The following is a 57,671-nucleotide window of genomic DNA, read 5'->3' as shown; positions in this document are numbered from 1 at the left end:
TCTTATGCTTCTTGAGCAACAGGATATACGCTCACTTGTTTGCGGTCACGGCCAAGACGCTCAAAGCGTACTACGCCGTCAACTTTCGCGTATAAAGTGTCATCGCCACCACGACCAACGTTAACACCTGGATAAATTTTTGTACCGCGTTGACGGTAAAGAATTGAACCACCTGAAACCGTTTGACCATCTGCGCGTTTAGCACCAAGACGTTTTGACTGAGAGTCACGACCGTTCTTTGTACTACCTACACCTTTCTTAGATGCGAAAAACTGAAGATCTAATCTTAACATACGTTACACCTCCTGCACTTTTTCTATTAAACGGATATACTTTCCGTAATCAAGTTCGATCGTCTTAAGCGAAACAACCAATCCTTCTAAAAGTATTTGTGCTTTTTCTGCTGTATGAACGTCTAAATCATTAGGCAATTCATACGTTAAGAATCCGCCATCACTTCCGAGTTCAATAGTTGCCTGCACATTACAAAGTTCTTCCACTGCATTTATAGAACCAAACACAACCGCTGTAGTTCCAGCACAGACAAGGTCTTGTCCATGTGGCGCATAATTGGCATGTCCAGTCATTTTAAATGATTGGATACTTCCTAATTTCGTGCGACTTATCGTAATTTTAATCATGTTAACCAGAATTAAGCGTTGATAGCTTCAACAACTAGCTTAGTGTAAGGTTGACGATGACCTTGTTTCTTACGATTGTTCTTTTTCGCTTTGTATTTGAAAACGATGATTTTCTTAGCGCGACCTTGTTTTTCAACTTTCGCAGTAACTGTTGCACCTTCTACAACTGGGCTACCAACTTTAACGTTTTCGCCACCAACGAAAAGAACTTTGTCAAAAGTAACAGTTTCACCAGCTTCAACATCTAATTTTTCAATGTAGATTGCTTGACCAGCTTCAACTTTAATTTGTTTTCCACCTGTTTCGATAATTGCGTACATACTTGCACCTCCTCTTAATTACTAAGACTCGCCAAAAACGAGGTAGACATAAATGCCTTTAGGGAACCTGTCTTGTGCGGTTGTAGCATATAGCCGTTTAGGTGCTATAAACTATAACATAAAGATGTTATCATGAATCATTAACTATTGTCAACAAATGTTCTGCTAACTATTTTTTCCGTTCCATTATTTCTTTTTTACTTCCGAAACGAATTACCGCATACTTCTCTACATCTTCGTCTTTGAAATAAATTTCAAACGGAATATTTTTTTGTAATTCTTTTTGTAAAAATATTTTTTGCACCTTTTTCGAAGCACCAATCAATACAGCTTCATCCTCTATATTACCATAAGTAATAAGTTCTCTCTCTAACTCGTACGCAATTGTTGCATTAGATATAACGTAACCTGTCGCTTTACAAGGCGCACACTCTTCTAATAATACGTCACGTAACGAATGTTTCTTGCGCTTACGCGTCATTTCTAAAATTCCTAACTCAGTAAACCCAAGCACTCTCGTATATGTACGATCATCTTGTAAAGCTAACATTAAACTCTCTCTTACCTTCTCTTTATCTTCCCGTCTTTTCATATTAATAAAATCGATTAATATCATGCCGCCAATATCACGAAGTCTCAATTGACGAGCGATCTCTTCAGCAGCCATTTCATTTGTACGAAGTACTGTATCTTGTAAATTTTGTTTTCCAGTAAACTTACCCGTATTCACATCAATTACAGTCATCGTCTCCATTTGTTCCACAATTAGATAAGCACCATTTGGTAGCCAAACAATTTTTTGAAGTGCTTTCTCGATTTCACGTTCTATTCCAAAATGGTTAAACATCGAAGATTTTTCATTATAAAAGGATACTCTTTCTTTCCCTACTTTTTCTTCTAATTCTCTTACTACACTTCTCGTATCTACAACTACTTTTTCAATCGTTTCAATTGGGTTCTCCTGAAATACACGATCTAAAAACGTCGCTGGTCGATGAAGTAGTAACGGTGCCTTCCCTTGGTTTTCTTTTCTTGTTAATTCTTCATATAGTTGTTGCAGTCGCTGCATTTCAGCTTGTATTTCATCGATTGTCCCTTTTTCAGAAGCAGAACGGAATATATATCCTCCTGTCCCTTCCACTTCAATATGAAGTAACTCTTGTCTTCTCTTGTTATTTTTTATTTTCCGAGAAACAGCACGCATTTCATCATACGGCATATACACGACATATTTCCCAGTAATTTCTATCTTCGCCGTTAATTTTGGCCCTTTCGTATCAATTGCCTCTTTCACAACTTGTACAAGTATCGCCTGCCCTTCATGTATGCGATATGAAGATGGTACATCATCGTATGAAAGGTATGCATGTTTTTCTAATCCGATATTTACAAAGGCTGCGTTCATTCCAGCAATTGTTCTTACGATACGTCCAACATAAATATGTCCGACAATTTCCTGCTCTTCATTACGTTTCCATAATAGTTCGACAACTTTTTGCTTCTCTTCTATCGCAACACGCTTTTCCGAACCAGTGTAGTTAATATATAACGTCTTCAAAATTCTTTCCTCACTTTTCACTTCTTTTCCTTACAATATAAAAGGTTAGTGTCGTCGTCAACACTAACCAATTAATTCTTCAACAGATGAGGTTGTTCTTTTTTCAGCAAAATACGCATACAGCAACTCATTTTCATCCAATGTGTAGTGCTCTTTATATTTTCCATGGACGATAATAGAGTGCTTATATCCTCTGCGAAATTTTGTGAAAATCGTATATAAACGATCTTCTGTTTTCACCTCAATAGGTGCAATCTTTTCAATATCTCTTTTATTCCCATAATAACGTTCTAATAAAAAGCGCATAAATGCGTACCTTCTTTGTTTCCATTCTTGATATAAAGAAATCGCTAGAAAAACGAGTAGTACCCACATCATAATGTTATTACTATTCCAAAGTAACTGCCATCCTAATATTACACTAAAAAAAACACATGACAATTTCATCATCTTTTCATGTGCTTGTAAATAAGGAAAACGATATGATAATACATTAAATAATACTTTCCCACCATCAAGTGGCCAAATAGGCAATAAATTAAAACCTAAAATGACGACATTATTCCACACAAAGAAATGATACAAATCATTAGTTACCCAGCCCGCTTGATACAAAATATAAGCAACCGCAATCATCCATACATGCTGAATTGGCCCAGCTATAACGACAATTAATTCTTCTTTTAATGATTTGTTCCCATGTTCTTCAAGCTCAGCTACGCCACCAAATGGCAAAAGCTGAATTTGTTTAATACGCCAATTATAATATGCCGCTGCAAAAGCATGCCCAAGTTCATGAACTAGAACGATACAAAATAATAATATTAACTCTTTAAAACGTGCCGTGAAAATGCCAATAACGATAATAACCCAAAACAATGGATGTACTGTAATTTTCGTTAAAACATCTCTATATTTAATCAAATGAAATCACCTGAATGGGATCAATAAATTTTTCATTCTTTTTTATCGCAAAGTAAAATTTACCGTTTTTATTATTTTCGTCACTATTCACCGTTCCGATTTTCTGTTTTTTTGAAACGTAATCATATAACTTCACTGACATATCACTTAAATTTCCATACCACGATTCTGTACCGTCGGCATGTTGAATTTGAACTGTATTTCCAAGATCCTCTTTCTTACCTGCAAAAATAACTACACCTTCATTTACTGACTCCACCGTTGCATTTGTAGCTGTTTGAACAAATACACCTTGGCCGTTTTTTTGAAATCCTTGCATCACCTTTCCAGAAGCAGGAATTGCATAATCTTTTTGCTGAATAGCCCCTTCTTTTTTCTCATTTGGAGAATAGAACACAAGAGGTTTTCCAAACTGCTTTTCATACCATTTCGATATAGTAGCAAATTGAAACTCTTCTTTCATAACTTTTTCTGTAACAGCTCTAGTACCATCAAAGGAAGGAGGAGCATTTTTAAATAAAATAGCGATTGAAAGAACTAATATTGCTGATAGCAAAACTTTGAAGAAAAAGACTTCTTTTCGAAATAGGGGATGAATTTCCTTTTCCCCTTCTTCAATAAATACCGTTTCGCTGTCAAAATCACTTCCAGCAAAATACTGCTCTTCCTCCATCCTTTCTTGCTCTGCTTTCCTTTTCGCAATCCGCTTTTTAATTTCTTCTACACGTCTATTCTTCATACTGTCTCCTTTCTTTAGTTAGCCTTATTCAAATAGAAACAGTTATATACAGTTTGTACATATGTATGAGCTACGGAAGAAAGATATTCATGCGAAGAAAAAAGAAAGCACTCCGCATATATGCGAAGTGCTTTTAACGGATTCCAAAGAAGTTTTTCATCTTTGTAAATACCGATACTTTTTCTTGTTCAAATGCTTGTAATGGTACATTCTCACCTAATAAACGTCTTGCAATATTACGATAAGCTAGCGCTGCTTTCCCACTAGGTTGCAGTGCTACAGGTTCACCTGTATTCGTAGCACGAATAACTTCATCATCATCCTCGACAACTCCAAGAAGCTCGATTGACAGTGTACGTACGATTTCATCTACATCTAACATATCTTGTTCATGAAGCATATGACTACGCACACGGTTAATAACAAGTTTCGGTGGTTCAATATCCTCTTTCTCTAAAAGCCCGATAATACGATCCGCATCACGCATTGAGGATACTTCTGGCGTTGTTACAACGATTGCTTTATCCGCACCCGCTACTGCATTTTTAAATCCCTGCTCAATCCCGGCAGGACAATCAATTAATATGTAATCATAATCTTGACGTAATACTTGTATTAATTCATCCATTTGTTCAGGTGTTACCGCCGATTTATCACTCGTTTGTGCTGCAGGTAATAAATATAGATCATCAAAACGCTTATCTTTAATAAGAGCCTGAGGTAAACGACAACGCCCTTCAACGACATCAACAAGATCAAATACAATACGATTTTCCAGCCCCATTACTACGTCTAAATTACGTAAACCGATATCTGTGTCAATTAAGCATACTTTCTTTCCAGATAACGCTAAGGCTGTACCAATGTTCGCAGACGTTGTAGTTTTACCTACTCCGCCTTTTCCAGATGTAATTACTATTGCCTCTCCCACAGCTATACAATTCCCCTTTCTAACTTTGTTAAATTAGGTCTAAGATGAGTGAGAAGTTGCAGGCGATCGACAACAATGTGATTGTTCTCATTAATATACGCACATTCCGCCGCCTCAGCTCCGTCTTCTTTCTCTTCCGGAGCCCGCATTGCCACATCACTAATTCGGAGTTGCATAGGGTTCATAATAGATGCAGCAATAACAGCTTCTGAATCTCCATTATACCCAGCATGTGCAATCCCTCTTAATGATCCCACAACAAAAATATTCCCCCCAGCGATAACCGTTCCGCCTGGATTAACATCCCCAATTAATAATAAATTTCCTTTTACATGTAACACTTGTCCAGAGCGAACAATTTTAGAAATAGGGACAATTTCTGTTTCTTCTTTCCAAGCTATTGCTTCCGCTTTTGTTATAACATCACTTTCAATAGAATCCACAACAAGGTTCTTCTTATTGCGAATTAACGTACGAATCTCTTCTTGTTGAACTTCTGTTAAATAACGATTTCCTACTTTAACATGCACTTCAATTAAAGAGCGTCCGTCACCGTCATAGTAATGTGTAGAAAGCTTCTCGTCCAATTCTTTCAGTAATTCTGAGAATGAACAGCAATCATCTAAATGAAGCGTTATTCCATCTTTCGTCCCTTTTATCGTTACATTTTGTTGCTTTTTTTCTTCCACTAAAGTTCACCCCACCGATTCAATTCGACATAAAATTAGAAAATCCTTTTTTCTTTTTCTTCCATCGCTTTTGAAAGACGCACTAAATATCGTCTCAGTGGGAAACAAACTATTAATAAGAAAATTCCATTTAGCAATAAAGTAGCAAGGAGACGATCGGTGAAAAAGACATACGCCGACATATGAGTACGTCCTAACAAAGTTAAAAATCCATACACATAGTACTCTAATGCTGCAATACCAGCTAATACGATAGAAACAACAATAAATAAATTCAATTGTAATACCTTCATCGCACTATAAACTAAGTAAGCTAAAATTGGATAAGTAAATATATATATACCGACAAGCTCTGTGTATACGGTATCAAATAAAAAACCAAACAATAGTCCGTAGTAAATCCCTTGAATCGGACTATAGTACACTGTAATAAAACAGAGCACAATTATAAAGAAATGTGGTGCTGCTATACTGCCTTTCCAAAAAACTTCCGTTGGAACAACAGTAGAGAACATATTTTCAAATAAAAAAACAAAAAGGAGCAAAAGAGGAAGAGCTGCTCTTTTTAAAATCTTCATCATCTCTTCTTCCCCTCCTATTCTAACGGCGCTGCAGGCGTAGCGCGTTTGGCAACCGTTATATGCTCTACGTCATTTAAATCAGCAGCAGGTTTTACATAAGCTGTTTTTGTTAAACCGTATGGATCTGGCTGAACATCAACGATTGTTCCAATTACAAGACCTTTCGGGAAAATATCACCAAGTCCAGATGTTACAACTAGTTGATCTTTTGCTACTGGTGCATCAGAGCCAATCTTTGTGAAAAGAAGTAATTGTTTCTCTTTATCATAACCTTCAATCAATCCAAAGATTTTTTCTTGTCCTTGTACAATAGCAGAAACACGGTTTGTTCGGCTCATAGAACTTAACAACTCTACTGACGATGTAAACTGCGATACACTTTTCACTCGTCCAACTAAACCTTTTGAAGTGATTACAGCCATATCTTTTTTAATTCCTTGCTGTGCCCCTTTATCAATTCCAATTAAATCGTACCATTTATCTGGATTACGAGAAACAACAGTAGCTGGAATTTCAGTATAATCGCTATTCAACTCTTTTTTACCAGTTAACTCTTGTAATTTCTTTTTATCATCTTCTAATTGCTTTACTTTTCCTGATAGATCTGCATAATTATCTAATTTTGCTTTTAATTCTTTATTCTCTTCATACGTGCGCTTTACATCTTCTACGTTTTCGAAGAATCCGGCAACATAATTCGCTGGCTTTTGGAATACACGTTCTACAACACCGACAGTATCTTTAACAAACTGCTCTGGCCATGTTAAACTGTTCCGTTCTTTCAATGAGATTCCAATCAATGCCACGAGAAGAATAATACTAACTAACAAAACAATTAATCTTTTGTTTAAGAAAAACTGTGGCACGTTCACACCCTCTTAATTTCAGTGATTTTTATTTTGCAATATTATCGAGCAGCAGTTTTGAAAAGATCGATATTGTCTAATGCTTTACCCGTTCCAATTGCTACGCAATCTAATGGGTCCTCTGCAACAAGAACTGGCATATTTGTTTCTTCACTAATAACTTTATCTAAGTTACGAAGCAATGCTCCACCACCTGTTAATACAATACCACGGTCCATAATATCTGCCGCTAATTCAGGTGGAGTTTTCTCTAACGTATTTTTAACTGACTCTACAATCGCATCTACTGTATCTTTTAATGCATCTGCAATTTCTTCTGGTTGAATTAGTACTGTTTTTGGTAAACCACTTACTAAATCACGACCGCGAATTTCCATCGGCTCAATACCTTCTGGCTCGCCTGCAGAACCGATTTCTAATTTTAATGCTTCTGCAGTTCTTTCACCGATCATTAAGTTATAGCTTTTCTTAATGTACTGAATGATTGAATCATCCATATCATCACCAGCAACACGAACTGATTGACTTGTTACAATACCACCTAAAGAAATAATTGCAACTTCTGTTGTACCACCACCGATATCAACAACCATACTACCAGTTGGCTCCCAAACAGGTAAGTTCGCACCAATAGCTGCTGCAAATGGCTCTTCAATTGGATATGCATCACGAGCACCTGCTTGACGAGTCGCATCGATTACTGCACGTCTTTCTACAGCTGTAATACCAGATGGTACACATACCATTACATATGGTTTACGTGAGAAGAATCCATTTGATTTTTGAGCTTGTTGAATATAATATTTCATCATTGTTGCTGTTGTTTCGTAATCAGCAATTACACCGTCTTTCATAGGACGAAGTGCCACTACGTTTCCTGGTGTACGACCAATCATTTGTTTTGCATCGCTACCTACCGCAACGATTTGTTTCGTATCAGTTTGTAATGCTACTACTGAAGGTTCACGTAAAACTACACCTTTTCCTTTCACATATACAAGCGTGTTCGCTGTTCCTAAATCTATTCCAAGATCGCGAGTAAATCCACCAAATCCAAACATATCATCTATCTTCCCTTCTTATTTTCACGGACTCATTTTTCTTACTTTATATTTATAAAAACAGTACGTTTTTTATATTTGTATCCTTTTTGTAGATAATTTTCTACAAAAAACTCATAAATCACATTATAAAACAAAATAAGTAAAAAGAATAGTCTTAAATATGACCTTTTTCCTTTAAACTCACGAATTTATGGTCACCTATTATGATATGATCAAGCACTTCAATTCCGATAATTCGGCCACATTCTACTAATCGTTTTGTAACTTCAATATCTTCACGGCTCGGCGCCGGATCTCCTGAGGGATGGTTATGAAGACATATAATAGAGGCTGCTGCACGACGGAACGCTTCTTTAAAAACTTCCCTCGGGTGCACAATCGACGTATTTAAACTTCCAATAAAAATCGTTTGCCTATGTATAACTTGATTTTTCGTATTCAAATATAAACAAACAAAATGCTCCTGCTGCAAAAAACGCATTTCTTCCATCATATAGCTCGCACAATCTTCTGGACTTCGAATACTATATCTATTTTGATATTCTAAACGTACCATTCTTCTACCTAATTCGAAAGCAGCCACAAGCTGAGACGCCTTTACAATCCCAACACCATGAATGCTCATCATCTCTTCTAACGTTGCATCTTTCAACATTCGTAAGCCATCAAAATGATGTAAAATTTTGTCTGATAACATTAAAACCGTCTCTTCTTTAGAACCCGTTCTGAGTAAAACTGCAAGTAGTTCTCGATTCGATAAACTTCCAGCTCCTTCTAACAATAAACGCTCCCGTGGCTGTTCTTCTCTCACAACATCACGAATACCGTTCATCTCTCCACCCCTTTTTTACGATTTCTCCCAAAGAAAACCCCATGCAATTTTACGCATGGGTTACATCGCTATCAAACTGCTTTAATTCACGGACAAGACGCGCAATTGGCAACCCAACTACACTGTAGTAGTCCCCTTGAATATGCTGAACAAAAATAGACCCTTTACCTTGAATCCCATAGCTTCCTGCTTTATCAAGTGGTTCCTTCGATGCAACGTATACGTCAATTTCCTCTTCTGTTAATTCCCAAAATGTTACTTCTGTACGCTCATAAAAAGTTGCCGTTTTCTCTTTTGATATAATGGCAACACCTGTGTATACTTCATGTGTTTTCCCCGATAATAATCGTAACATTTCTTTCGCCTCAGCCTCATTAGACGGCTTTCCAAGAATACGCGAATCATATGTAACAATTGTATCTGCACCTATTACAACGTGATCACTATGATTTTCCGCCACAGCAGATGCTTTTTGCAAAGCAAGCGACATAACAATATCAGAAGGTGATGAATATGCACCAATCGTCTCTTCTACTTCACTAACAACAATTTCAAATGGCACATCAGCTAATTCAAGTAATTCCTTCCTCCGGGGTGATCCTGAAGCTAAAATAATTTTTCTCATATTTTCTCCTTCCTTTCTCATATGCAGCAGAACAATTCAAATCAATCGTATCAAAGGAATAGTTTCCCCACAAATTATAGAAATATCATTTTCTCTAAATAAAATAATGATTCTTTTTAAATGCGATTATATTCTGCCATAAAGAAAGCACTTTGCTCTAAATTCAAAAGAAAAGAAAGAAGTATACACACTTCTTTCTCCTTCATCTCATTATCTTATTATTTTCCTTTTTGTGAAACCATTTTTTCGTACGAAAGTAATCCATCCATAATAACTTGATTTAATTTAGCTACAGATTCCTTATCGCTCTTTCCTTCCTTAATCGTTTGCATAGCCACAGATGTATACGTATAAAGCTTCTTCGCATCTTCACGCTTCATACTCTTCCCTTCCTTTTCAATGGCTTGCCATTCTTTTTCAATCGCCTCTACATCTTTTGAATCACTCTTTCCACTAGTTTGTACGGTGGACACATATTTTGTTAAATGAGTATATAATGGCTGCACTTTCGCTAAAAATCCACCTACTTCTTTATCATTTTTGAGTAATGCTTTATCTGTAATATCCCAATTCTTTTTCAAAACTGAAACGCCATCTTGCTTATACTGATCTATTAATTGATTAACTACCTGTTCATCACTCGCAACTCCAACAACTAGCGCATACTTATCACCACTTGGTTTCAAAGCAGCAATACCTCCATTACTTTTCCACTCTTCAAGAGCGGCCTGTCCCTTTTCTTCAGAAGAATAAAGCCCTCCCTGAACAAAAAATAATTTCATTGGTTCTAATGAAGCCCCTTGCGCTTTTGGTTTTTCCTCTTTTGGTTCTGTCGTTCCGCCCACCTTTTTTTCCTCATTCCCCATCTGCTTCGAAGTTGTTGCCGTACTTTCTCCTGCTGTCCCTTGTCCCGTTAGCAAATGAAGCATCCCCATTCCAAATGCCGTACCAATAATAATTGCAGTTGCAACTATTACGATTAGTGTATTACTCCATTTCTTTCGGTATTTTCCCATATGCGCTGACTTCACTTTTTGAAACGGCACGACATTTTGCGGTCTTTCACTTTCTACTACCATCCATTCAAACTCATCTTTCTTCTTTTCCTCATACTTCGCTTCTGTTCCATTTACTTTCACCGAGATTGTTCGTGATTGCTTGTCCATACACTCACACCTCACCTCTTATCGTTGTCCGCATCATATCATATTCATTTCACAAAAAAACGAGATATTTGTCAGAGGAATTCGCCAAATTACCCTATATAATTATCTTATATGTATGCATTTGACTTCATTTGTAGAACAAAAAACTAGATAGCAAATACTATCTAGTTTTTCTTGCGAATATATTTTCGAACTTCAGAAATGAAATATAGAGAACCTGTTATGATGAAGACATCATTTTCTCCTATCATTTCAATCTTCGTATCAATTGCCTCTTTCCAATCTTCAAAAATTAATTTTGATTCTTTTTGTGAATACGATGCAAGTTTGTCAGCAGAAATAGCACGATCAAAAGCAAATGTCGTAAATATTATTTCATCAGCAATTTCTTCTAATTGTCCTACCATGTTATGCAACTGTTTGTCTCCAAGAGCAGTAAATAAAATTATTACATTTTTATCTTTGTAATGTGCCTCTACCGTTTTCACAAGACTTTCAATACCTTCTGGATTATGAGCACCGTCTATTATAATATCTGGATTACTTTGTAACTTTTCAAATCGACCAATCCAGTACGCTTCTTGTAATCCAACCTTCATTTCCTCTTCATTAATTAAAAATGATAAATATGTTTTCAAATACATAATCGCCATAAGCGCTAGTGAAGCATTCCCTACTTGATGACTCCCTTTCATTGAAATCCGAACATCTTCAAACGAGGCAAATGGACAAGAAAAATCAAAATGTTCCCCATCTTCATTAGAATGTTTATGTAATGATGTAAACTGTTTGCCAAGTTCATATACGTTTGCATGATTTTCCTTCGCAACTCTTTGAATTACTTGCAATGCTTCTTCATCTTGCACACCAGTAATAACCGGCACACCAGACTTAATAATCCCTGCTTTTTCATATGCAATTTCTCCTAGTGTATTTCCTAAAATATGCATATGATCGTGACCGATATTCGTAATAATCGTGAGAACAGGATGAATAACATTTGTAGAATCAAATCTTCCCCCAAGTCCCGTTTCAAATAAAACAACATCACAGAAATTAACTTTACCGAAATAACAAATTGCCATTACTGTAATAATTTCAAACTCTGTCGCTTCCCCTAAGTCCGTCTCATCTAATTTTTCAACGACTGGCTTTACCATATTTACAAGTTCTGCAATCTCTTCATCTGCAATTGGTGTTCCGTTTACACTTATACGTTCATTAAATGTTTCTATATAAGGAGATGTAAACGTTCCTACCTTATATTTTGCACCTTCTAACATGTAGCGCATATATGTTAAAGTTGAACCTTTTCCATTTGTGCCAGCAAGATGAACACATTTTATGTGACGCTCTGGATTTCCGAGCTCTTCTAGCATCCATCTCATTCTTTCTAATCCTGGTTTAATACCAAACTTCAATCGGCTATGAATCCATCCTATCGCTTCTTCGTATGTATGTATCACGTATGTTATTCCCCTTTCAAAAGACAACCTTCATAATTCTATTATACGCAAAGAAAAGAGACTCACCAATATAGTGAGTCTCTGAAAAACATTTTTATTTCTCTAGGTCAGCTAGACGTTGACGAACCGCTTCACGTTTTTCTAGATAATCTTGCTCTTTCGCACGCTCTCCGTCAATAACTGCTGCAGGAGCTTTCGCTACGAATCCTTGGTTTGAAAGTTTCTTCTGTACACGTTCTACTTCTTTATCGAATTTCTCAAGTTCTTTTTCAAGACGAGCTTTCTCTTCATCAAGATTGATAAGATCAGCTAACGGTAAGAATAACTCTGCACCTGATACGATTGCAGTCATCGCTTTTTCTGGCGCTTGTAAATCAGTTTTAATTGTTAATTCACTTGGATTACAGAAACGCTCAATGTAAGAGCTGTTTTTCGTAAGTTGAGCTAGTACCGCCTCGTCTTTTGCTTTAATTTGCATTTGAACTTTTTTACTCATTGGCGTATTTACTTCTGCACGGATGTTACGAACAGAGCGAATGATATCAACTAGAAGGTGCATTTCTGCTGCCGCCTCTTTATCTTGTAAATCTTCGCGAACTGTTGGCCATGCAGCTACTGTAATAGACTCACCTTCATGTGGTAAGTGTTGCCAAATTTTCTCTGTTACGAATGGCATGAATGGGTGTAATAGACGCATTGTTTGATCTAGTACATAAGCTAAAATAGAACGCGTTGTTTTCTTAGCCGCTTCATCTTCACCGTATAGTGGAAGCTTCGCCATTTCGATGTACCAGTCACAGAAATCATCCCAGATGAAGTTGTATAATGAACGACCAGCTTCACCGAACTCATATTTATCCATGTTACGTGTTACACTTTCGATTGTTTCGTTTAAGCGAGTTAAAATCCACTTATCTGCAACTGATTTTTCACCAGTTAAATCGATTTCTTCATACTTCATATCATCCATGTTCATTAATACGAAACGTGATGCGTTCCAAATTTTATTAATGAAGTTCCAAGTAGATTCTACTTTCTCCATGCTGAAGCGTAAATCTTGACCTGGTGCACTTCCTGTTGATAGGAAGTAACGCATTGCATCTGCACCGTACTTCTCGATAACATCCATCGGGTCGATACCGTTACCAAGAGATTTACTCATTTTACGTCCTTGCTCATCACGAACTAAACCGTGAATTAATACATCTTTAAATGGACGCTCTCCCGTAAACTCTAAACCTTGGAAAATCATACGAGATACCCAGAAGAAGATAATGTCATAACCAGTTACTAGTGCATCTGTTGAATAGTAACGTTTAAAGTCTGCTGCATCTTCGTTTGGCCAACCAAGTGTTGAGAATGGCCATAAAGCTGAACTGAACCATGTATCAAGTACGTCATTATCTTGATTCCAGTTTTCAATATCTGCTGGCGCTTCTGTACCTACGTATACTTCACCAGTTTCTTTATGATACCAAGCTGGAATGCGGTGTCCCCACCATAATTGACGAGAAATACACCAGTCATGAATGTTTTCCATCCAGCGTAAGTATGTGTTTTCAAAACGCTCTGGTACGAACGTTACTTTTTCTTCTTCTTTTTGTTGAAGTTCTACCGCTTTTTCTGCAAGTGGAGCCATTTTTACGAACCATTGTGTTGATAAGTAAGGCTCAACAACTGCACCGCTACGCTCACTATGACCTACTGAGTGCATATGAGGCTCGATTTCTACTAATACGCCAGCTTCTTGTAAGTCTTTTACTAACTCTTTACGGCATTCGAAACGATCCATACCGTTGTACTTACCAGCTTTTTCGTTCATCGTTCCATCTTCGTTCATTACTAAAATACGTGGTAAATCATGACGGTTACCTACTTCAAAGTCATTCGGGTCATGAGCTGGTGTAATTTTTACAACGCCTGTTCCGAAGTCTTTTTCTACGTATTCATCAGCAATAATCGGAATCTCACGGCCTACGATTGGAAGTGTAACTGTTTTTCCGATTAAATGTTTGTAACGATCATCTTCTGGGTGTACTGCTACTGCTGTATCACCAAGCATCGTTTCTGGACGAGTTGTTGCAAGACGAATGTGACCAGAACCATCTGTTAACGGATAGTTCATATGGTAGAACGCACCTTGAACTTCTTTATGAATTACTTCAATATCAGAAAGAGCCGTGCGTGTTGCTGGGTCCCAGTTGATAATATATTCACCGCGGTAAATTAAGCCTTTTTCGTATAATTGAACGAATACTTTATTAACCGCATCGGATAAACCTTCATCTAATGTGAAACGTTCGCGAGAATAGTCTAGTCCTAAACCAACTTTCCCCCATTGTTGACGAATGTGAGAAGCGTACTCTTCTTTCCATTCCCAAGCTTTTTCAAGGAACTTCTCACGGCCAAGATCGTAACGTGAAATACCTTCTTCACGAAGTTTTCCTTCTACTTTCGCTTGTGTTGCGATACCAGCATGGTCCATTCCTGGAAGCCATAATACATCGTAACCTTGCATACGCTTTGTACGAGTTAAAATATCTTGAAGCGTCGTATCCCAAGCATGACCTAAGTGCAACTTACCAGTTACGTTTGGCGGTGGGATTACGATTGTATAAGGTTGTTTCTTTTCATCTCCTGTTACTTCGAAATATTTGCCTTCAAGCCACCATTGATAAAGGCCTTCTTCAACGGACATATGATCATATTTAGTTGGTAAATTCTTTTCCGTGTTTGACATTATTTTCCCTCCTTAAAATAAAAAATGTCCCTCATCCAAAAAAGGACGAGGGACATCGCGGTACCACCTTTATTTACAAACAAATTCAGAATTTGCTTATACTCTTAATTTGATAACGGACAAATCCGTCTTTTCCTAATGAGAATCATTCCGTTCAGAAAAGATGCTCCAGGGCTACCTTCTAACATAACTATCTAGAGAATCTCTCAGCTAATGATTCCCCTCTCTGAAGACGTTTCATGTTATACTCTTCCCCTTCAATGCATTTATATGATTGTTAATTATTATATACAATAGTGTAAAAAACGAAACCTTATTCGTCAAGATAAATTTGAGACTACGACTTTTATCTCACAAAAAAAGACAAGCAGAGCACTCCCTACTTATCTTCTTTATCCGTTCCCTTGCTGGGCAGCTTGTAATTGTGAAAGGAAATATTCTGTATTACTAACGAGCCAATGCGATTGTTGCAGGCTTTTCACTCCGCGAAGCTCATTTTCTTCATTACGACTCTGTCTTCTTTTCGTATAAGACTCAATTTGCCGAATAAAATGCGATGGGTACGTCATATACGCAAACATAAGAAGTTGCTCCTCTTTCGTAAACGGAAAATTTTTTTGATACATTTGATACCATTCAAAGCGGTCACTCCGTGCAATTGGATATGTGTTCAAAGATCTTGAATAAAAGCTAACGATATCTTGTACGGGTGTGGCAAACTGTGATTTTTCTAAACTAATAAAATAACCGTTTCGTTCATAATCAAATAAAAAATGGTTAAGCGATACATTTCCGTGAACGAAGGTAATACGTGTTTTTTCCTTTTCTTTCATTGCATCATGCCATTCATTTAATTGCTTCGTTGCGAACTCACGTGCTCTCATAACATGGTGATAATACGTACAATATTGTAATTCAAATGGAGACATATACCACTTCGCTTCAGATTCTACAAGAAACTCTTCTAACATCTCACCATCATTTTCCCAGCGATCCGATATATTCGTATAATGCTTTTCTAAATCTTCTTCTGTATAAGTCTCCTCTTTCACCGTTTTTTGATGCAACATTCCAAGTGTCTGGAACATTTTATGATATTGATCATTATCCTCGCCGTTTCCTTCTACACGTTCTAACCAAGGCATTAAATAATAACTATACGTCCCATCACTTAAAATATAGTTCCCGTCCGTCGCATGATATATAGGTACATAATTCGAAAAACCTTTCTCCTTCAAGTATTGAATGTGATGCAAAAAGTTATTCCGCTCTAATTTTCTATCTTGTATTCTCTTTAACGCATACGGACCTTGATTCGTATAAATTTTCATTACACTTCCGTGCTCTTCCATATGCTGAGTGTCCAATCTATATTGCTTCACAATGGGTTCATAGCGATTTCGTAATTCAATATCCATACGAATAACCCTTTCTTATTCAAAACATAGCTTCTAGGAAAAGAAAAGAGGTGAGTGAAAAAAACTCACTCACTTATTTCACCTTTGCTTTTGAAACAGGAATATATATAATTTGCCCTGTAGTTAAATATATATCTTCTGTTTGATTTACACGGTATAGGTTTTGTACAGACGTTTCATAACGTTCTGCAACTGATTCAATTGTATCTCCTTCTTGTACGAAATACATTCTTAACTTCGTAAATTCTTCTTCTGGTTCTTTCGTAAATATTTTCGTTAAATAAAGTGCGTTTTCATCTCGCTGCGAGTAAGCTTCTTCCTCTTGCGCTTCCTGCTTTTTCGCTTTCTCTTTCTTAAAATCTTTTCTTCCGAACAATTCAAACTGTGGCGCTTTTTCTTGCTCCTCTTCACGCACCACATTCTCAAACTCTTCGACTTCGACTTCCTCTTCCTCTATTTCCTGCTCTTTTCTTTCTTCTAGCTGGAACGGTTCAAATGCGTAATCTTCCCATCCATCTGATTCTTTATAAGCTGATACTTCTTCAAGCTGCGCTGGTCTACTTTCTTCTTCTTCAGCTTGAGTATCCTCTTCTAACTCAGCATATCCCTCTTCTTCCTCTTCTTCCTCAATTCTTTCCTCATCACATAAACCCGAAATGGATATATCCGCTAATAGTTGTAAGCAACCATGTTCCTTTAACTCATAATCAAATTCCTCGATTGATACATATAACTCTTCAATTACTTTCACTCGATTTCTTGGAATTGATATTTCGAGTGGAAAGGAATGGACAAGCTCATTAACCCCGTCTTCCCTTGTTTCTACATAATCAATTGCCTTTGCTGGTGATAGTTCCCTTAATGAATAAGCTGAATCATCTTGCCTTGCAACGTACTCTCCCGTTAAATCTAATTGCCCTCTCACGATAACTTCATGATCGAGTTCTTCTATCTCAACGTCTGGATCTAACGAAATTGACAAAAGTTCTTCGACTTCCTGTCCTTTTTGGAACCAAACAGATTCTTTTAACGAAAATCGTAATGAATGATCTGTTGCCACTTCTTTTCCCCCTCCCAAACTATATGTCATTACAGATTTATGTTTCTGAAGACCACTTTATGAATAAAAAAAATCGCTCCCCTTATGGAGAGCGATTTTCTCTAAGAAATTATGCTTTTAATTTTGACATTGCAATTTCAGCCGCCGCAATTGTCGCTTCAATATCTGCATCACTATGTGCTGTCGATAAGAATAAACCTTCAAATTGAGAAGGTGGTAAAAATACACCTTGTTCTACCATTTCACGATAGTAAGCTGCAAAGAATTCTAAATTCGAAGATTTTGCTGCATCGTAATTGATTACAGGCTCATCTGTAAAGAAAATACCAATCATAGAGCCTGCGCGGTTAATATGATGAGGAATGCCATGTTTTTCAGCCGCTTTACGTAATCCAGCCTCTAACATTTCTGCTTTACGCTCAAATTCCACGTACGATTCTGGTGTTAACTGTACTAACGTTTCATAACCTGCTGCCATTGCAAGTGGATTACCTGATAATGTACCCGCTTGGTAAATCGGCCCGCTTGGCGCAACCTGACGCATAATTTCTGCTTTACCACCGTATGCTCCTACCGGTAAACCCCCACCGATTACTTTACCTAAACAAGTTAAATCAGGTGTTACGCCGTAGTAACCTTGTCCACAGTTGTAAGCAACGCGGAATCCTGTCATTACTTCATCAAAAATAAGCAGTGAACCGTTTTGCTCTGTCACTTCACGAAGTCCTTCTAAAAATCCTGGTTGCGGAGGAACAACCCCCATATTCCCTGCCACTGGTTCTACAATTACACAAGCGATGTCATCACCGAATTGTTCGAAAGCATATTTTACACTTTCTAAATCGTTATACGCTACTGTAATCGTATTTTTCGCTACACCTTCTGGTACACCAGGGCTATCTGGTAAACCTAACGTCGCTACACCCGAACCTGCTTTAATTAATAAAGAATCACCATGACCGTGATAACAACCAATGAATTTCAAAATTTTGTTACGCCCTGTATAGCCACGTGCTAAACGTAGCGCACTCATTGTCGCCTCTGTTCCAGAGTTAACCATACGTACAATCTCAATCGATGGCACGCGCTCAATAACAAGTTTTGCTAGTTTATTTTCAATTTCTGTTGGTGCACCAAAGCTTGTTCCTTTTTCAGCAACAGCTTTTAAAGCCTCAACAACACGATCGTTCGCATGACCATGAATTAAAGGTCCCCACGATAATACGTAATCGATGTATTCATTACCATCGATATCATATACTTTAGAGCCTTTTCCACGCTCCATAAACAATGGATTCATACCAACAGACTTAAAAGCACGAACAGGGCTATTTACGCCCCCAGGCATTAAATCTTGTGCCTCTTCAAACGCCGCAATCGATTTATCAAACTTTTTCATTATTTAGCGCCCCCTTCTTGTAACCATCTTGCTGCATCTTTTGCATGATACGTAATAATTAAGTCTGCTCCTGCGCGCTTCATGCTTATTAATTTCTCTAATACAACTTCTTTTTCGTTAATCCAGCCATTTTGTGCTGCTGCTTTAATCATAGAATATTCACCACTTACATTGTAAGCTACGACTGGTAAGTTAAAGTTATTTTTCACATCACGAACAATATCTAAGTAAGAAAGAGCTGGTTTTACAATTAAGAAGTCGGCCCCTTCCATTACATCTGATTCTGCTTCACGGAATGCTTCCATACGATTTGCTGGGTCCATTTGATATGTTTTACGATCACCAAACTGCGGTGCACCATGTGCTGCATCACGGAACGGTCCGTAAAATGCTGATGAATATTTCACAGCGTACGACATAACTGGTACGTGTGAAAAACCATTTTCATCTAACGCGTGACGAATTGCCGTTACAAATCCATCCATCATATTAGATGGAGCAATAATGTCTGCTCCTGCTTTCGCTTGGCTTACAGCTGTTTTTGCAAGAACTGCAAGAGACTCATCATTTAAAATAACGCCATCTTCAATAACACCGCAATGACCATGGCTTGTGAATTGGCATAAACATGTATCTGCAACTACTACTAGCTCAGGGAACTCATCTTTAATTTGTTTAATTGCAAGCTGTACAATTCCATGCTCACAATATGCTGATGATCCAACTTCATCCTTTTCAGCAGGTAAACCAAATACAATAACAGAACGAATACCTAAATCAACAACTTCTTGCATTTCAGCTTGCAATAAATCTAAAGAGATTTGATATACGCCTGGCATAGAAGGAACTTCATTACGAGTATTTTCTCCTTCTAATACAAAAATAGGGTAAATAAAATCTTCTGTATGTAAAAAAGTTTCACGCACAAGCGCACGCATGCCCCCGCTTTGTCTTAAACGACGATGACGATTAAATTGTAAAGAATTCATAGATTTCTATCCCCATTCTTTTATTTTGATTATGCATGTAAAGTAGATTCACAAATGCAGTGTATTAACGATTCTATTGTGTATTCTTCCGGTACGATAACATCTGAGAAATAGCTCCTTGCCTCTTTTGCTGTTATCGGTCCTATACAAGCAATTGTACATTTTTTTGTCCATTCTCTCCAGTTTGTACCCTCGAGTAAATGAACAAAACTATCAACAGTTGAAGGGCTCGTAAATGTAATAATATTTACTTTCCCTAATTTCAATGCAGTTATAAGCTCTTGCTTTTTCCCTACATTCGCTTTCGTACCGTATACGATTAGCTCATCTAGAAAAACACCAAAATCCCTTAACTTTACCGGGATTACATCTCTTGCTAAGTTCCCTTTCGGAAATAAAATGCGTTCGTTTCCACTTAACTCTTTTACAAACTCCTCTGCAAATGCCTCAGCGACAAATGACGATGGAATAAAATGAACTTCATAGCCTCTTTTTTCCAACTCTAATTTTGTTTTCACACCTACTGCAGCAATTTTAATAGCTAAAGGTATTTTCTTTCTCAAACCATCCAGAAAAAAAGTTACACCATTTTTACTCGTAAAAATAACCCAGTCATACGAATGTAGTTGCCTTGCTGCACGTTGAATTTGTTGCTGAGATGTGCCTTCCATACGCAAAAGCGGAATTTCCAATGGAATTCCGCTCCTTTCTTTCACCGCTACACTCATTTGTTTCGCTTGATGCTGGGCACGTGTAATCAATACTGTTTTGCCAGCGAGAGCATCCATATTTATTGTTGCTCCTTATTTGCAGCAAGGATGAGCTCTTTTGCTCCTTGTTTAATTAAACGGTCTGCAGCTTCTAATCCTACTTGCTCTGGATCAGTTCCTAATACTGTCTCTTTCAATAAAACAGAACCGTCCATAGAACCGACAAGCGCAGTTAATTCAATTGCATCATTTTCTTTAAGGGTTGCATATCCAGCGATTGGAACTTGGCATCCACCTTCAAGTTTATGAAGGAATACTCGCTCTGCTGCCACTGTTTTTTCTGTTACTGCATCATTAATATGTGATAACAACTCCAGTAAATCCTTATCGTCTTCACGACATTCAATCGCTAATGCACCTTGTCCTACGGCTGGTACACATAACGTTTCATCTAAATGTTCTGTAATAACTTCATCATCCCAGCCCATTCTCTGTAATCCAGCTGTCGCTAAAATAATTGCATCGTAATCTTCATCTTTCAACTTACGTAAGCGTGTATCGATGTTTCCACGAATCCACTTCACTTGTAAATCTGGTCTCGCAGCTAGTAGTTGTGCACTACGTCTCAAGCTACTCGTCCCTAATATCGCCCCTTCCGCTAAGTCTTTAAACGATTCTCCGTTTTTAGAAATAAAAGCATCACGAGGGTCAACACGCTTTGGTATACAACCAATCGTTAATCCTTCTGGCAGTACAGCCGGCATATCTTTCATACTATGTACAGCCATATCAATTTCTTTCGTCAGTAACGCGTGTTCAATTTCCTTTACAAATAAACCTTTTCCGCCTACTTTTGAAAGAGTAACGTCTAAAATAACATCACCTTTTGTAACGATTTCTTTCACTTCAAATTCATATGGTAAGCCGAGCGCTTTTAACTGATCGATAAACCAATTTGTTTGTGTTAATGCTAGTTTACTCTTTCGTGAACCTACAATAATTTTGCGCATAATTCTCTCTCCTCATTATAAATACCAAAAGTGGAAATTAGATAAACTGCTTAATAGAAAAATGTTAACTAGCATTACGAGAAATGCCCCGATATTCCACTGCACAATTTTCTTACCTTGCAACACATCTGCCGCTCGTAAATATAAGCCTGCACAATATGTAAATAGGACGACAAAAGACCCGATTACTTTCGTATCATACCAATGGAAATTATCCAACTTTGTATATCCCCATATGCATCCTAATATAATTGCTAATAAGAAAAACGGAACAGAAAATAAATTTAATCCGTAAGACATAGATTCAAGCTTCGGCAAATTTCCTAATCTTCTTAATCTCGCATTCCATTTTTTCTTTTTTAATAGCCGATATTGCAATAAATACATAATAGAAAAAATAAACGATACAGTAAACGTTGCATAAGAAATAATCGCCATACCGACATGCACGTATACAAGTTCTGACACTAATTGTTCTGCAAGTACTGGCGACATCTTTCCAAGCGGTGTAAAAATAGAAAAAGCGCTTACGCCAAATGCGACAACGTTTGTAAAAAAGACTAAAAAGTCAATTCGCATAAATCGATTAATGATTAATGACATCGTAATCAATAACCAAACATAAAAATAAATCCCTGATAATAAAGTTAAAACGGGATTCGTTTCTGAATCAGTAGCCCTAAGCAACATAAAAATAGACTGCAGAACCCATACAATCGAAAGTAACCAAAAAGCAAATCGATTCGCCTTTCGGTTACTTTGGAAATAATCTATAAAATATAAACTAATGCTACAAGCATATAAAATAATTGCAATATGATAAATAATACTGTTATTTAAAAAACTCATCCGATCATCCTTCCAAATTATAAAGATGGAACGGATGGTGTCCACGCTCTTTTATGTTCTACTTCTTCCGTATCTTCTGCGGTTTCTTCCGCTTCTAAATCAAAAATCTTCGCAAATAGAGCTAATTTTTCGTCAGCTCCCTCTTCAGCAGCTAGTTCTTTAGCTACTAAAATTGGGTCTTTTAACAATTGATTAATAATACTTTTCGTATGTTTACTAATTACTTTTTTCTCACGATCACTAAGGGTTGGTATTTTTCGCTCAAGACTTTCCATCGTGTCACTTTGAATTGCTAGCGCTTTATCACGAAGAGCAGATATTAACGGCACAACACCAAGCGTACTTAACCACGTTTTAAATAACACAATTTCCTCTTCAATCATAAATTGAATTTTCTCCGCTTCTTTCAAACGTTCAGCACGGTTTGCTTCCACTACACCTTGCAGATCATCGATATCATATAAGAAAGAGCCTTCTAGTTCATCAATTGCAGGATCAATATCACGTGGTACTGCAATGTCAACCATAAATAACGGACGACCAGAGCGCATTTTCTCTACTTTCGTCATCATCTCTTTCGTAATGACATATTCTGATGCACCAGTTGAACTTATTAAAATATCTGCTTCTAATAATGCACATTGCAATTCACTTAAAGGCTTTGCATGTCCCATATATTTCTCAGCCATCACTTCCGCTTTCGTAAGCGTCCTATTCATAACTGTTACTTTACGAGCTCCACTTCCGTATAAGTTTTGCAATGCAAGTTCACCCATCTTACCAGCACCAAGAATAAGTACATGACAATCTGTTAACTCGCCAAATATTTTCTTTCCAAGCTCAACAGCAGCATAACTAACAGACATCGCACTTCCACCAATTGTCGTTTCTGAGTGCGCACGTTTTGCTAATGTAACCACTTGCTTAAACAATTCATTAAAAATTGTACCTGTCGCTTTTACTTGTTGTGCTTCTAAAAAGCTATCTTTTATTTGACCTAAAATCTGTGTCTCTCCAACAACCATAGAATCTAAACCGCATGTTACGCGGAATAAATGATCTATTGCGCCATCTTGTTCAAAAATAGACAAGTATGGTGCGACTTCTTCTATTTCAAGCTGAAACCAATCAGCTAAAAACTTCTTAATGTAATACCGTCCCGTGTGTAATTGATCCACAACAGCGTAAATCTCAGTGCGATTACAAGTTGATACAATGACATTTTCTAGCACGCTCTTTTGATTTTGTAATGTAGTCATTGCTTGCTCTAGCTCTGCTGCCTGAAATGTGAGTTTCTCACGAAATTCTACAGGGGCTGTTCGATAATTTACACTAACAACAAGAATATGCACGCAGCATGTCCCCCTTCACCCGTTTTATCACTTTATCTACTATCATAATACAACTTTCCACTTATGAATCTGACAATCGTGTGAACAATCGATTGTTTTTATATATTCTCCGTATGTAGTACAGGAGATTCAGTAAATCTTATGAAATAACTTTCTACTTTATAATAATTATAAAATAATAACTCTATTTGTACGTTACCAAAAAAAGTCCTCATAATCAAGTGATGGAAACTATTCCATATTAATTATACCATCATCTTTTCTATCTTCTTTCATAACGAAGGAAAATATGTATGATTGTTCCAAAATATAGCACTCACTTTCTCAATACAATGTATTTGACATTGTATTTCTTTTTCGCTATATTAATTTTACAAAATTAAATTGTGCACAACCTAAAAAGAAAGGAGTTACTCATGAAAAAAGATTCTTTGCATCTAGATAAACAACTTTGTTTTTCTATTTACGCTTGTTCAAGAGAAGTTACCCGTTTTTACCGACCATATTTAGAAGAAATGGGCATTACGTACCCCCAGTACATTACTTTACTCGTACTATGGGAACAAGACGGACTAACAGTAAAAGAAATTGGAGAACGTCTATTTTTAGATTCTGGTACTTTAACACCTATGTTAAAACGGATGGAATCATTAAAACTTGTAAAACGTGTTCGTTCAAAGGAAGACGAGCGAAAAGTTTGTATCGAATTAACGGAACAAGGTAAAGATTTAAAAGAAAAGGCTTGTTCATTACCGACAACGATGGCTACAAATTTAGGAATTACAGAACAAGAATATCGTTCTTTATTAATCCAATTAAATAAATTAATTGAAACCATGAAAATAATTAATGATAGAAAAGGGGAATAAACATGGATAAATTATATACAGCTTCAGTAACAGCAACAGGTGGAAGAAACGGGAAAGTAGTTTCAGATGATGGCATATTAAATCTTGATGTGAAAATGCCAAAGGCACTAGGTGGCGTAGGCGGAGAGGCAACAAATCCAGAACAACTATTTGCAGCTGGTTATGCAGCTTGCTTTGATAGTGCATTACAACTTGTCATTCGTACAAAACGTGTGAAAGTGGAAAGTACAGAAGTTACTGCACACGTTTCTATCGGTAAAGATACAGATGGTGGTTTCGGACTATCTGCTGTACTTGATGTACATGTCGCTGGCGTTTCTCATGCCGAAGCACAAGAACTTGTAGAAGCTGCTCACGGTGTATGTCCTTACTCTAAAGCAACAAGAGGAAATATTGAAGTTACATTAAACGTACGCTAAAAAGTTACGTAAATAAAAAAACGCGCGACATTCGTCACGCGTTTTTTGTTTTTGTCATTTTATGAATTGCTTTCCATGCCTCTTCTTTTCCAAGTCCTGTTTCAGAAGAGAATAGAACGATTTCATCGCCAATTTCAACAGCAAGCGTTTCTTTTACAACTTTTAAATGCTTTTGCCATTTCCCTTTCGGAATTTTATCGGCCTTCGTTGCAATAATGATTGTTGGGATTTCATAATGCTTTAAGAAATCATACATCATCACGTCATCTTTTGTTGGTTGGTGACGTAAATCAACTACTAATACAGCAGCGTCTAATTGCTCACGTGTTGTAAAGTAAGTTTCAATCATCTTACCCCATGCCGCACGCTCCGATTTAGATACTTTCGCATATCCATAACCTGGAACGTCAACAAAATGCATCATTTCATTGATTAAGAAAAAGTTCAGCGTTTGCGTTTTTCCTGGTTTAGAAGAAATACGTACTAACTTTTTACGATTTAAAATTTTATTAATAAAGGAAGACTTCCCGACATTAGAACGACCCGCCAAGGCAATTTCTGGTAAATCACTGTCTGGATATTGTTCCGGTTTCACGGCACTAATTACAATATCTGCTTTTGTTACTTTCATTGTTTCACTCCTACTAATGCGTGCTCCAATACTTCGTCTAAATGAGATGCAAGCACAAACGTAAGGTTTTCTTTTACGCTCTCTGGAATATCATCTAAATCTTTCTCGTTCTCTGCTGGCAAAATAATTTTTGTTAAGCCTGCACGGTGAGCACTTAATGTTTTTTCTTTCAAACCACCAATTGGTAATACACGACCACGAAGTGTAATTTCACCTGTCATACCAACTTCTTTACTTACAGGAATACCTGTTAGTGCCGAAATAAGTGCCGTTGCCATCGTAATACCTGCTGACGGTCCATCTTTTGGAACTGCTCCTTCTGGAACATGAATATGAATATCGTTTTTCTCATGGAAATCCGGATCAATATGAAGCTCTTCTGCACGAGAACGAATATAGCTAAACGCCGCTTGTGCGGATTCTTTCATAACATCCCCAAGTTTCCCCGTTAAAATTAATTTCCCTTTTCCTGGTGCTACAGACACTTCAATTGCAAGTGTATCTCCACCAGCTGCTGTGTAAGCTAAACCTGTCGCCATGCCAACTTGGTCTGTCTTTTCAGCTTGCCCATAACGGAATATGCGCTTACCAAGTAAATCAACAACATTTTTTTCCGTTACAACAATGCGCTTGCGTTCTGCTGTAACAATAATTTTTGCTGCTTTACGACAAACTTTTGCAATTTGACGCTCTAACGTACGAACACCAGCCTCGCGCGTATAATAACGAATAATTTCAAGAAGCGCTTCATCACGCACTTGTAAATTACCTTTTCGTAAGCCGTGCTCTTTTAATTGTTTCGGCAGTAAATGCTCACGAGCAATGTGCACTTTTTCAAGTTCTGTATAACCAGCAATCGAAATGATTTCCATTCGATCCAGAAGAGGGCCTGGAACACTTGCAAGTGTATTCGCAGTTGCAACGAACATAACTTTCGATAAATCGTATGGCTCTTCAATGTAATGATCGCTGAAGTTATGGTTTTGTTCTGGATCTAACACTTCAAGTAATGCCGCTGATGGATCTCCCCTGAAATCGTTAGACATTTTATCAATCTCATCTAATAAGAAGACTGGATTAACTGTTTTCGCCTTTTTCATACCTTGAATAATACGTCCTGGCATCGCTCCTACATATGTACGACGGTGACCACGAATTTCAGATTCATCACGTACACCACCAAGAGATACACGAACAAAATTACGATTCAATGATGTTGCAATCGAACGAGCTAACGAAGTTTTTCCGACCCCAGGAGGTCCTACTAAGCAAAGGATAGGTCCTTTTAATGAATTCGTTAACTTCTGTACAGCTAAATATTCAAGTACGCGCTCTTTCACTTTTTCAAGACCGTAATGATCTTTGTTCAAAATCTCTTCAGAATGAGCAAGATCAATTAAATCTTCTGTCGCTTCAGTCCACGGAAGTGCTAATAACCAATCAATATAATTACGAATAACACCGCTCTCCGCAGAACTTGCTGGTAACTTTTCATAGCGATCTAATTCTTTCAGTGCAGCCTTCGTTGTTTCTTCAGGCATTCCTGCTTGTTCGATTTTCTCACGAAGTTCTTCAACTTCTCCGCCCTTACCTTCTTTATCACCAAGTTCTGTCTGAATCGCCTTCATTTGTTCACGTAGGAAATATTCTTTTTGCGTGCGCTCCATTGAACGTTTCACTTTTTGTCCAATTTTCTTTTCTAGGCTAAGTAATTCTTGTTCATCTTGAATAATTGAAATAAGTGTATGTAATCGTTCTTTCACAGATACAATCTCTAAAATCTCTTGTTTCTGCTTCGTTTTAATCGGCAAGTGAGAAGCAATTAAATCAGCTAGTCTTCCTGGTTCTTCTACATCAGCTACCGTTGCAAATGTTTCATTTGAAACTTTTTTCGAAACTTTAATATATTGTTCGAAATGCTCCAGTAACGTACGCATAAGAGCCTTCTCTTCTAAATCATCTTCTACTTCTTCAGTTACCGTTCTAATAGAAACTTGTACTACATTTTCTTCTTCAATAAACTCTATTACTTCTGCTCTATGTAAACCTTCTACAAGGACACGAAGCGTACCGTTCGGCAATTTTAACATTTGCTTCACTTTCGCCACTGTACCTACACTATATATGTCATCATCTTTCGGATCGTCGATATTCATTTCTTTTTGCATTGCTAAAAAGATGATATTTTCATCCATTGCCGCCTGCTCTAGTGCTTGTATCGATTTATCACGTCCTACATCAAGATGCAGAACCATCGTTGGATATACGAGAACGCCTCTTAATGGTAGGAGGGGCACGATTCTTTCGTTCGCATTCATACTAGACATAGCACCTCCATAATAAATTAAACTCCTGTTCAACTATTTTATATTACAATACATCTAGATGCAATTGCAGAGATTCTTCGTAATTGTAAATCCCCTGTTTTTTTCTGCCTCATGAAAAGAAAAAGAACTCCGCTTAAGCATACAAACTTAAACGAAGTCTGGCAAATTTTATTATTATTTATTCTCACATTGATTGTGCATCTGTTTCGTCCAAAGTATTATGTACATCAAGCTCACGATGCTTGTTTTCCTGCATAAATGTTAGTTCAAATACTTCTTTTAGTTTGCGAACGGGAATGATTTCAATTCCCTTAATAGTATACAAAAATGGTTGCATGTTTTCCGCAGGAATGATGACTTTCTTAGCTCCTGCTTTTTTCGCAGCTTTTATTTTTGCGTACACACCACCAATAGGCTTCACCTCTCCGTGGATACTTATCTCACCTGTCATCGCTACTTCATTGTTCACATACGTACGATGCACCGCTGAATAGACACCTGTTGCCATAGCAATCCCTGCCGAAGGACCATCAATCGGGATACCACCTGGAAAATTAATATGTATATCATACCCTTCTGGCAACACATCTAGAGAACGAAGTACTGTTAACACATTATCAACAGAACCTTTCGCCATACTTTTTCGACGAATCGATTTCGTTTGGCTACCAATACTTTCCTCTTCTACAATTCCAGTTACATTTACTGACCCTTTATCTTTCGCAGGAATAGCTATTACCTCAATTTCTAATAACGCGCCTGTATTCGGTCCATATACAGCAAGCCCGTTTACAAGACCAATCCTTGGAATTGGATAAATACGTTTTTCATACTTTGGTGTAAGTTGACTCGAATGAACAACCCACTCAATATCTTCATCTTTAATGAAAGAACGTTCTTCATTTATCGCCATACCAGTAGAAATTTGCACGAGATTAATTGCTTCCCGTCCATTTCTTGCATACATTCCAATCATTTCAATACCGTTTTCACCTATTTGCATTTCCACCTTATCAGCTGCATTTTTCGCTACCTTTTGGATTTCTTCTGTATCTAATTCACGGAAGAACACTTCTAAACAACGCGACCGAATTGCAGGTGGAATCTCCTCTGGTGAACGTGTCGTTGCACCAACTAGGCGAAAATCTGCTGGTAAACCTTTTTGAAAAATATCATGTATATACGTTGGGATCATCGAATTTTCTTCACTATAGTACGCACTTTCCAAAAATACTTTCCGATCTTCTAACACCTTTAACATTTTGTTCATTTGAATCGGATGTAATTCACCAATCTCATCAATGAACAAAATACCACCATGTGCATCTGTTACAGCCCCTTTTTTCGGTTGTGGGATACCCGCTTGCCCCATTGCACCCGCTCCTTGATAGATCGGATCATGCACTGAACCAATTAAAGGATCTGCAATACCACGTTCATCAAACCTAGCTGTCGTCGCATCAAGTTCGATAAATGTTGCATTCGTACGAAATGGAGATTTCGGATTTCGTTTTGCTTCTTCTAATACAAGGCGTGCTGCCGCTGTCTTTCCGACACCTGGCGGACCATATATGATCACATGTTGCGGATTAGGACCACAAAGAGCCGCTTTTAACGACTTAATTCCGTCTTCTTGCCCTACAATGTCTAAAAAGGATGTAGGACGTACCTTTTCCGCAAGTGGCTCTGTTAAAGAAATCTCACGCATTTTACGAAGTTGCTCTAATTCTTTTTTCGATTCTCGATCAATTGAAACTTTTTGTGTTCGCTGATTTCGAAGTAAATGCCAAAAATACAATCCGACAATTACGCCAAAAACAAGTTGAACAAGTAAAAATATATTTGTCCAGCTCATAATTCATTTCCTCCCGCTATGTTTTATCTTTTAGTATTTCCTGGGAGGAATAGTGCTAAACATAAAGAAAAACAGCAATTATAAAAATTGCTGTTTCTCCTTCACATTATGCAGATGTTTTTGTATCAAGTACAGTACCATCTTGTAACACCAATTTCGGTGGCTCATTATCAGCTACTGTTTCTTTTGTAAGAATACACTTCTCGATATCTTTGCGAGATGGAAGTTCGAACATTACATCAAGCATTAAGCCTTCAATAATTGAACGAAGTCCACGAGCACCTGTTTTACGTTCAATTGCTTTTTTCGCAATCTCAATCAGTGCACCTTCTTCAAACTCTAACTCAACATCGTCAAGCTCCAATAGTTTTTGGAATTGCTTAACAAGTGCATTTTTCGGTTTCGTTAAAATATCTACAAGAGCATCTTCATCAAGCGGCTCTAGGTTCGCAATAACTGGAAGACGACCGATAAACTCCGGAATTAAACCGAATCTTAAAAGGTCCTCTGGTAAAACGTGAGATAAAACATGCTTCTCGTTTACATCAGCATTTTTCTTCTCAGAACCAAATCCAATTACTTTTTCACCAAGGCGGCGTTTAATAATTGGCTCGATGCCATCAAACGCTCCACCACAAATGAATAAGATATTCGTTGTATCAATTTGAATAAACTCTTGATGCGGGTGCTTACGACCACCTTGAGGTGGAACGCTTGCTACAGTACCTTCTAAAATTTTCAGAAGTGCCTGCTGTACACCTTCACCAGATACATCACGTGTAATTGATGGATTTTCGGACTTACGTGCCACTTTATCAATCTCATCAATATAAATGATTCCTTTTTCCGCTTTCTCTACATCATAATCAGCCGCTTGGATTAATTTTAGTAAGATGTTTTCTACATCTTCCCCAACATATCCAGCTTCTGTTAAAGATGTTGCGTCCGCGATCGCAAATGGAACATTTAAAATACGCGCTAATGTTTGTGCCAATAATGTTTTACCACTACCAGTTGGCCCAATAAGTGAAATATTACTCTTCGCTAATTCTACATCATCAATTTTGCTGTTAGAATTAATGCGTTTGTAATGGTTATATACCGCTACCGCTAGTGCTTTTTTCGCGTTATCTTGTCCGATGACATACTCATCTAAGATTTCACGAATTTCTACCGGTTTCGGTACATCTTTGAATTCTACTTCTTCATCCTTCGCAAGCTCCTCTTGTACAATTTCAGTACAAAGCTCGATACACTCGTCACAAATGTAAACACCTGGACCTGCAACTAACTTACGAACTTGCGTCTGTGTTTTACCACAGAAAGAACATTTTAATTGCCCTTTTTCATCATTAAATTTAAACATATTTTCACACCCCTTACAAAGTGCTAACCTCTTGCCCTCGTATGTACACGATAAATGTATCGTATGTAAATACATATTATGTCACTACGCGGCGAGAAATACAAATAATATGACTAGTTATGTACAGATAAATTTTTTTGAAACTTTTGAAATATGTATATTCGACTTATAAAGGAACTTTTCCTTCTTCATCGAAAAGTTTTATAAATATATTTCTATATTTATAAAACAAGGCACGATTAAAATCGCGCCTTGTTATTTTATTATGCAGCTTTGCTGTTGTCTACTAAGAAGTCTACAGCTTTACGCACTTTAAGATCTTCAGATAAAGCGTCTACGCTTCCAAGAGCTTGCTTGATAGCGTCTACTGGCATACCGTACATTTCAGCCATTTTTTCAACTTCTGCAGTTACTTCTTCTTCAGTAACTTCGATGTTTTCAGCTTCAATGATAGCTTCAAGAACAAGGTTGATTCTTACACGTTTTTGTGCATCCTCTTTCATTTGCTCTTTTAATTTGTCAGCGTCAGTACCTGTGAATTGGTAGTAAAGCTCAAGGTTCATACCTTGTTGGCTTAAACGTTGCTCGAATTCACGAACCATACGATCTAACTCAGTGTCGATCATAGCTTCTGGAATGTCGATTTCAGCGTTAGCAGCAGCTAATTCTACTACTTCGTCACGTACTTTGTGCTCAGCTTCGTGCTTTTTGCCTTCTTCTAAGTTTGTGCGAAGTTTTGCTTTTAATTCATCAAGAGTTGCAACCGCTTCGTCAGCTTCTTTAGCAAACTCGTCGTTTAACTCAGGAAGTTCTTTTGTTTTGATTTCGTGAATTGTTACTTTGAATGTTGCTGGTTTGCCAGCTAATTCAGCAGCATGGTACTCTTCTGGGAATGATACTTCAACGTCTTTAGAATCACCAGATTTAAGACCAATTACTTGCTCTTCGAAACCTGGGATGAAAGTACCAGAACCGATTGCAAGAGAATAGTTTTCGCCTTTTCCGCCTTCAAATGCTTCGCCATCAACGAAACCTTCGAAGTCGATTACAGCTGTATCACCGTTTTCAACAGTTCCTTCTTCTTTAACAACTAGTTCAGCTTGACGCTCTTGTAAAGCTTTTACTTCGTTCTCTACATCTTCGTCAGTTACAGTTGTTTCAACTTTTTCTACTGCTAAACCTTTGTAATCACCTAATTTAACTTCAGGTTTTACTGTAACTTTTGCAGTGAAAATTAAGTTTTGGCCTTTTTCGAATTTCTCGATGTCAATCTCAGGATGAGCAACTGGGAAGATGCCAGCTTCATCGATTGCTTCACCGTATGCTTTTGGTAAGATGATATCTAAAGCATCTTGGTATAAAGATTCAATACCAAAGCGTTGTTCGAATAACGGACGAGGCATTTTTCCTTTACGGAAACCTGGTACATTAATTGTTTTTACTACTTTTTTGAATGCAGCGTCGATAGAGTTGTTTACTTCTTTAGCATCAACTTCGATTGTTAAAACGCCAACGTTACCTTCTAATTTTTCCCATTTTGTAGACATTTATTCTTTCCCTCCAACTATAATAATGTATGCACATACCTCTATAGATTAAGATTTTTATTATCTCTTTTTTGAAATAACAAATGTACAAATAATCCTCTAGCAAAAGCTTTCAGATATAATGTTCCAATCTACTAATTGTCTAAAAGACAACTACGGTATATTTTGTTCGAGACTAATATGAAACATATTAAGTAAGAGAATTATACTCCTCTTCTCTTACAAACAGGCAGTTTTCTGCCTTTTGCAACCCTTACATTATAACATAGAATATGCTCGTTTCAATAACTGAACGATTCTTTTTCATAATTATACGGGCAAATACCCTTCCCTTTCAACGCGTAGTAACCATTGATAAGCAATATGAAATTCCTCAAACTCGATATTGTATGCTGTCATAAGTTCTTCTTCATCAATAGCCAATCCGAAACGCTTTCTTCCAATTCTCTCTATGACGGCAGCCCAAATTTCTACTTTATCCATTAATAGAGGAAATGGGAAAATGCTAATTTGTAATTCTTTCCAGTATGTAACCATTGTATCAAATATATCTGGATAACTTTGCTCTAATCGGCTTGATAATTTATGTATAATTTTATCGGATTGCTCCTCATTATGACCTGTAAATGCTGGTATCACCTTTATCGTATTTCCAAACTTCTCTACTTCTATCTCTTCTTCTATTTGATTTTCTACCATTTTATACAAAATAGAAGTTTTTAAATACGGGTGCTGATCTTCGTCTATTAAAAATTTCTTTAAAGCAGGAAGTGCGAGATCAAGATCTTTTAACGAAAGCTTCTGAATTACCCTTAATTTTTGACCAAAGTTTTCTTCAAAAAGTTCATCGGTAAATTCTCCTAATTCAAAATTCGAATCCACTAGCGGTATATCACCCTCATTCAGCATCCCTTGCGCAAACAAAGCAAGCTGCGCTAGTTTTTCCTTTTGCTCTGGAATTATATCTTTCGTTTGCAAAACTTCCTCAACAGTTTCGATAACACCTTCATAATCATTTGTTTGAACTAAAATAGTTACATACGTTTCAAGAATATCACCAAATAATACAGCTCCTGTTTCAAGCAACTGCTCACATTTTTCTTTCGCTTCTTCCATACGTTTTAATTCTAGCAAACAAATAACTGAAGCTAATTCTGTTTGTTCCGTTTCTGCATTATACTGACGTAATATTTCAAAGCAGCGCAATGCATCTTCGAATTTCCGCTCTTTCAGCGCTAAAAAACCTTCGTCAACATAGCGTTCTGATAGTTGCGGAAACAATACGACCGTATTTTCTTTTTTATCCATACGTCCGCCTCTTTTTCTAGATTTTAATTATCTTCACAGTAAATATATCAAATGCGTAATGAGAACACAACATTCCAAAACTGTTTATTTGAAATATAGGAATATTTAATTTTTAAAACAAAAAATCAACAAACTGTTACATAAAATTCATTTTTTCATAAACAAAAACCCTCAGCAACAGACGCAGAGGATTCATCATTAATGGAAAGCTTTTATAATTGTGGGATATATAACAAGGGTAATAATTTGGAGAACAATAATTGCCATAACAATCATGCTAAAAAAGAAGATTGGTTTACTTCGCTTCATTAAAAACATAATAATAAGCATTGTACAAGCAAACAAACTTAAGAAGAACAAACTTGTTGTCGAACTAAGTATACCACTCGGGACAAAGAACAATAAAACTACACTACAAGTACCTATAATTCCGAATAACCATTCCATTCATTCACTCATTCCCTTTCCCTCTCATGGCAGTTTTTCTAAGCTACTAAATGTTTTACAACGTCAATTACATACGTTAATTTCTCATATGCTACAAATCCAAACGCTACTGTTAAACCCGTTACGATTAATCCTTTCATCATCTCTTCCTCCTCATTTATCGTTGTTATCTTCATTATAGAGGATTCGTAATGTGTTACCATCGAACTTCCTTACACTTACCTTACAGAATTGTAAGATTTCAAAAAAGACAAACAAAAAACCTTGTTATCAAAAGATAACAAGGTTTTCTTAGCGTCCCAGGAGAGATTCGAACTCCCGACCGACGGCTTAGAAGGCCGTTGCTCTATCCTGCTGAGCTACTGGGACATGGAGCGGGTGAAGAGAATCGAACTCTCGACCAGAGCTTGGAAGGCTCTTGTTTTACCACTAAACTACACCCGCATATGTTATTTTATTGTTTGTTTTTAGCGCCGATGTCCTATCGACAATATTTATTATATGTATATCCACACATAAAGTCAACACCTTTTTTAAAAGAGGATAATTTTTCTTATCCTCTTTTAAAAACTGCTTGTTCAACTAGTTGTCCATCTAATGTTTCAAAACGAACTTCCATTTGATTTTCATCCATTTCTAATAAGGCAAATGTTTTTTCTACACGCTGACGTGGTAATAAAACACTTCCTGGATTGATAAATAAAACGCCATCAATGAATTCCGCACCTAATACGTGAGAATGTCCGAAGCATGCAACTTGTGCTCTAACTTCTTCTGCATGGTACGCTAATGTTTGTAATGTCATTTTCACATTATGACGATGTCCATGTACAACTAAGAAACGAATGCCCTCTACGTCAGTTACAATTTCATCTTGAAAGTTAGCATAATCACAATTACCTTTTACAACATCGAAACCTTGCAGCTCTTCATGAGCAGGCGTTAACTCTGAATCACCGCAATGAATCATGACATCTACTTTCCCTTCGTATTTCTCTTTTAACTGCTGTAATTCCTTCACAGAGCTATGACTATCGCTTACGATTAAAGCTTTCATCAATCTCTCTCCCTTACTCTTCTAAAAACCATTCTGGGATTTTTTCTTCTAATTTACGAAGAGCACGCCCACGGTGACTAATTGCGTTTTTCTCATCTGAACTTAGCTCAGCCATCGCTTTTTTATATTCTTCTACATAAAAAATCGGATCGTATCCGAAACCATTTTCCCCGCGGCGCTGTTCTAAAATCTTCCCTTCGCACGTTCCGTTTACAATAACCGGCTCTTTATCCGTTTCAGGGAAGGCAACTGCTAACGCACAGTAAAAACGAGCAGTACGTTTTTCTAAAACGATGTCCGTTAACTCGTGCAAAACTTTATCGATATTCGCTTGATCATCTTTCGGTTCTCCAGCAAAACGAGCTGAATATACACCTGGTTTCCCGTTTAAAGCATCTACAATAAGACCAGAGTCATCCGCAATTACGATGGAATTCAATTGTTTACTAAGACTATCCGCTTTTAAAATTGCGTTTTCTTCAAATGTTTCACCAGTTTCTTCGACTTCTTCAATATGAGGAAAATCGTGTAAAGATTTCACTTCTAAGTCAAATCTCTCAAATAACTCAGCAAACTCACGTACTTTCCCCACGTTTTTTGTCGCTACAACAACTTGCTTCATATTTCCCACCTCTACTCTATATGAGATACGATGTCACCTAACGCTTCTTTTTGCTTTTCAACAAGTTGGAAAATCCCTTGTTCAGCAGCATCAAGTAATTCATTTAATTCCGCTCTACTAAACGTCGCTTCTTCTCCAGTTCCTTGTACTTCAACAAACTGACCTTTTCCAGTCATAATTACGTTCATATCAACGTCTGCTTTAGAATCTTCTATATAGTTTAAATCTAAAACGACACCTTGCTCTTCAACAATCCCTACTGACGTTGCTGCTAAATAATCTTTCACAGGGATTTTAGATACTTTTTCTGCTTGCAATAATTTTTCAAAAGCTAATACCATTGCTACATAAGCACCTGTAATAGAAGCTGTTCTCGTTCCGCCATCCGCTTGAATTACATCACAGTCAATCCACACTGTTCTTTCACCAAGCGCTTCTAAATCAACAACCGCACGTAATGCTCGTCCAATTAAACGCTGGATTTCCATTGTACGACCCGTTACTTTCCCTTTACTTGACTCTCGAATTGTACGTTGCTCTGTCGCACGTGGAATCATTGCGTATTCTGCTGTTACCCATCCTTTTCCTTCTCCACGCATAAATGGCGGTACACGCTCTTCAATTGTCGCTGAACAAATTACCTTTGTATCCCCAACTTCAATTAGTACCGATCCTTCTGGATGTTTTAAATAATTTGTATGAATATGTATATGGCGTAGTTCCGCTTGCCCTCTACCATCTACTCGCATAAAAATAACCCCCTCTTAACTACTACTCATTAGTATAGCCAAATTTAAATGTATGATATGTATAACAATAAAAGAAGGGGAACTCAAAAAGCAATTCCCCTTTCTTACATAATTATATCAAATTATTCACGATTAAAAACTACCTGTATTCACGTTTTGTGGACGATCAACAGGTTTTATTAATTTTTCACCTTTCTCATCCATAAGATTCGCTTTACCATTCACTTCAATAGAAACATTTTTTACACCTTGTTTTTCCGTTAAAGATAATACTAACGATTTCAGTACGTAATTTGAAATCATATTTTTGTCTTGATTCGCAAATATATTTTCATTAAAGTTTAATGTAATATTTCCGTTCTCTACTTTTGGATTCGTAATAAGCTTAACCCCTGGATTAAAATCATTTAGTAGCGAACCTTGAATCGGACCTTTTACAAGCTCATTCACAATTGTCGAATAATCATTCTCTTTCCCATCTGCAACGCGGCGTGTTACTGGTACATAGTATTGTTTCTTATTACTTTGCGCCATAAAATAAAGTGTAACCGGTTTTGTATTCGTTACATCTGCTACTTGTTCATCATCAAAGTTAATTCCATTTGCACGGCTCACACCTTCACCAAGCGGCGTACCCGCTACAGGCATCTTCGCTAACTTCTCACCATTTATTTGGAACTGCACTTGTTTTATCTCTTTAAATTGCGTCAAAGTCCACGCTACTGATTCAACAATTTGACGCTCTTCTTCTTTTGCATAGTTTTTCATTTCTTTAGAGAAATCAATTACCGCTGTCCCATCTTTCTTCAAATCTAGGGTCATCGTTGTATTTGCTGGGAGAACCGCTCGAAATCCATTCGGCAATAAATCTGTGACTGGTCCATCTTTCACAAGATATTCTAACGTTTGCTGTACAACTTCATTCGCTTTCGGAGTAGGCATTGCAATAGTTTGCGGTACAACATACCCATTTTTATCAACGAGGTATAACTCTCTATTTACTGTTTGCCCTTGTTTATCTTTTTTAACTGTTTCTTTCTTTTCACCTTCTGTATACGTAACTTTTTTCGGCGGATCAATTTGCTCTTTCGCTTTCTCCTGATTTAATAAGCCACACCCTGTTAATAAAATTGCACTCATAGTAGCACCAACAACCCATTTAAAAGTGGATTTAGGCATGCCATTCCCCCCTAAAATCTAAGTTTGTACTATTATGTATACGAACTGTTTCATGTTTTAGAACAAGCTATGGCTACTTATACAGAAAAAACCCCTGATTTCTCAGGGGTTCTCTTATATGAATCTACTATTATTCTGTTTCTAAATTAATATGCTTCACATTTTCAATCGGCTGACCGAACCATTTTGAAGCGATTTCTTTAAACAAACCTATTTTACCAGTTGTTAAGAAGAGGTGGTCACTTTGTTCTTCTCCCTCATTTAGCATCTTACTATGATATAGGATCGTACTTACTTCACGTGCTGTTTCATCACCCGAACTAATTAATTGTACTTGATCTCCCATTACCTTTTTAATAACAGGACCTAAAATAGGATAATGTGTACACCCTAAAATTAGGGTATCAATATCAGTACTTTTCAACGGTTGCAATGTTTCTCTTACAACTTCATATGCCATTTCACTTTCGAAATTCCCGCTCTCTACAAGTTCTACGAAAGGAGGGCACGCTAAACTTTCTACCATAACACGGTTATTAATAGACTTTAGCGCCTCTTCATATGCACCACTTTTCACAGTGCCAATCGTTCCAATAATCCCAACATGATACGTATTTGTCATTTTTAAAGCTGTACGTGATCCAGGATGAATAACTCCAACTACTGGAATTGGTAATTGTTTTTGCATTTCTTCTAACACAACCGCAGTCGCTGTATTACATGCAATAACTAACATTTTGATGTTTAGTTCTAACAAATGTTCTGTCATTTCCCACGTGAATTTACGCACTTCTTCACGAGAACGCGGACCATAAGGGCAACGCGCTGTATCCCCTAAATATATAATACGTTCTTTAGGTAACTGACGAATTAATTCCTTCGCTACTGTTAATCCACCTACTCCTGAATCAATGACACCGATCGCTCTATTCAACTTAATCACCCGTTTTCTCATTCATCATCTTATTTTATGTTTATCAGTATATTTTACACACTTTAAGTTCGCTAACTTAAAATGCCCCTGTATAAAATTTTTCATTTGTACCTGGATAGACCAGGACCTTTTTTATTTTGCTCCTTTTTTTCATAATTTGCAAGACAGAAAAATAACCGACCTTCTATATGAAGGTCGGTTATTTTCTATACATAAAATACTCATTTCACAATAAAACTCCTGCTACCTTTATTAGTAGCGGGAGTTTTATTTCTATAGTTTATTCAAAGCTCTCTTTATAGCCTTACCAATTTTTATGCTTGATTGAGGATTTTGCCCTGTAATTAAATGTCCATCTACTACAACATGCGGCGTGAAATTAGGGGCAACATAAAATAAAGCCCCTTCTTCTTTCAACTTACTTTCTAACAAAAACGGAACTCGATTTTCTAAATGCACAGCTTTTTCTTCGTCATTTGTATAGCCTGTTATATGCTTACCCGCACTAAAAAATGAGCCATCCTTATTTTTTACACCGACTAATGCACTTACTCCGTGACAAACAGCGGCTACAATCCGATTATTGTTATACATATTTACAATCAAACTTGCTACATATGGATTACCCGGAAAATCTACAATAGCCCCGTGCCCACCACCAAATAAAACTGCATCATAATCTGAAAAATGAGCCTTCGAAATCGGCTTCGTATTTTGCAATATCGTAGCTACATGCTTAAATTCACGAGGTATACCATTCGGAATAGATACTCTATCGATAGGTACCCTTCCACCTTTTATAGATACAAGGTCAACATCGAACTTAGCCTTTTTAAATAAATCATACGGAGCCGCTAACTCCTCCAGCCATAATCCAGTAGGATGCCCACGCATATCATGCGCGCTTGTTGAAACTAATAATACTCTTTTCAACATATCCCCTCCTTACTACCTATTTATGTATGAAACATCCTTATCATTCATATAGAGCATGAAACAAACAGAAAAATAGCCGACTCTTTTTATAAAAGTCGGCTTCTTCTATTATAGTTCGAGTTCTCCCATACGAAGAAGCTCAACAACTGCTTGTGAACGTCCTTTAACCCCTAGCTTTTGCATTGCATTTGAGATGTGGTTGCGCACTGTTTTTTCACTTATAAAAAGTTCACCTGCAATTTCCTTCGTCGTTTTATCTTGAACCAGTAATTCAAATACTTCTCTCTCTCTCTTTGTGAGTAAAGGTTTAGATTGATACGCTTTTTCCTTCAACTGGTATAACCCTCCTTGCTTAAGCCAGAGCTGTGTATGTGTAAGTTGGGTGTTTATTTAGTCAAGATATTGTATGAACGAAATGTGCAGGTGGTGAATGAAAATGGGCTTTATTTCTTATGTTATTTTAGACTTTTATACTGTTTATGCACTCGTTTTATACATTTACTTCTCAGTACGCCATATTTGGTCTAGCAATATACTTACAACGGTACCTATAAACAAACCATTACCGAATATATTTTGCATAACAGATGACAATGACTGGAGTGCTCCAAACGGTAAAAACATAACGCCGCAGCCAAATAATACCGCAACCCCTAAAATCGTTACATTCCTTTCGCTAAGTTGCACTTGTTTTATATTATGAAATCCAATTCCAATTAGCTGTACGAACGAAGCCATTAAAACTGCAGATGCGACCGCGGATGGCAGAGATGCTAGGTAGCGGATAATACTTGGAAACAGCGACATAACAACTAGTAGCACACATGCAAATAAGACCCCTTCTCAAAACGTCTAAACGATTCTTCTATACAAGATTATCTAATTTCACTTGATCTAAATTCCCCATAACGACATTCCCCTTATACATAACTACACACTTCTCCGTTTGACGAGCTACCGCTTCAGCGACACATGTTGCATTCGTTAAAACAAAACTCGCCTCATCCCCTACATTAGGCCACACTCGCTCCCCTTCACTATTTAACGTTTCTTTCCCTCCTGTAATAAAACGAAGAGCTTTTCCTAAAGATCTTTCATCACTCCAACCAAACCGTTCCGCCAATCGATTCGCTTTTTGAAGCATATCTCCCGTTCCAAACGGAGACCAATGATCTGTAATACTATCATTTCCTAATGAAACTTTAACTCCTTTTCGATCTAATAATGGAATTGGGATTACTTGTTTACCAATTGGAACAGTTGAAGTAATATCGATCTTTAATGCCGCTAATCTTTCTGCCACTTCTTCAGCTTCTTTATCAGTAACGCCTCCAAGTCCAAGTGCATGGCTAATCGTTACACGCCCTTGCCATCCTGCTTCCTCTGTTAGGCTCGCCAATCTCTTCATCGTAAACGTTCCAAGGTTATTTGCATCATGCAGATGAATGTCCACATCCGCATTAAACTCTACTGCAATATCCATAATTGTATGTAATGATTTTTCGATGTCATTATCTACAGTAGCTGGGTCCACTCCGCCAACTAATTGCGCGCCCATACGCATTGCGTCTTTCACAAGTTGTACAGAATTACTGCGCAATAATCCATGTTGCGGAAATGCAACTATTCTACCAGACAACCGATCTTTATATGTTTCTAAAGCCGCTAATGTTGCTTCCAAATTACGAAGTCCAATAATTGGATCAACATTACAATGTGTTCTAATATTCGTTGCGCCATTTCGGAGCAGTAACTCTAACATATTTTCCGCCCTATGCTGAGCAGTTGCTAATTGCTTTGGCAAAATCGTTTCTTCTTCATTAAAACGTGTAAAAATATTTTCTGCTGGCATGCAAGCTTTCCAAGGTCCACTATAATACGTTTTATCGATATGAATATGCATCTCTTCGAAAGCTGGTAAAACTAATAAACGATTAGCATCAAAAATTAAAGTTCCTTCCTCTTGAACGATTCCCGATATAATTTTTTTAATTATGCCATCTTCAATAAGAAGACTGTATATCTCTGTTTCCGTTTGTGAAATTTTCGCTTCTTCATATGTATAACCTGTTTCAAGCTTTACATTAGTCAACCAATACAATGTCATTACCATTTCCCCACCTTATATTAGAAAATACGTCACACCCTCATTTTTATTTTAATATCAACTGAAAATTAAGACAATTAACAAGCTATGAACCTCTTTGAAAAAAATAATATAATCAAATGGTATTCCCGTAAATTCCCATATAGAATAAAAGTACATACGCACACATAAAATTTTCACAATGATGATATAAAAAGGGGAGGCTCATTATATGTCGAAGAAATTATGTAAATCTGAAACTGACAAAATGTTATTTGGTGTATGCGGAGGTTTAGGCGAATATTTTGATATTAGCGCTACTCTCATTCGTATCATCTGGCTTATTGCCGTTCTATGTTTTGGAACAGGGTTTTTAGTTTATCTCATTTGTTTATTACTCATGCCACGTTCGTACTAATAACATCATTTAATATACTTTAGCAGTGCATATAAAAAAATCACCTATAGAATTCTATAGGTGATTTTTTTATGAAGAATATTTCATCGTTAAATGCAATACCGCCACTTCATCCTCTTCATTTTTATAACTATGTTTCTTATTCGCTTCAAATTGAATGGAATCAAACTCATTTAGCTCATACACATCATTCTCAACTTGAATAGAAACTTTCCCTTTCATTACCGTTACAAGCTCAATTGCTCCTTCATGATGAGCTTCAGGTTCATATATACTATGCGCTCTTAAACAAGCTCGGTGCATTTCCATCCCTGTTTCTTTCGTGTAACGGAACATCGTTTCTAAGTGCCACGCTTGTCCTACATCTACTGCAAACCCTTCTCCGCAGCGTGCAACAGCTACTGGCTCTCCAACCACCATCAATCTCGATAAAGGGATTGATAACCCTTTCGTAATTTTCCAAATGACAGCTAATGTTGGATTCGTTTCACCTCTTTCAATCTTTCCTAGCGTTAATTTACTAACACCTGTCTTTTGGGCTAAATCTTCTAAACTTAATTTTTGTTCATTTCGAATTTGTCTTAATAGCTGACCTACTTGCTGAATGACTTCTTTCGTTTGCATATCCTCATTTTCTTTCATCTTTAAAAACCACCTTAAAGTATAAAATAGTTTACTTTTTAATAATTAAAGTATATTATACTATACATAATTATTTATTTTCAAAAGGAGTGTTATATTTCATGCGTGCAATATTACTAGGTCTTTTATCATCGGCCTTTTTTTCTGCAACCTTTATTATTAACAGAGCAATGAATGTATCTGGAACAAGCTGGGCTTGGACTGCTTCCTTCCGTTTTCTATTTGCTCTCCCTATTTTATTCCTTATCGTTTTATTTCGCAAAAACTTAGGAGCTTTATGGGCAGAGTTAAAGAAACATCCATTTGCATGGATTGGGTGGGGCTCCGTCGCTGGCATCGGCTTCTATTCTTTATTAAGTTTCGCAGCTGTTTTTTCTCCAGCTTGGCTCGTTGCTGGAACTTGGCAAGTTACGATATTAGCAGGTTTACTTTTATCACCATTATTTTTCATTAAAATAGAAACAAAGTCTGGTACAAAACTTGTGCGCGGAAAAATTCCACTGCGCAGTTTATATGTAGCATTATTTATTTTACTTGGTGTAATTTGTATGCAAACTACTGCAGCGGGTCATATTACAATGACTCAGTTCATTTCTGGTTTTTTACCCGTCGTTTTAGCAGCTTTCTTATATCCCTTCGGTAACCGAAAAATGATGGAACTTGTTGGCGGGCGTCTTGATACATTCCAACGTGTATTAGGAATGGCGATCGGAAGTCTCCCTATTACAATTTTACTTAGTATATACGGATTTTCCACTACTGGTATTCCATCATCAAGTCAAATGCTGCAAGGGTTTTTGTTAGCATTATGTTCCGGAGTTATTGCGACGATGACATTTTTCTTTGCTACTGACTTAGCAAAAGACAATCTTGGTTTACTTGGAGCTGTTGAAGCAACACAAGCTGGAACGATGGTCTTTACCGTGCTCGGTGAGATTATTTTCTTAAATGGTTCATTTCCTGGTGGTCTGTCACTGATTGGGATGATTATTATCATGCTAGGCATGGTCGTAAATAGTGTTTTAAACCGTTCTGTTCCAGTCGTTAAACAGAAAAAATTAGCATAAAAAAAGCATGATTCTTCTTTATAGAATCATGCTTTTTTACTGTCCCCCTATTCAGATTTATCAGAATAGAATTTCATTAGCTATTTATACTAAAACCTATGTTATAATACGTTTCATGTGCATTAATAGGAGGTAAATTATGTTAAAAAAAGCAATTGCTGAATTTATTGGTACATTTGTACTTGTACTATTCGGAACTGGAGTAGCTGTCATTGGCGGCGGAATTGAAGGAATTGGAACATTAGGTATCGCTATGGCTTTCGGATTATCTATTGTGGCTATGGCATATAGCATTGGAACAATTTCTGGATGTCACATTAACCCAGCAGTATCAATCGCTATGTTCATCAACAAAAGAATGAACGCTATGGAACTTAGCTATTATTTATTAGCTCAAATTTTAGGTGGTTTATTAGGAACTGCAACGTTAGTAACAATTTTACGATCTGCTAAATTACCTTTAGATAATTTAGGACAAAATAGTTTTGGAACTCTTGGTTTATCTGGAGCATTTTTAGTTGAATTCATTTTAACTTTCGTATTTGTTTTAGTTATCGTTGCTGTAACAGGTAAAAAAGGAAGTTCTTCTTTAGCTGGACTAGTAATTGGTTTCACATTAGTATTAATTCACTTATTAGGTATCCCGTTAACTGGAACATCTGTTAACCCAGCTCGTAGTATCGCACCAGCTGTATTCGCTGGCGGAGAAGCAATTTCTCAACTATGGGTATTCATCGTTGCACCAATTCTTGGTGGTATCGTAGCAGCTGTTGTAGGAAAGTTTATTTTAAATACTGAAAAATAGAATTTTCAATATTTCCGAATAAAAAAAGGCGAGCCCTCATTATGAGGATGCTCGCTTTTTTATTCTTTAATTTTAGACTTCAAATTTGTAACTAATTGGTCTACCGTTACATTTGCAAGTACGTTTTCCATCGCTTCTTGCGCTTGCATTAAAATAATTTCTAATACCGATTGAATATTAGCTCCTACTGGACATTCAATGTTGGGATTTTCATGGAAAGAAAATAGGTGTCCTTCTTCTACAACTTCCACAGCTTTATATACATCAAGTAATGTAATTTCATCTAAATCACGAGCAAGTGTCGTACCACCTTTACCAGCTTGTACATCAACAAGTCCTGCTCTCTTCAACATTCCTGTAATGCGACGAATCACAACTGGATTTGTATTCACACTACCAGCAATCCATTCAGAGGTACAGCGAGAGTTTCGATCTATTGCAAGTAACGTTAACATATGAACACCTACTGTAAAACGACTACTAATTCCCATCTGCACACCCTCCTTTTTATTCATTCTATTAAAAGACAACTCTTATTATTATATACTATTTTTAATTTATACATAAAGAAAAAGCATGATTCCACTAGAAAATCATGCTTTTCTCTCCTTATTGACGCTTTATAAATTTCGCTAAATCTTTAAATTTCACTTTGTCGGAGTAATTCATTACACCGTTTACATAAATACGACTTGTAATAGCATTTAATATACCAATTGTCGCCAATAAAACTACTAATGTTATCGTAATTTCTAACATATCTGCTTCACCAGCTACAATACGCGAGAAGGTAACCATCGGTGTAAAAAACGGAACATACGAACTTACAACGACAATAGTACTATTCGGATCACTTAATGATTTAATACTAATGAAGAATGCAGCCATAATCAAAATCATTACCGGGAAAGATACAGCTTGTAAATCCTCTGTCTTAGACACAACAGCTCCAGCCGCAGCGTACATCATCGCATAAAGTAAATATCCCGTAATGAAATAGACAAGAAACATACTTATAACTTTTGCATCTAATTTTGTAAAGTCAATCGGAATCCCAAATAATGAGGCGCTTTCTAAGTCGACCCAACCTAACAAATAAGGAATAAGATAACCACACGCCAGTATTACAAGTTGTAGTAACGCCGTTGAAACAACCGCTAAGATTTTCGCATACATCATCGTAAGAGGTTTTACTTTCGGAAGCATCACTTCCATTACGCGTGACGCCTTTTCAGATGCAATATTCATTGCGATTGTATTCCCGAAAGCAACAATAAACATATACAAAGCAAATGTAAAGAAATACGCAATTCCGAAAGAAGACGTACGGTCTTTTATCGCTTCTTGCTTTACTTGAATTTCTGCTTGTAATTGCTGTGCAATTTCCGGCGAAACATTATTTTTTGCAATCGTCACCATTGTATATTGTTGTTTTAAATACCCCGCCATAATTGCAGAAGTTGCTTGGCTTGGGAATCCATTATACATATATGTAACCGATGGGGCTCCATTCTTCTCCGTCACATGGAATAGACCATCTAAATCGCCTTCTTCTACTTGCTTATGCAGTTTATCAAAATCAGCCTTTGAACCAACCGTTATTTTTGCTGATGGTAATAACTTATCTAACTCTTCTTTTTGTATTTTGTAGGTGGAACTCTCTGTTACAACTGCAATTTTATCTTTATCCTTATTTTTATCTCCACCTGAAGTAAAATGATTAAATGCAAAAATACCAAACACAACTAAAAATAAAATTGCACTTGTAATTAATGATTTTTTAGATAAAAACGCTTCCCTAAAATAAAATGAAAATACATGAGAAAATTTACGCATCTTTATTTCGCCCTCTCTACAAAGATTTCGTTTAATGTCGGCTCTAACATTTTAAATTGTCGTAAGCTAACACCTTGTTCTTGCAACTGTTGCAAAATCTTTAGAGCTTCTGCATCGTCTTGTATTTTCACATAAAGAAGGCCTTGTTGTTTTTCATACGGAACATCTATAACTTCGAGCCCTTTTTCATTCTCTACTGTATCTTCAACCGTTAAATTACGAAAACCATATTCTTTCTTTATATCACTTAATTGACCTTCTACGACCGCTTCACCTTTTTTCAAAATACATACATGCTGGCAAAAAGCTTCTACTTGCTCCATACGATGACTTGATAAAATAATTGTCTTTCCCCTTTGTACTTGTTCTTCAATAATACTAGCTAGCATCCCAGCATTAACTGGATCAAGTCCACTAAATGGTTCATCTAAAATAAGAAGCTCTGGATCATGAAGAAGAGCAGCAATTAATTGAATTTTTTGCTGGTTTCCTTTCGAAAGTTCTCCCGCTGTTTTGAATTTATATTCTGGGATTGCTAATCGCTCTAACCAGTGATCAATTGCAAGATCCACTTCTTTCTTCGTCATTCCTTCTAATCTACCAAAATAGCGTAGTTGATCTATTACTCTACTTTTTGTATATAATCCTCTTTCTTCTGGTAAATATCCAATCGTTATCCCGCTTTTACCAAATTCTTTTCCATCCCACGTAATAGAACCTTCATTTGGCGTTAATAAACCTAGTAACATTTTAATCGTCGTTGTTTTCCCTGCACCATTTCGGCCAAGTAACCCTAACACTTCACCTTTTGGTAACGAGATTTGCAAACCATTAACTGCTTTTGATTCTCCAAATAATTTCGTTAAGTTTTGAATTTGTAAACTCAATGTATATATCCTCCCCTTCAATAGCATTCTCGCTTTCATAATATGATTGTTTAAAAAACAACATATAGTAACCTTATTCCATCTTCTTATATACATTCCTTTTCTTCAGCTACTTAGTTTTTATCGCATCTTTTTTATGCATCTTATCTACTATAGGACAAACTACTATATATACAAAAGACAATATGCAAATGTTCATAAAAAAAAATACAAAAAATATTATATTTTAATATATAATATTAATTGATTTTCTAACATCAAGGAGGATACATATGAAGATGAAGAGGGGTATTACCACTTTATTATCTGTAGCCGTTCTTTCCACATCGCTTGTAGCATGTTCAGGAACAGCTGAGAAAACAGTGGCAAAAGAAGAGAAAGTAAAATTAACAGACCAGCAATTGATGGCTGATTTATGGTATCAAACAGCTGGCGAAACGAAAGCGCTGTACTACCAAGGATACAATATTGGTCAATTGAAGCTTGATGCAGCTCTTGCAAAAGGTACAAACAAAAAACCTGCTATCGTACTTGATTTAGATGAAACTGTTTTAGATAACAGTCCTCATCAAGCAATGAGCGTAAAAACAGGAAAAGGCTACCCTTATAAATGGGACGATTGGATTAATAAGGCTGAAGCTGAAGCCCTTCCAGGCGCGATTGATTTCTTAAAATATACAGAGTCTAAAGGTGTAGATATTTACTACATCTCAAATCGTAAAACGAATCAACTAGATGCAACAATTAAAAATCTCGAGCGCGTAGGTGCTCCTCAAGCAACGAAAGAACACATATTACTACAAGACCCGAAAGAAAAAGGAAAAGAAAAACGCCGTGAACTTGTTTCTCAAACACATGATATTGTCCTATTCTTCGGTGATAACTTATCTGATTTCACTGGTTTTGATGGAAAATCTGTAAAAGATCGCAATCAAACAGTAGAAGAATCAAAAGCACAATTTGGTGAGAAATTCATCATTTTCCCTAATCCAATGTATGGTGATTGGGAAGGCGCTTTATATGACTATGATTTCAAAAAATCAGATGCAGAAAAAGATAAAATTCGTCGTGACAACTTAAAATCATTTGATGCAAAATAAAAGAGGATGGCGAAAGCCATCCTCTTTTATTTTGTTTTCTCTGTTAAAGGCAAGATAAACACTTCCACACGCCTATTCTTTGCCTTTCCTTCTTGTGTATCATTTTTATCAATTGGACGATACTCTCCATAACCAATTGCACTAAAACTATCTGGTGGCAACTCCTTATTTTGAAGCAATACTTGCATAAAGTTCACAGCTCGCTGTGTACTCAATTCCCAGTTTGATGCAAATTTCGCATTGGCAATTGGAACATTATCAGTGTGACCAGATACAGTTATTTCACGAGGAGCTGCTGAAACAAGTAAATCAGACATCTCTTTTGCAATCCCTAACGATTCCAATTTCACATCTGCTTTCCCTGAATCAAATAGTACATTCTCTAATATCGTCACCATTAATCCCTTTTCGGTTAACTTAGTTTGAAAAGAAGAGGATAATTGGTTCTCATTAATATATTGATCAATCTTTTTTTGTAATGCTTTCAACTCATCCATTTCTTTCTTTTCATTAGCTCTAGCCTCTTCTTGTTTTTTTGCTTGTTCTGCCTCAAGGCTACTTGCTGATAATTCTTTTTCCTCATTCGGTTTTTGATCACTTAAAAACTCTTTATTTCCTGTTCCACCTGCTAGTTCACTGCGAAAAGCTACTGCCATCTGTTTAAATTTCGCAGCATCTATACTACTCATTGCAAATAAAACAATAAACAGCGCAAATAACAACGTTAGCATATCAGAATACGGAATTAACCAAGTTTCATCAATATGCTCTTCATGTTTTTTCTTTTTACCTCTTCTATTTTTCTTACTCCGCATTTTTTTCCGCTCCTTTTTCTAGCTTCTTACGCTCAGTCGCAGAAAGCGCACCTAAAATGCGGTTTTTCATAATAAACGGATATGTACCTTCTTGTAACATTAATAAACAATCAATAATTAAACATTTCTTCTCTAAATCAGCGGCAGACTTTTGCTTTAATTTATTTGCAAATGGATGCCATAATACGTAACCCGAAAAAATACCGAAAATTGTTGCAATAAACGCACCTGAAATAGCATGTCCTAACTTTTCAATATCAGTTAAATTTCCAAGCGCAGCTACAAGACCGATAACAGCACCTAAAACCCCCAATGTAGGTGCATATGTACCAGCTTGCGAAAAAATAGCAGCCCCTTTTGCATGCCTCTCTTCAATTGCTTCTAATTCGGCTTCTAAAATTTGTTCTAAATCTTCCGCAGATACGCCATCAATAACAAATTTCATACCACGCAAAAGAAATTCATCTTCAATTTTATCTAATTGTTGCTCTAAAGACAAAATACCATATTTTCTACTCTCAGATGTCCAATGAACAAATAATTCTAGCAACTGTTCATAACTTAAATCTTTTTTATTTGAACCAAAAAGAACTTTAAATAATTTTGGAACTCTTTTTAGTTGATTCATCGGAAACGCAATACATACTGCAGCAAATGTACCGACAAAAATAATTAATGCTGCGGCAGGGTTCATTAAGGCCATTACGTCAGCGCCCTTGACGACCATCCCCACTACTACCGCCACTACTCCTAAAATGATTCCAATAATTGTTGCAAAATCCATTCCCATTCACTCCTAGTCTATACAAGAAGTCCTTTATTCTCGATAATCGTTACATCTTATTATATATATATTGCATAAAAAATGAATTACATGAAAGATAAGAAATGAATTATGTGAAAAAATTCTACAATTTCACACATTTTCTGACATTTTCTTTGCATTTCTATTACGTTACGACTCTTATATTTCTTTTTCAACAAACTAGATTTATAATCAATAATAATACAAATTTTATTAAGAAAGGACTGTGATTACAGGGCATCATGAAAAAAATAGTAATTATTTCTGCCGCTACTATTGTAATCGGTATCACATCTTTCGCTTACTTCGGTTCTAAATCACCACTACAGAATGAGGCGAAAGCTGTCGAAAGTCAAAAACATAATAACCATCAAAAAGAAGAGATTCCTGCTTTTCCAAAAGCTGATCATAATGCAAAGAAACTAGATGATAATTTTTCCGTTGTAACAAATCCAGATTCTGATCTTGTATTGGTCAATAAACATCGTAAATTACCAGATGGGTACATTCCAGAAGATTTAACTAAACCGAACGTACCATTTACTAGTCCAAAAGATAAGGAGAAAACATTACTTCGTAAAGATGCTTCAGACGCGCTCGAAAAAATGTTCCAAGCAGCGAAAAAGGAAGGCTTAGAACTTACAGCAGTTTCAGGTTACCGTTCTTACAAACGCCAACAATCATTACATAACACATATATTAAACGCCAAGGAAAAGCTGAAGCTGATTCAGTAAGTGCAATTCCTGGAACAAGCGAGCATCAAACTGGTCTAGCAATGGATATTAGCTCAAAATCTGCTAAATTCCAATTAGAACCAATCTTCGGAGAGACCGCAGAGGGAAAATGGGTTGCAGAACATGCCCATGAGTTCGGATTTGTCATTCGTTATTTAGAGGATAAAACAAAGACAACAGAGTATGCATATGAACCGTGGCACTTGCGCTACGTTGGTAATCCATACGCCACATACATATATAAGCACCATCTAACATTAGAAGAGGCGATGGAGGACAAAAAATAAGAGAGCGAATCGCTCTCTTATTTTTTTTCATTCTATTATTGTAGCAACTTCTTCTTCCATTCTTCAGGCCATGGTTCGCCTCTTCCAGTTTTTTTCGATGCTTGCACCATTGTTCCACGCCCAACTAAACAAACTTCTCCCTCTGCATTTTTGACCATATAGTGTAAATCTAAAGAAGAATTCCCAACCGTCCCTGCCTTTACATATACTTTCAAATGCTCATCAAAATAAATTTGTTTTATGAAATTGCATTGTAGATCTGCGACGACTATCATCGTTTCTGAAGATTCATGTGTCCATTCTTGCATAAATCCAAGTTCTTTAAACAATGCGATACGTGCTTCTTCAAAATATGTAAAAGCAACGACGTTATTCACATGGCCAAACATATCTACTTCACCAAAACGAACTTTAACAGGATTATAAAATGAAAAACCACTTTCCCACTGCTCAAAGTCTTCAATATAAGAAATTCTCTTCATTGTTCCCTCTCCTTTTCTTTTATTAATACACAGAATAAACAGAAAAATTCAGTTATAAATATTGCCTCTTCAAAATGAAGAGGCAATATTTATTAATAGTTATTGTCGCTACCAAAGAAATCTTTGAACGATTGAATTGTTGTATCACGGTTTAATGCTGCAATTGAAGTTGTTAATGGAATACCTTTCGGACATGATTGCACACAGTTTTGAGAGTTACCACAGTTTGCAAGTCCTCCATCACCCATAATTGCACGTAAACGATCTGCTTTATGCATTTCACCAGTTGGATGCGAGTTGAATAAACGCGCTTGTGAAAGTGGTGCTGGTCCAATAAAGTCAGATTTACTGTTTACGTTCGGGCATGACTCTAAGCAAACACCACATGTCATACATTTTGAAAGCTCATATGCCCATTGGCGCTTTTTCTCTGGCATTCTTGGACCTGGTCCTAGGTCGTACGTACCATCGATTGGAATCCAAGCTTTCACACGTTTTAACGCGTTAAACATGCGACTACGGTCAACTTGTAAATCACGTACAACTGGGAATGTCTTCATCGGCTTTAAGCGAATTGGTTGTTCTAATTGGTCAATAAGAGCTGTACATGATTGACGTGGTTTTCCGTTAATCACCATCGAACATGCTCCACATACTTCCTCTAAACAGTTCATATCCCATGCAACTGGAGTTGTTTGGTTTCCTTTTGAGTCAACAGGATTACGACGAATTTCCATAAGCGCCGAAATAATATTCATATTAGGACGATACGGAATTTCAAACTCTTGTTCAAACTCTTGTGCATCTGGTCCATCTTGTCTCGTAATGATGAGGCGGATTGTTTTCTCAGACATGTTGTTTATCCCCCTTCTCTTCACCCTTAGCAGCTACATCATGTTTTGAAGAATAGTCACGTTTACGTGGTTTAATTAATGAAACATCCACGTCTTCGTAATGGAATGCTGGTGCATTTCCTTCTCCTTCAAATTTTGCCATCGTAGTTTTTAAGAAGTTTGCATCATCACGATTTGGGAATTCTGGTTTATAATGCGCTCCGCGGCTTTCATTACGGTTGTATGCCCCAATTGTAATAACACGCGCTAGCTCAAACATATTTGCAAGTTGGCGTGTAAATGAAGCACCTTGGTTACTCCATCTTGCTGTATCGTTAATGTTTATGCGTTTGTAACGAGCCATTAACTCTTCAATTTTCGCATCTGTTTCTAGTAATTTTTTATTTTCACGAACTACTGTAACGTTATCTGTCATCCATTCTCCAAGCTCTTTATGAAGAACATATGCATTTTCGTTACCATCAAGCGTTAAAATATTGTTAAATTTCTCTGTTTCGATTAATTCATTTTGCTCATATACAGTAGATGACACAGCATCAGATGATTTAGAAAGACCTTTCATATACTCAATTGCATTCGGTCCTGCTACCATACCACCGTAGATTGCTGATAATAGTGAGTTCGCACCTAGACGGTTACCACCGTGCATAGAATAATCACACTCACCTGCTGCAAATAAACCTGGAATACTTGTCATCTGCTTATAATCAACCCATAATCCGCCCATTGAATAGTGAACCGCTGGGAAGATTTTCATTGGTAGTTTACGAGGATCATCACCTGTAAATTTCTCATAGATTTCAATAATTCCACCAAGTTTAATATCTAGTTCTTTTGGATCTTTATGAGAAAGATCTAGATATACCATGTTTTCACCGTTAATACCTAGTTTTTGCTCTACGCAAACATCAAAGATTTCACGCGTTGCAATATCACGAGGTACAAGGTTTCCGTAAGCTGGATATTTTTCTTCTAAGAAGTACCATGGCTTACCATCTTTATATGTCCAAACACGTCCACCTTCACCACGTGCAGATTCACTCATAAGACGTAACTTATCGTCTCCAGGAATTGCTGTTGGATGGATTTGAATGAACTCACCGTTCGCATAATATGCACCTTGCTGATATACAGCAGATGCAGCTGTACCTGTATTAATAATGGAGTTCGTTGATTTTCCGAAGATGATACCAGGGCCCCCTGTTGCCATAATCACGGCATCAGCTTGGAAACTTTTAATCTCCATAGTTTGTAAGTCTTGTGCAACGATTCCTCGGCACACACCTTCGTCATCCACAACAGCTCGTAAGAAATCCCAACCTTCATATTTCGTTACAAGTCCTGCTACTTCATGGCGACGTACTTGCTCATCTAATGCGTATAGTAATTGTTGACCAGTTGTTGCGCCAGCAAATGCTGTACGGTGATGTTGTGTTCCACCAAAACGACGGAAATCAAGAAGTCCTTCTTCCGTACGGTTGAACATAACACCCATGCGGTCCATTAAATGAATAATACCAGGTGCTGCTTCACACATCGCTTTAACTGGTGGTTGGTTCGCTAAGAAATCCCCACCATAAATTGTATCGTCAAAGTGGATCCATGGAGAATCCCCTTCACCTTTCGTATTTACGGCACCGTTAATTCCACCTTGGGCACATACAGAATGTGAACGTTTTACTGGTACTAATGAAAACAGTTCAACATTTACCCCTGCTTCTGCCGCTTTAATCGTTGCCATTAAGCCAGCCAAGCCACCGCCGACTACTATAAGTTTCCCTTTCATGCTCTCCCACTCCTTACTGGTTTGCTAGCTGTGGATCGATGAACGCTAATAATGCACTCACACCTACATAAGATAGACCTAAGAAAATAGCTAATGTTACATAAGTAGAGATTCTTTGTGAACGTGGAGATACTGTAATTCCCCAGCTTATGCAGAATGTCCATAGTCCATTTGCAAAGTGGAAAATGGTTGAAACAACACCAACTAAGTAGAATGCAAACATAGCTGGATTGCTTAAAATATCTGCCATCATATCATAGTTTACCTCTTTACCTAACATTGCTTGAATACGAGTTTCCCAGACGTGCCAAGAAATAAATATCAGCGTAACGATACCTGAAATTCGTTGGAAGACGAACATCCAGTTACGGAAATAACCGTAAGATACCGCATTGTTCTTAGCTGTAAATGCAATATATAAGCCATATATAGCATGGTACAGTATAGGTAAAAAGATGATGAAAATTTCTAGCGCATACCGGAATGGAAGGAGCTCCATAAAGCCTGCAGCTTTGTTAAAAGCCTCTGCTCCTCTTGTTGCAAAGTTGTTTACTACTAAATGTTGCGTCAAAAAGACACCAACCGGGATGACCCCCATTAATGAGTGCCACTTACGAAACGTATACTCGCGGCCTTTCATGTCCCCATTACCCCCCTTGAATGTTTGACTGCTGTTTTCAGATTAGTTTACAACAATAATGTTTTTTCACTATTGGCATAAGAAAAACTGAAAAAATTATTCGAAATATTTCAGCATAATTTGATACCAAGTTCATTTTACTCCTATTTTTGTCGAAGCGTCAAGAAAACGTATACATAATTTGCATATAATTTGCCATTTCTTTTTTTCTTCTTATATATTCAGATTTCCCAAAGAAAAATCTGTTTTTATAAATGAGAAATGTTATATAATAATCCCTATAGAAAGAGGGGAATATTGTGAGCAAAAATACAATCGATATAACATCTTTAGAAGATGTTTCATTGAACGCCTTCGCTTATGAATTACTGCGTGAAGAACTACTACCTGATTTAATTGGTAATGATTTAGATGGAATTTTATACTGGTCCGGTAGAAATCTTGCAAGAAAATATCCGCTAGAAACCATTGAAGAAGTTATTCAGTTTTTCGAAAAAGCCGGTTGGGGCACTTTAAGCATCGTTGAGCATAAACGTCGTGAAATGCAGTTCCAACTTAAAAGTGCACTCATTGCTGAGCGTCAAAAACAAAAAAGACATTCTTCTTATCAATTAGAAGCTGGATTTATCGCCGAGCAAATTCAAAGACAAAGAAACGTCATTGCCGAGTCCTACGAAGAACAGAAAAAACGTTCAGACTCTATTACATTTCTTGTTAAATGGGATATAAAAGATCTCATTGAAGTGTAGCATTTACCTACAGTCAACTAAACTAGACATATACGTTTAGTTGACTTTTTTGTATATTCATTCAGGTGTGTTTATTTCAAATCTTCAGAAATTATACCAAAAAACAGAAGACATTGTAAACTACAACGTCTTCTTATCTGTTAAATAAGTATAAATCGTCTCCGCTACATTTTTCGGCATACCCGCTTCGACAAATTCCGATATGGAAGCTTCTTTCATCTTTTTTAATGAACCAAAATGTTTTAACAATACCTTTTTCCGTTTATCACCGATTCCTGGAATATCATCCAATGCTGATTGAATAACAGATTTCCCGTGTAATTGACGATGGAATATAATTGCAAATCGATGCACTTCATCTTGAATGCGCTGCAATAAATAAAATTCTTGGCTATTCCTCGCAAGCATAACAGGCTCAGGCGGATCGCCAATAATTAAATGTGATGTTTTATGTTTTTCATCTTTGACAAGCCCTGCCATTGGAATATATAATCCAAGCTCGTTTTCAAGAACATCACTTGTAGCCGCGAGATGCCCTTTTCCCCCATCGATAATTATTAAATCTGGCAAGGGTAATTTTTCCTTTAATGCCCTCGTATAACGGCGCCTCACCACTTCCCTCATAGACTCGTAATCATCTGGCCCTTGGACTGTTTTAATTTTATATTTCCGATATTCTTTCTTCGCTGGTTTCCCATCGATAAAAGCAATCATTGCTGAAACAGGATTTGTCCCTTGAATATTCGAGTTATCAAACGCTTCAATACGATATGGCGTTTCAATACCGAGCTGCTTCCCTAAATTGTCAACAGCTTTAATCGTCCGCTCTTCATCGCGTTCAATTAAGTAAAATTTCTCTTCTAGTGCAATTCTCGCGTTTTTATTTGCTAATTCCACAAGATCTTTTTTCTTCCCACGCTTCGGCTGTGTCGCTTCAACTTCTAAAAATCGCTCTACTAATTCTGAATCTATACTTCCTGGAACGACAATTTCCTTCGGCTTAAAATGACTACTGTTTTCATAAAATTGACCGATAAACGTTAAAAATCCCTCTTCTGGTTCATCATAGATTGGAAACATAGAAACATCACGTTCAATTAGCTTTCCTTTTCGAACGAAGAAAACTTGAACACACATCCACCCTTTATCAACTGCATATCCAAACACGTCACGATCCACTAAATCACTCATAATCATCTTTTGTTTTTCCATAATTGCATCAATATGAGCAATTTGATCTCGCAACTCTTTTGCCCGTTCAAATTCTAACTTCTCTGAAGCCTCATACATTTTTGTTTCTAATTCTGAACGAACTTCTTTATGTCCACCATTTAAAAACTTAATAATTTCATCTACAATTTCTTTATTTTGTTCTTCCGTTATTTCTTTTACACAAGGTGCTAAACATTGTCCCATATGATAATAGAGACAAACTTTATCCGGCATATTGGTACATTTACGAAGCGGATACATACGATCTAATAACTTTTTCGTTTCATGAG

General features: G+C 36.8%; 58 protein-coding genes, 2 tRNA genes, 1 pseudogene and 2 other annotated features (1 of these 63 only partly in view). Of the genes and pseudogenes, 8 read left to right on the top strand and 53 right to left on the bottom strand.

The genetic code is table 11. The features are described 5' to 3' along the window. Nucleotides 1-2: 2 nt before the first annotated feature. The 24 genes from rpmA to hemA all read right to left on the bottom strand — a co-directional run bounded on the left by rpmA (nt 3) and on the right by hemA (nt 23,929). Nucleotides 3-293 carry a 50S ribosomal protein L27 gene (gene rpmA, locus VK90_RS12065; protein ID WP_000944957.1) on the bottom strand — a complete coding sequence of 97 codons (291 nt, stop codon included), beginning with the start codon at nt 291-293 and terminating at the stop codon, nt 3-5. Between the two features lie 3 nt (nt 294-296). Further along, nucleotides 297-641, bottom strand: a complete 345-nt coding sequence (locus tag VK90_RS12060) for a ribosomal-processing cysteine protease Prp (RefSeq protein WP_002008596.1) — start codon at nt 639-641, stop codon at nt 297-299. 11 nt (nt 642-652) lie between these two features. Beyond that, nucleotides 653-961 (bottom strand): 50S ribosomal protein L21, encoded by a 309-nt coding sequence (gene rplU, locus VK90_RS12055; protein ID WP_000270907.1) that lies wholly within the window; start codon nt 959-961, stop codon nt 653-655. A 14-nt stretch (nt 962-975) separates the two neighbouring features. Continuing rightward, nucleotides 976-1,053: a sequence feature (ribosomal protein L21 leader region), on the bottom strand. Between the two features lie 77 nt (nt 1,054-1,130). Further along, entirely contained in the window at nt 1,131-2,519 is a 1,389-nt protein-coding gene (locus VK90_RS12050; RefSeq protein ID WP_048373028.1) for an Rne/Rng family ribonuclease, read from the bottom strand. 63 nt (nt 2,520-2,582) lie between these two features. After that, entirely contained in the window at nt 2,583-3,443 is an 861-nt protein-coding gene (locus VK90_RS12045; protein WP_002173616.1) for a M50 family metallopeptidase, read from the bottom strand. Continuing rightward, entirely contained in the window at nt 3,436-4,182 is a 747-nt protein-coding gene (locus tag VK90_RS12040; RefSeq protein WP_048373002.1) for a M23 family metallopeptidase, read from the bottom strand. The genes VK90_RS12045 and VK90_RS12040 overlap by 8 nt, the downstream gene beginning before the upstream one ends. A gap of 133 nt (nt 4,183-4,315) precedes the next feature. Then, a complete protein-coding gene (gene minD, locus VK90_RS12035; RefSeq protein ID WP_000503310.1) occupies nt 4,316-5,113 on the bottom strand; it encodes a septum site-determining protein MinD in 798 nt (265 codons plus the stop codon). Between the two features lie 2 nt (nt 5,114-5,115). After that, nucleotides 5,116-5,802: a septum site-determining protein MinC gene (gene minC / locus VK90_RS12030; RefSeq protein WP_048373000.1), complete on the bottom strand. Its 687-nt coding sequence runs from the start codon at nt 5,800-5,802 to the stop codon at nt 5,116-5,118. Between the two features lie 35 nt (nt 5,803-5,837). After that, complete coding sequence (mreD, locus tag VK90_RS12025; protein WP_048372998.1) at nt 5,838-6,383, bottom strand: rod shape-determining protein MreD; 546 nt, start codon at nt 6,381-6,383, stop codon at nt 5,838-5,840. Nucleotides 6,384-6,397: 14 nt separating this feature from the next. Beyond that, nucleotides 6,398-7,249: a rod shape-determining protein MreC gene (gene mreC, locus VK90_RS12020; RefSeq protein ID WP_048372996.1), complete on the bottom strand. Its 852-nt coding sequence runs from the start codon at nt 7,247-7,249 to the stop codon at nt 6,398-6,400. 41 nt (nt 7,250-7,290) lie between these two features. Continuing rightward, on the bottom strand, nt 7,291-8,310 hold the full coding sequence (mreB, locus tag VK90_RS12015; RefSeq protein WP_000466737.1) for a cell shape-determining protein MreB: 1,020 nt from the start codon (nt 8,308-8,310) through the stop codon (nt 7,291-7,293). Between the two features lie 157 nt (nt 8,311-8,467). Further along, nucleotides 8,468-9,145, bottom strand: a complete 678-nt coding sequence (gene radC, locus VK90_RS12010) for a DNA repair protein RadC (protein WP_002173621.1) — start codon at nt 9,143-9,145, stop codon at nt 8,468-8,470. Nucleotides 9,146-9,194: 49 nt separating this feature from the next. Then, nucleotides 9,195-9,770 carry a Maf family protein gene (locus tag VK90_RS12005; protein ID WP_048372991.1) on the bottom strand — a complete coding sequence of 192 codons (576 nt, stop codon included), beginning with the start codon at nt 9,768-9,770 and terminating at the stop codon, nt 9,195-9,197. A gap of 218 nt (nt 9,771-9,988) precedes the next feature. Next, on the bottom strand, nt 9,989-10,936 hold the full coding sequence (locus tag VK90_RS12000) for a hypothetical protein (RefSeq protein WP_048372990.1): 948 nt from the start codon (nt 10,934-10,936) through the stop codon (nt 9,989-9,991). 164 nt (nt 10,937-11,100) lie between these two features. Further along, nucleotides 11,101-12,402, bottom strand: coding sequence for a bifunctional folylpolyglutamate synthase/dihydrofolate synthase (locus VK90_RS11995; protein ID WP_048372988.1), 1,302 nt, complete (start codon nt 12,400-12,402; stop codon nt 11,101-11,103). Between the two features lie 94 nt (nt 12,403-12,496). Further along, the gene (locus VK90_RS11990) at nt 12,497-15,142 is read right to left on the bottom strand and encodes a valine--tRNA ligase (RefSeq protein WP_048372985.1); all 2,646 of its coding nucleotides are present in this window, start codon (nt 15,140-15,142) and stop codon (nt 12,497-12,499) included. A 38-nt stretch (nt 15,143-15,180) separates the two neighbouring features. After that, nucleotides 15,181-15,412 (bottom strand) — a binding site (T-box leader). Between the two features lie 122 nt (nt 15,413-15,534). Further along, complete coding sequence (gene ysxE / locus VK90_RS11985) at nt 15,535-16,560, bottom strand: spore coat protein YsxE (RefSeq protein WP_048372984.1); 1,026 nt, start codon at nt 16,558-16,560, stop codon at nt 15,535-15,537. 73 nt (nt 16,561-16,633) lie between these two features. After that, nucleotides 16,634-17,650, bottom strand: a complete 1,017-nt coding sequence (gene spoVID / locus VK90_RS11980; protein ID WP_156185402.1) for a stage VI sporulation protein D — start codon at nt 17,648-17,650, stop codon at nt 16,634-16,636. Nucleotides 17,651-17,729: 79 nt separating this feature from the next. After that, the gene (gene hemL, locus VK90_RS11975; protein WP_002173628.1) at nt 17,730-19,019 is read right to left on the bottom strand and encodes a glutamate-1-semialdehyde 2,1-aminomutase; all 1,290 of its coding nucleotides are present in this window, start codon (nt 19,017-19,019) and stop codon (nt 17,730-17,732) included. Next, the gene (gene hemB, locus VK90_RS11970) at nt 19,019-20,008 is read right to left on the bottom strand and encodes a porphobilinogen synthase (protein ID WP_002173629.1); all 990 of its coding nucleotides are present in this window, start codon (nt 20,006-20,008) and stop codon (nt 19,019-19,021) included. Before hemB ends, hemL begins: the two co-directional genes overlap by 1 nt. Before the next feature lie 29 nt (nt 20,009-20,037). Beyond that, the gene (hemD, locus tag VK90_RS11965) at nt 20,038-20,796 is read right to left on the bottom strand and encodes a uroporphyrinogen-III synthase (protein ID WP_048372981.1); all 759 of its coding nucleotides are present in this window, start codon (nt 20,794-20,796) and stop codon (nt 20,038-20,040) included. A 2-nt stretch (nt 20,797-20,798) separates the two neighbouring features. Then, nucleotides 20,799-21,728, bottom strand: coding sequence for a hydroxymethylbilane synthase (gene hemC, locus VK90_RS11960; RefSeq protein ID WP_048372980.1), 930 nt, complete (start codon nt 21,726-21,728; stop codon nt 20,799-20,801). Between the two features lie 15 nt (nt 21,729-21,743). Then, complete coding sequence (locus tag VK90_RS11955) at nt 21,744-22,577, bottom strand: cytochrome c biogenesis protein (protein WP_048372979.1); 834 nt, start codon at nt 22,575-22,577, stop codon at nt 21,744-21,746. 17 nt (nt 22,578-22,594) lie between these two features. Beyond that, nucleotides 22,595-23,929 carry a glutamyl-tRNA reductase gene (gene hemA, locus VK90_RS11950; RefSeq protein ID WP_048372977.1) on the bottom strand — a complete coding sequence of 445 codons (1,335 nt, stop codon included), beginning with the start codon at nt 23,927-23,929 and terminating at the stop codon, nt 22,595-22,597. Nucleotides 23,930-24,345: 416 nt separating this feature from the next. Between hemA and VK90_RS11945 the strand changes: the two genes are divergently transcribed. Together VK90_RS11945 and VK90_RS11940 are read left to right on the top strand one after the other, a co-directional pair. Then, on the top strand, nt 24,346-24,798 hold the full coding sequence (locus VK90_RS11945) for a MarR family winged helix-turn-helix transcriptional regulator (protein ID WP_025147503.1): 453 nt from the start codon (nt 24,346-24,348) through the stop codon (nt 24,796-24,798). Nucleotides 24,799-24,800: 2 nt separating this feature from the next. Beyond that, complete coding sequence (locus VK90_RS11940) at nt 24,801-25,217, top strand: organic hydroperoxide resistance protein (protein WP_025147504.1); 417 nt, start codon at nt 24,801-24,803, stop codon at nt 25,215-25,217. 34 nt (nt 25,218-25,251) lie between these two features. Here VK90_RS11940 and ysxC read toward each other — a convergent pair whose 3' ends face one another. The 18 genes and pseudogenes from ysxC to VK90_RS11850 all read right to left on the bottom strand — a co-directional run bounded on the left by ysxC (nt 25,252) and on the right by VK90_RS11850 (nt 42,282). Continuing rightward, entirely contained in the window at nt 25,252-25,848 is a 597-nt protein-coding gene (ysxC, locus tag VK90_RS11935; RefSeq protein WP_048372976.1) for a ribosome biogenesis GTP-binding protein YsxC, read from the bottom strand. Beyond that, nucleotides 25,845-28,175 (bottom strand): endopeptidase La, encoded by a 2,331-nt coding sequence (gene lon / locus VK90_RS11930; protein WP_048372975.1) that lies wholly within the window; start codon nt 28,173-28,175, stop codon nt 25,845-25,847. The genes ysxC and lon overlap by 4 nt, the downstream gene beginning before the upstream one ends. A gap of 184 nt (nt 28,176-28,359) precedes the next feature. After that, a complete protein-coding gene (gene lonB, locus VK90_RS11925; protein ID WP_048372973.1) occupies nt 28,360-30,030 on the bottom strand; it encodes an ATP-dependent protease LonB in 1,671 nt (556 codons plus the stop codon). Nucleotides 30,031-30,136: 106 nt separating this feature from the next. Then, nucleotides 30,137-31,396 (bottom strand): ATP-dependent protease ATP-binding subunit ClpX, encoded by a 1,260-nt coding sequence (gene clpX / locus VK90_RS11920; protein WP_000472286.1) that lies wholly within the window; start codon nt 31,394-31,396, stop codon nt 30,137-30,139. A gap of 263 nt (nt 31,397-31,659) precedes the next feature. Next, nucleotides 31,660-32,943: a trigger factor gene (tig, locus tag VK90_RS11915; protein WP_048372972.1), complete on the bottom strand. Its 1,284-nt coding sequence runs from the start codon at nt 32,941-32,943 to the stop codon at nt 31,660-31,662. A gap of 309 nt (nt 32,944-33,252) precedes the next feature. Then, nucleotides 33,253-34,251 carry a hypothetical protein gene (locus VK90_RS11910; RefSeq protein ID WP_048372971.1) on the bottom strand — a complete coding sequence of 333 codons (999 nt, stop codon included), beginning with the start codon at nt 34,249-34,251 and terminating at the stop codon, nt 33,253-33,255. Nucleotides 34,252-34,449: 198 nt separating this feature from the next. Beyond that, nucleotides 34,450-34,698 (bottom strand): hypothetical protein, encoded by a 249-nt coding sequence (locus VK90_RS11905; RefSeq protein ID WP_002173640.1) that lies wholly within the window; start codon nt 34,696-34,698, stop codon nt 34,450-34,452. Between the two features lie 295 nt (nt 34,699-34,993). Next, nucleotides 34,994-35,067: transfer RNA gene (locus tag VK90_RS11900), tRNA-Arg, on the bottom strand. 1 nt (nt 35,068) lies between these two features. Further along, nucleotides 35,069-35,142: transfer RNA gene (locus tag VK90_RS11895), tRNA-Gly, on the bottom strand. A 109-nt stretch (nt 35,143-35,251) separates the two neighbouring features. After that, complete coding sequence (locus VK90_RS11890; protein WP_048372970.1) at nt 35,252-35,755, bottom strand: metallophosphoesterase; 504 nt, start codon at nt 35,753-35,755, stop codon at nt 35,252-35,254. Nucleotides 35,756-35,768: 13 nt separating this feature from the next. After that, nucleotides 35,769-36,377 (bottom strand): XTP/dITP diphosphatase, encoded by a 609-nt coding sequence (locus VK90_RS11885; RefSeq protein WP_048372969.1) that lies wholly within the window; start codon nt 36,375-36,377, stop codon nt 35,769-35,771. A gap of 11 nt (nt 36,378-36,388) precedes the next feature. After that, nucleotides 36,389-37,126, bottom strand: coding sequence for a ribonuclease PH (gene rph / locus VK90_RS11880; protein ID WP_025147511.1), 738 nt, complete (start codon nt 37,124-37,126; stop codon nt 36,389-36,391). A 132-nt stretch (nt 37,127-37,258) separates the two neighbouring features. Next, the gene (locus VK90_RS11875) at nt 37,259-38,305 is read right to left on the bottom strand and encodes a GerMN domain-containing protein (protein WP_048372968.1); all 1,047 of its coding nucleotides are present in this window, start codon (nt 38,303-38,305) and stop codon (nt 37,259-37,261) included. 130 nt (nt 38,306-38,435) lie between these two features. After that, nucleotides 38,436-39,248, bottom strand: coding sequence for a glutamate racemase (gene racE, locus VK90_RS11870; RefSeq protein WP_002173646.1), 813 nt, complete (start codon nt 39,246-39,248; stop codon nt 38,436-38,438). 264 nt (nt 39,249-39,512) lie between these two features. Further along, nucleotides 39,513-40,175, bottom strand: coding sequence for a type 1 glutamine amidotransferase domain-containing protein (locus tag VK90_RS11865; RefSeq protein WP_048372967.1), 663 nt, complete (start codon nt 40,173-40,175; stop codon nt 39,513-39,515). 108 nt (nt 40,176-40,283) lie between these two features. Further along, nucleotides 40,284-40,508, bottom strand: a complete 225-nt coding sequence (gene gerE / locus VK90_RS11860; RefSeq protein WP_000659484.1) for a spore germination transcription factor GerE — start codon at nt 40,506-40,508, stop codon at nt 40,284-40,286. Between the two features lie 165 nt (nt 40,509-40,673). Then, nucleotides 40,674-41,009 (bottom strand): annotated as a pseudogene (locus VK90_RS11855) (purine/pyrimidine permease); the annotation flags it as partial. A gap of 31 nt (nt 41,010-41,040) precedes the next feature. After that, nucleotides 41,041-42,282: an amidohydrolase family protein gene (locus tag VK90_RS11850; RefSeq protein WP_048372963.1), complete on the bottom strand. Its 1,242-nt coding sequence runs from the start codon at nt 42,280-42,282 to the stop codon at nt 41,041-41,043. 211 nt (nt 42,283-42,493) lie between these two features. Here VK90_RS11850 and VK90_RS11845 point away from each other — a divergent pair, with 211 nt between their 5' ends. Beyond that, a complete protein-coding gene (locus tag VK90_RS11845; protein WP_002173650.1) occupies nt 42,494-42,679 on the top strand; it encodes a PspC domain-containing protein in 186 nt (61 codons plus the stop codon). A gap of 69 nt (nt 42,680-42,748) precedes the next feature. Here VK90_RS11845 and VK90_RS11840 read toward each other — a convergent pair whose 3' ends face one another. Continuing rightward, complete coding sequence (locus VK90_RS11840) at nt 42,749-43,321, bottom strand: helix-turn-helix domain-containing protein (protein ID WP_002173651.1); 573 nt, start codon at nt 43,319-43,321, stop codon at nt 42,749-42,751. 101 nt (nt 43,322-43,422) lie between these two features. Between VK90_RS11840 and VK90_RS11835 the strand changes: the two genes are divergently transcribed. Continuing rightward, nucleotides 43,423-44,388 (top strand): DMT family transporter, encoded by a 966-nt coding sequence (locus VK90_RS11835; protein ID WP_048372960.1) that lies wholly within the window; start codon nt 43,423-43,425, stop codon nt 44,386-44,388. 139 nt (nt 44,389-44,527) lie between these two features. Next, nucleotides 44,528-45,193, top strand: a complete 666-nt coding sequence (locus VK90_RS11830; protein WP_048372959.1) for an MIP/aquaporin family protein — start codon at nt 44,528-44,530, stop codon at nt 45,191-45,193. 59 nt (nt 45,194-45,252) lie between these two features. Here the strand turns inward: VK90_RS11830 and VK90_RS11825 are convergent, their stop codons facing one another. The 3 genes from VK90_RS11825 to VK90_RS11815 form a co-directional block, all read right to left on the bottom strand. Next, entirely contained in the window at nt 45,253-45,684 is a 432-nt protein-coding gene (locus tag VK90_RS11825) for an Rrf2 family transcriptional regulator (RefSeq protein ID WP_002173653.1), read from the bottom strand. 118 nt (nt 45,685-45,802) lie between these two features. Next, a complete protein-coding gene (locus VK90_RS11820) occupies nt 45,803-47,029 on the bottom strand; it encodes an ABC transporter permease (protein ID WP_048372958.1) in 1,227 nt (408 codons plus the stop codon). 2 nt (nt 47,030-47,031) lie between these two features. After that, nucleotides 47,032-47,916 carry an ABC transporter ATP-binding protein gene (locus VK90_RS11815; RefSeq protein ID WP_048372956.1) on the bottom strand — a complete coding sequence of 295 codons (885 nt, stop codon included), beginning with the start codon at nt 47,914-47,916 and terminating at the stop codon, nt 47,032-47,034. A 272-nt stretch (nt 47,917-48,188) separates the two neighbouring features. On the opposite strand from VK90_RS11815, the gene VK90_RS11810 reads away from it, so the two are divergent. After that, nucleotides 48,189-49,016, top strand: coding sequence for a 5'-nucleotidase, lipoprotein e(P4) family (locus tag VK90_RS11810; protein ID WP_025147519.1), 828 nt, complete (start codon nt 48,189-48,191; stop codon nt 49,014-49,016). A gap of 26 nt (nt 49,017-49,042) precedes the next feature. On the opposite strand, the gene motB is transcribed toward VK90_RS11810, so the two are convergent. Both motB and motA read right to left on the bottom strand, forming a co-directional pair. Further along, nucleotides 49,043-49,831: a flagellar motor protein MotB gene (motB, locus tag VK90_RS11805; protein WP_048372954.1), complete on the bottom strand. Its 789-nt coding sequence runs from the start codon at nt 49,829-49,831 to the stop codon at nt 49,043-49,045. Then, entirely contained in the window at nt 49,821-50,615 is a 795-nt protein-coding gene (gene motA, locus VK90_RS11800) for a flagellar motor stator protein MotA (protein WP_048372952.1), read from the bottom strand. Before motA ends, motB begins: the two co-directional genes overlap by 11 nt. A gap of 263 nt (nt 50,616-50,878) precedes the next feature. Here motA and VK90_RS11795 point away from each other — a divergent pair, with 263 nt between their 5' ends. Next, a complete protein-coding gene (locus VK90_RS11795; protein WP_002173659.1) occupies nt 50,879-51,658 on the top strand; it encodes a M15 family metallopeptidase in 780 nt (259 codons plus the stop codon). A 35-nt stretch (nt 51,659-51,693) separates the two neighbouring features. Here the strand turns inward: VK90_RS11795 and VK90_RS11790 are convergent, their stop codons facing one another. From VK90_RS11790 to sdhC, 4 genes are all read right to left on the bottom strand, one after another. Further along, nucleotides 51,694-52,140 (bottom strand): acyl-CoA thioesterase, encoded by a 447-nt coding sequence (locus tag VK90_RS11790; RefSeq protein WP_048372949.1) that lies wholly within the window; start codon nt 52,138-52,140, stop codon nt 51,694-51,696. A gap of 92 nt (nt 52,141-52,232) precedes the next feature. Next, nucleotides 52,233-52,994 carry a succinate dehydrogenase iron-sulfur subunit gene (gene sdhB / locus VK90_RS11785; protein ID WP_025147524.1) on the bottom strand — a complete coding sequence of 254 codons (762 nt, stop codon included), beginning with the start codon at nt 52,992-52,994 and terminating at the stop codon, nt 52,233-52,235. Then, nucleotides 52,987-54,780 carry a succinate dehydrogenase flavoprotein subunit gene (gene sdhA, locus VK90_RS11780; RefSeq protein ID WP_000676747.1) on the bottom strand — a complete coding sequence of 598 codons (1,794 nt, stop codon included), beginning with the start codon at nt 54,778-54,780 and terminating at the stop codon, nt 52,987-52,989. Before sdhA ends, sdhB begins: the two co-directional genes overlap by 8 nt. Nucleotides 54,781-54,793: 13 nt before the next feature. Further along, the gene (gene sdhC / locus VK90_RS11775; protein ID WP_000678360.1) at nt 54,794-55,420 is read right to left on the bottom strand and encodes a succinate dehydrogenase cytochrome B558; all 627 of its coding nucleotides are present in this window, start codon (nt 55,418-55,420) and stop codon (nt 54,794-54,796) included. Between the two features lie 299 nt (nt 55,421-55,719). Between sdhC and VK90_RS11770 the strand changes: the two genes are divergently transcribed. Next, entirely contained in the window at nt 55,720-56,169 is a 450-nt protein-coding gene (locus VK90_RS11770) for a YslB family protein (RefSeq protein WP_002173663.1), read from the top strand. A 120-nt stretch (nt 56,170-56,289) separates the two neighbouring features. Here the strand turns inward: VK90_RS11770 and uvrC are convergent, their stop codons facing one another. Further along, nucleotides 56,290-57,671 carry the 3' portion of an excinuclease ABC subunit C gene (gene uvrC / locus VK90_RS11765; RefSeq protein ID WP_048372947.1) on the bottom strand. The gene runs 403 nt beyond the window's last position, so only the last 1,382 of its 1,785 coding nucleotides appear in the window; the start codon falls outside the window, past its right edge; its stop codon occupies nt 56,290-56,292.

The organism is Bacillus sp. LK2, assembly GCF_001043575.1.
Taxonomy (GTDB): Bacteria; Bacillota; Bacilli; order Bacillales; family Bacillaceae_G; genus Bacillus_A; species Bacillus_A paramycoides.
The sequence above is the reverse complement of the archived record's forward strand: the minus strand, read 5'-3'. Positions and strand labels throughout refer to the sequence as shown.

Excerpts from the sequence above, each read along its gene's own strand:
- rpmA (WP_000944957.1), bottom strand. The coding sequence starts at position 293 with ATGTTAAGATTAGATCTTCAGTTTTTCGCATCTAAGAAAGGTGTAGGT.
- VK90_RS12060 (WP_002008596.1), bottom strand. The coding sequence starts at position 641 with ATGATTAAAATTACGATAAGTCGCACGAAATTAGGAAGTATCCAATCA.
- rplU (WP_000270907.1), bottom strand. The coding sequence starts at position 961 with ATGTACGCAATTATCGAAACAGGTGGAAAACAAATTAAAGTTGAAGCT.
- VK90_RS12040 (WP_048373002.1), bottom strand. The coding sequence starts at position 4,182 with ATGAAGAATAGACGTGTAGAAGAAATTAAAAAGCGGATTGCGAAAAGG.
- mreD (WP_048372998.1), bottom strand. The coding sequence starts at position 6,383 with ATGATGAAGATTTTAAAAAGAGCAGCTCTTCCTCTTTTGCTCCTTTTT.
- mreB (WP_000466737.1), bottom strand. The coding sequence starts at position 8,310 with ATGTTTGGATTTGGTGGATTTACTCGCGATCTTGGAATAGATTTAGGA.
- radC (WP_002173621.1), bottom strand. The coding sequence starts at position 9,145 with ATGAACGGTATTCGTGATGTTGTGAGAGAAGAACAGCCACGGGAGCGT.
- VK90_RS12005 (WP_048372991.1), bottom strand. The coding sequence starts at position 9,770 with ATGAGAAAAATTATTTTAGCTTCAGGATCACCCCGGAGGAAGGAATTA.
- VK90_RS12000 (WP_048372990.1), bottom strand. The coding sequence starts at position 10,936 with ATGGACAAGCAATCACGAACAATCTCGGTGAAAGTAAATGGAACAGAA.
- VK90_RS11990 (WP_048372985.1), bottom strand. The coding sequence starts at position 15,142 with ATGTCAAACACGGAAAAGAATTTACCAACTAAATATGATCATATGTCC.
- ysxE (WP_048372984.1), bottom strand. The coding sequence starts at position 16,560 with ATGGATATTGAATTACGAAATCGCTATGAACCCATTGTGAAGCAATAT.
- spoVID (WP_156185402.1), bottom strand. The coding sequence starts at position 17,650 with ATGACATATAGTTTGGGAGGGGGAAAAGAAGTGGCAACAGATCATTCA.
- hemL (WP_002173628.1), bottom strand. The coding sequence starts at position 19,019 with ATGAAAAAGTTTGATAAATCGATTGCGGCGTTTGAAGAGGCACAAGAT.
- hemB (WP_002173629.1), bottom strand. The coding sequence starts at position 20,008 with ATGAATTCTTTACAATTTAATCGTCATCGTCGTTTAAGACAAAGCGGG.
- hemD (WP_048372981.1), bottom strand. The coding sequence starts at position 20,796 with ATGGATGCTCTCGCTGGCAAAACAGTATTGATTACACGTGCCCAGCAT.
- hemC (WP_048372980.1), bottom strand. The coding sequence starts at position 21,728 with ATGCGCAAAATTATTGTAGGTTCACGAAAGAGTAAACTAGCATTAACA.
- VK90_RS11955 (WP_048372979.1), bottom strand. The coding sequence starts at position 22,577 with ATGAGTTTTTTAAATAACAGTATTATTTATCATATTGCAATTATTTTA.
- VK90_RS11945 (WP_025147503.1), top strand. The coding sequence starts at position 24,346 with ATGAAAAAAGATTCTTTGCATCTAGATAAACAACTTTGTTTTTCTATT.
- VK90_RS11940 (WP_025147504.1), top strand. The coding sequence starts at position 24,801 with ATGGATAAATTATATACAGCTTCAGTAACAGCAACAGGTGGAAGAAAC.
- ysxC (WP_048372976.1), bottom strand. The coding sequence starts at position 25,848 with ATGAAAGTAACAAAAGCAGATATTGTAATTAGTGCCGTGAAACCGGAA.
- lon (WP_048372975.1), bottom strand. The coding sequence starts at position 28,175 with ATGTCTAGTATGAATGCGAACGAAAGAATCGTGCCCCTCCTACCATTA.
- lonB (WP_048372973.1), bottom strand. The coding sequence starts at position 30,030 with ATGAGCTGGACAAATATATTTTTACTTGTTCAACTTGTTTTTGGCGTA.
- clpX (WP_000472286.1), bottom strand. The coding sequence starts at position 31,396 with ATGTTTAAATTTAATGATGAAAAAGGGCAATTAAAATGTTCTTTCTGT.
- tig (WP_048372972.1), bottom strand. The coding sequence starts at position 32,943 with ATGTCTACAAAATGGGAAAAATTAGAAGGTAACGTTGGCGTTTTAACA.
- VK90_RS11910 (WP_048372971.1), bottom strand. The coding sequence starts at position 34,251 with ATGGATAAAAAAGAAAATACGGTCGTATTGTTTCCGCAACTATCAGAA.
- VK90_RS11905 (WP_002173640.1), bottom strand. The coding sequence starts at position 34,698 with ATGGAATGGTTATTCGGAATTATAGGTACTTGTAGTGTAGTTTTATTG.
- VK90_RS11890 (WP_048372970.1), bottom strand. The coding sequence starts at position 35,755 with ATGAAAGCTTTAATCGTAAGCGATAGTCATAGCTCTGTGAAGGAATTA.
- VK90_RS11885 (WP_048372969.1), bottom strand. The coding sequence starts at position 36,377 with ATGAAGCAAGTTGTTGTAGCGACAAAAAACGTGGGGAAAGTACGTGAG.
- rph (WP_025147511.1), bottom strand. The coding sequence starts at position 37,126 with ATGCGAGTAGATGGTAGAGGGCAAGCGGAACTACGCCATATACATATT.
- VK90_RS11875 (WP_048372968.1), bottom strand. The coding sequence starts at position 38,305 with ATGCCTAAATCCACTTTTAAATGGGTTGTTGGTGCTACTATGAGTGCA.
- VK90_RS11865 (WP_048372967.1), bottom strand. The coding sequence starts at position 40,175 with ATGTTGAAAAGAGTATTATTAGTTTCAACAAGCGCGCATGATATGCGT.
- VK90_RS11850 (WP_048372963.1), bottom strand. The coding sequence starts at position 42,282 with ATGACATTGTATTGGTTGACTAATGTAAAGCTTGAAACAGGTTATACA.
- VK90_RS11845 (WP_002173650.1), top strand. The coding sequence starts at position 42,494 with ATGTCGAAGAAATTATGTAAATCTGAAACTGACAAAATGTTATTTGGT.
- VK90_RS11840 (WP_002173651.1), bottom strand. The coding sequence starts at position 43,321 with ATGAAAGAAAATGAGGATATGCAAACGAAAGAAGTCATTCAGCAAGTA.
- VK90_RS11835 (WP_048372960.1), top strand. The coding sequence starts at position 43,423 with ATGCGTGCAATATTACTAGGTCTTTTATCATCGGCCTTTTTTTCTGCA.
- VK90_RS11830 (WP_048372959.1), top strand. The coding sequence starts at position 44,528 with ATGTTAAAAAAAGCAATTGCTGAATTTATTGGTACATTTGTACTTGTA.
- VK90_RS11825 (WP_002173653.1), bottom strand. The coding sequence starts at position 45,684 with ATGGGAATTAGTAGTCGTTTTACAGTAGGTGTTCATATGTTAACGTTA.
- VK90_RS11820 (WP_048372958.1), bottom strand. The coding sequence starts at position 47,029 with ATGCGTAAATTTTCTCATGTATTTTCATTTTATTTTAGGGAAGCGTTT.
- VK90_RS11810 (WP_025147519.1), top strand. The coding sequence starts at position 48,189 with ATGAAGATGAAGAGGGGTATTACCACTTTATTATCTGTAGCCGTTCTT.
- motB (WP_048372954.1), bottom strand. The coding sequence starts at position 49,831 with ATGCGGAGTAAGAAAAATAGAAGAGGTAAAAAGAAAAAACATGAAGAG.
- motA (WP_048372952.1), bottom strand. The coding sequence starts at position 50,615 with ATGGATTTTGCAACAATTATTGGAATCATTTTAGGAGTAGTGGCGGTA.
- VK90_RS11795 (WP_002173659.1), top strand. The coding sequence starts at position 50,879 with ATGAAAAAAATAGTAATTATTTCTGCCGCTACTATTGTAATCGGTATC.
- VK90_RS11790 (WP_048372949.1), bottom strand. The coding sequence starts at position 52,140 with ATGAAGAGAATTTCTTATATTGAAGACTTTGAGCAGTGGGAAAGTGGT.
- sdhB (WP_025147524.1), bottom strand. The coding sequence starts at position 52,994 with ATGTCTGAGAAAACAATCCGCCTCATCATTACGAGACAAGATGGACCA.
- sdhA (WP_000676747.1), bottom strand. The coding sequence starts at position 54,780 with ATGAAAGGGAAACTTATAGTAGTCGGCGGTGGCTTGGCTGGCTTAATG.
- sdhC (WP_000678360.1), bottom strand. The coding sequence starts at position 55,420 with ATGAAAGGCCGCGAGTATACGTTTCGTAAGTGGCACTCATTAATGGGG.